General features: G+C 59.0%; 55 protein-coding genes and 1 pseudogene (1 of these 56 cut by a window edge). 8 read left to right on the plus strand and 48 right to left on the minus strand.

Annotated features, from left to right (window positions below; translation table 11 throughout):
- The 35 genes from AC1EJ1_RS05860 to mraZ form a co-directional block, all read right to left on the minus strand.
- On the minus strand, positions 1 to 251 hold a 251-nt coding region (locus AC1EJ1_RS05860), incomplete at its 3' end, for a hypothetical protein (protein ID WP_480295520.1).
- 53 nt (positions 252 to 304) lie between these two features.
- A complete protein-coding gene (gene thiL, locus AC1EJ1_RS05865; protein WP_285014665.1) occupies positions 305 to 1297 on the minus strand; it encodes a thiamine-phosphate kinase in 993 nt (330 codons plus the stop codon).
- The gene (locus AC1EJ1_RS05870) at positions 1294 to 2133 is read right to left on the minus strand and encodes a TrmH family RNA methyltransferase (protein ID WP_480295521.1); all 840 of its coding nucleotides are present in this window, start codon (positions 2131 to 2133) and stop codon (positions 1294 to 1296) included. The genes thiL and AC1EJ1_RS05870 overlap by 4 nt, the downstream gene beginning before the upstream one ends.
- Complete coding sequence (gene rplT / locus AC1EJ1_RS05875; protein WP_058236484.1) at positions 2134 to 2517, minus strand: 50S ribosomal protein L20; 384 nt, start codon at positions 2515 to 2517, stop codon at positions 2134 to 2136. It abuts the gene before it with no gap.
- Between the two features lie 32 nt (positions 2518 to 2549).
- Positions 2550 to 2750, minus strand: coding sequence for a 50S ribosomal protein L35 (rpmI, locus tag AC1EJ1_RS05880; RefSeq protein ID WP_058236483.1), 201 nt, complete (start codon positions 2748 to 2750; stop codon positions 2550 to 2552).
- A 52-nt stretch (positions 2751 to 2802) separates the two neighbouring features.
- Positions 2803 to 3519, minus strand: a complete 717-nt coding sequence (infC, locus tag AC1EJ1_RS05885) for a translation initiation factor IF-3 (protein ID WP_227469198.1) — start codon at positions 3517 to 3519, stop codon at positions 2803 to 2805.
- Between the two features lie 271 nt (positions 3520 to 3790).
- A complete protein-coding gene (locus AC1EJ1_RS05890; protein ID WP_285014662.1) occupies positions 3791 to 5095 on the minus strand; it encodes a hypothetical protein in 1305 nt (434 codons plus the stop codon).
- A 269-nt stretch (positions 5096 to 5364) separates the two neighbouring features.
- A complete protein-coding gene (locus AC1EJ1_RS05895; RefSeq protein ID WP_285014661.1) occupies positions 5365 to 5895 on the minus strand; it encodes a hypothetical protein in 531 nt (176 codons plus the stop codon).
- 302 nt (positions 5896 to 6197) lie between these two features.
- Positions 6198 to 6920: an SseB family protein gene (locus AC1EJ1_RS05900; RefSeq protein ID WP_285014660.1), complete on the minus strand. Its 723-nt coding sequence runs from the start codon at positions 6918 to 6920 to the stop codon at positions 6198 to 6200.
- A complete protein-coding gene (gene priA / locus AC1EJ1_RS05905; protein WP_070725872.1) occupies positions 6917 to 7654 on the minus strand; it encodes a bifunctional 1-(5-phosphoribosyl)-5-((5-phosphoribosylamino)methylideneamino)imidazole-4-carboxamide isomerase/phosphoribosylanthranilate isomerase PriA in 738 nt (245 codons plus the stop codon). The genes AC1EJ1_RS05900 and priA overlap by 4 nt, the downstream gene beginning before the upstream one ends.
- 31 nt (positions 7655 to 7685) lie before the next feature.
- Complete coding sequence (hisH, locus tag AC1EJ1_RS05910; RefSeq protein WP_285014657.1) at positions 7686 to 8342, minus strand: imidazole glycerol phosphate synthase subunit HisH; 657 nt, start codon at positions 8340 to 8342, stop codon at positions 7686 to 7688.
- Positions 8339 to 9004, minus strand: a complete 666-nt coding sequence (locus tag AC1EJ1_RS05915) for a hypothetical protein (protein WP_058236478.1) — start codon at positions 9002 to 9004, stop codon at positions 8339 to 8341. The genes hisH and AC1EJ1_RS05915 overlap by 4 nt, the downstream gene beginning before the upstream one ends.
- The gene (gene hisB / locus AC1EJ1_RS05920; protein ID WP_058236477.1) at positions 9004 to 9606 is read right to left on the minus strand and encodes an imidazoleglycerol-phosphate dehydratase HisB; all 603 of its coding nucleotides are present in this window, start codon (positions 9604 to 9606) and stop codon (positions 9004 to 9006) included. Before hisB ends, AC1EJ1_RS05915 begins: the two co-directional genes overlap by 1 nt.
- On the minus strand, positions 9603 to 10727 hold the full coding sequence (locus tag AC1EJ1_RS05925) for a histidinol-phosphate transaminase (RefSeq protein WP_285014654.1): 1125 nt from the start codon (positions 10725 to 10727) through the stop codon (positions 9603 to 9605). Before AC1EJ1_RS05925 ends, hisB begins: the two co-directional genes overlap by 4 nt.
- Entirely contained in the window at positions 10720 to 12045 is a 1326-nt protein-coding gene (hisD, locus tag AC1EJ1_RS05930; protein ID WP_285014652.1) for a histidinol dehydrogenase, read from the minus strand. The genes AC1EJ1_RS05925 and hisD overlap by 8 nt, the downstream gene beginning before the upstream one ends.
- A 15-nt stretch (positions 12046 to 12060) precedes the next feature.
- Positions 12061 to 15609, minus strand: coding sequence for a DNA polymerase III subunit alpha (gene dnaE / locus AC1EJ1_RS05935; RefSeq protein ID WP_285014650.1), 3549 nt, complete (start codon positions 15607 to 15609; stop codon positions 12061 to 12063).
- Positions 15610 to 15614: 5 nt separating this feature from the next.
- Positions 15615 to 16094: a GNAT family N-acetyltransferase gene (locus tag AC1EJ1_RS05940; RefSeq protein WP_285014648.1), complete on the minus strand. Its 480-nt coding sequence runs from the start codon at positions 16092 to 16094 to the stop codon at positions 15615 to 15617.
- A complete protein-coding gene (locus tag AC1EJ1_RS05945) occupies positions 16091 to 17017 on the minus strand; it encodes an RluA family pseudouridine synthase (protein WP_285014646.1) in 927 nt (308 codons plus the stop codon). Before AC1EJ1_RS05945 ends, AC1EJ1_RS05940 begins: the two co-directional genes overlap by 4 nt.
- Positions 17010 to 17528, minus strand: a complete 519-nt coding sequence (gene lspA, locus AC1EJ1_RS05950) for a signal peptidase II (RefSeq protein WP_285014644.1) — start codon at positions 17526 to 17528, stop codon at positions 17010 to 17012. Before lspA ends, AC1EJ1_RS05945 begins: the two co-directional genes overlap by 8 nt.
- Positions 17529 to 17609: 81 nt before the next feature.
- Positions 17610 to 18245 carry a DivIVA domain-containing protein gene (locus AC1EJ1_RS05955; RefSeq protein WP_285014727.1) on the minus strand — a complete coding sequence of 212 codons (636 nt, stop codon included), beginning with the start codon at positions 18243 to 18245 and terminating at the stop codon, positions 17610 to 17612.
- A gap of 228 nt (positions 18246 to 18473) precedes the next feature.
- On the minus strand, positions 18474 to 18782 hold the full coding sequence (locus AC1EJ1_RS05960; RefSeq protein WP_058236473.1) for a YggT family protein: 309 nt from the start codon (positions 18780 to 18782) through the stop codon (positions 18474 to 18476).
- Positions 18782 to 19249 carry a cell division protein SepF gene (locus AC1EJ1_RS05965; RefSeq protein WP_058236472.1) on the minus strand — a complete coding sequence of 156 codons (468 nt, stop codon included), beginning with the start codon at positions 19247 to 19249 and terminating at the stop codon, positions 18782 to 18784. Before AC1EJ1_RS05965 ends, AC1EJ1_RS05960 begins: the two co-directional genes overlap by 1 nt.
- Positions 19250 to 19307: 58 nt before the next feature.
- Positions 19308 to 20030, minus strand: coding sequence for a purine nucleoside phosphorylase YfiH/LACC1 family protein (locus tag AC1EJ1_RS05970; protein ID WP_285014642.1), 723 nt, complete (start codon positions 20028 to 20030; stop codon positions 19308 to 19310).
- A 3-nt stretch (positions 20031 to 20033) separates the two neighbouring features.
- Positions 20034 to 21293 carry a cell division protein FtsZ gene (gene ftsZ, locus AC1EJ1_RS05975; RefSeq protein WP_285014640.1) on the minus strand — a complete coding sequence of 420 codons (1260 nt, stop codon included), beginning with the start codon at positions 21291 to 21293 and terminating at the stop codon, positions 20034 to 20036.
- A gap of 120 nt (positions 21294 to 21413) precedes the next feature.
- Entirely contained in the window at positions 21414 to 22400 is a 987-nt protein-coding gene (locus AC1EJ1_RS05980) for a cell division protein FtsQ/DivIB (protein WP_285014638.1), read from the minus strand.
- Entirely contained in the window at positions 22397 to 23794 is a 1398-nt protein-coding gene (gene murC / locus AC1EJ1_RS05985; RefSeq protein ID WP_480295522.1) for a UDP-N-acetylmuramate--L-alanine ligase, read from the minus strand. Before murC ends, AC1EJ1_RS05980 begins: the two co-directional genes overlap by 4 nt.
- Positions 23791 to 24906: an undecaprenyldiphospho-muramoylpentapeptide beta-N-acetylglucosaminyltransferase gene (gene murG / locus AC1EJ1_RS05990; RefSeq protein WP_480295523.1), complete on the minus strand. Its 1116-nt coding sequence runs from the start codon at positions 24904 to 24906 to the stop codon at positions 23791 to 23793. Before murG ends, murC begins: the two co-directional genes overlap by 4 nt.
- The gene (locus tag AC1EJ1_RS05995) at positions 24903 to 26228 is read right to left on the minus strand and encodes an FtsW/RodA/SpoVE family cell cycle protein (protein ID WP_227469203.1); all 1326 of its coding nucleotides are present in this window, start codon (positions 26226 to 26228) and stop codon (positions 24903 to 24905) included. The genes murG and AC1EJ1_RS05995 overlap by 4 nt, the downstream gene beginning before the upstream one ends.
- Before the next feature lie 12 nt (positions 26229 to 26240).
- Positions 26241 to 27674, minus strand: coding sequence for a UDP-N-acetylmuramoyl-L-alanine--D-glutamate ligase (gene murD / locus AC1EJ1_RS06000; protein WP_480295610.1), 1434 nt, complete (start codon positions 27672 to 27674; stop codon positions 26241 to 26243).
- Complete coding sequence (gene mraY, locus AC1EJ1_RS06005) at positions 27674 to 28759, minus strand: phospho-N-acetylmuramoyl-pentapeptide-transferase (protein WP_480295611.1); 1086 nt, start codon at positions 28757 to 28759, stop codon at positions 27674 to 27676. Before mraY ends, murD begins: the two co-directional genes overlap by 1 nt.
- Positions 28756 to 30189 carry a UDP-N-acetylmuramoyl-tripeptide--D-alanyl-D-alanine ligase gene (locus AC1EJ1_RS06010; RefSeq protein ID WP_480295524.1) on the minus strand — a complete coding sequence of 478 codons (1434 nt, stop codon included), beginning with the start codon at positions 30187 to 30189 and terminating at the stop codon, positions 28756 to 28758. Before AC1EJ1_RS06010 ends, mraY begins: the two co-directional genes overlap by 4 nt.
- Before the next feature lie 34 nt (positions 30190 to 30223).
- Positions 30224 to 31966, minus strand: coding sequence for a peptidoglycan D,D-transpeptidase FtsI family protein (locus AC1EJ1_RS06015; RefSeq protein WP_480295525.1), 1743 nt, complete (start codon positions 31964 to 31966; stop codon positions 30224 to 30226).
- A 24-nt stretch (positions 31967 to 31990) separates the two neighbouring features.
- Complete coding sequence (gene ftsL, locus AC1EJ1_RS06020; RefSeq protein WP_058236463.1) at positions 31991 to 32389, minus strand: cell division protein FtsL; 399 nt, start codon at positions 32387 to 32389, stop codon at positions 31991 to 31993.
- Positions 32386 to 33369, minus strand: coding sequence for a 16S rRNA (cytosine(1402)-N(4))-methyltransferase RsmH (rsmH, locus tag AC1EJ1_RS06025; RefSeq protein ID WP_480295526.1), 984 nt, complete (start codon positions 33367 to 33369; stop codon positions 32386 to 32388). The genes ftsL and rsmH overlap by 4 nt, the downstream gene beginning before the upstream one ends.
- A 112-nt stretch (positions 33370 to 33481) precedes the next feature.
- Positions 33482 to 33913, minus strand: a complete 432-nt coding sequence (mraZ, locus tag AC1EJ1_RS06030; RefSeq protein ID WP_480295527.1) for a division/cell wall cluster transcriptional repressor MraZ — start codon at positions 33911 to 33913, stop codon at positions 33482 to 33484.
- A 245-nt stretch (positions 33914 to 34158) separates the two neighbouring features.
- On the opposite strand from mraZ, the gene AC1EJ1_RS06035 reads away from it, so the two are divergent.
- Positions 34159 to 34287 (plus strand): hypothetical protein, encoded by a 129-nt coding sequence (locus AC1EJ1_RS06035; RefSeq protein ID WP_257590402.1) that lies wholly within the window; start codon positions 34159 to 34161, stop codon positions 34285 to 34287.
- A gap of 45 nt (positions 34288 to 34332) precedes the next feature.
- Here the strand turns inward: AC1EJ1_RS06035 and AC1EJ1_RS06040 are convergent, their stop codons facing one another.
- Positions 34333 to 34767 carry a DUF3040 domain-containing protein gene (locus AC1EJ1_RS06040; RefSeq protein ID WP_058236460.1) on the minus strand — a complete coding sequence of 145 codons (435 nt, stop codon included), beginning with the start codon at positions 34765 to 34767 and terminating at the stop codon, positions 34333 to 34335.
- A 46-nt stretch (positions 34768 to 34813) separates the two neighbouring features.
- Positions 34814 to 36085, minus strand: a complete 1272-nt coding sequence (gene dinB / locus AC1EJ1_RS06045; RefSeq protein ID WP_480295528.1) for a DNA polymerase IV — start codon at positions 36083 to 36085, stop codon at positions 34814 to 34816.
- Positions 36086 to 36130: 45 nt separating this feature from the next.
- Between dinB and AC1EJ1_RS06050 the strand changes: the two genes are divergently transcribed.
- On the plus strand, positions 36131 to 36952 hold the full coding sequence (locus tag AC1EJ1_RS06050) for a spermidine synthase (RefSeq protein ID WP_070725902.1): 822 nt from the start codon (positions 36131 to 36133) through the stop codon (positions 36950 to 36952).
- Here the strand turns inward: AC1EJ1_RS06050 and AC1EJ1_RS06055 are convergent.
- Together AC1EJ1_RS06055 and AC1EJ1_RS06060 are read right to left on the minus strand one after the other, a co-directional pair.
- Positions 36927 to 38174 carry an MFS transporter gene (locus tag AC1EJ1_RS06055; RefSeq protein ID WP_480295529.1) on the minus strand — a complete coding sequence of 416 codons (1248 nt, stop codon included), beginning with the start codon at positions 38172 to 38174 and terminating at the stop codon, positions 36927 to 36929. The two genes, AC1EJ1_RS06050 and AC1EJ1_RS06055, sit on opposite strands and share 26 nt — an antisense overlap.
- Positions 38167 to 39399: a PAC2 family protein gene (locus tag AC1EJ1_RS06060; RefSeq protein WP_480295530.1), complete on the minus strand. Its 1233-nt coding sequence runs from the start codon at positions 39397 to 39399 to the stop codon at positions 38167 to 38169. The genes AC1EJ1_RS06055 and AC1EJ1_RS06060 overlap by 8 nt, the downstream gene beginning before the upstream one ends.
- Positions 39400 to 39556: 157 nt before the next feature.
- Here AC1EJ1_RS06060 and AC1EJ1_RS06065 point away from each other — a divergent pair, with 157 nt between their 5' ends.
- The 3 genes from AC1EJ1_RS06065 (at position 39557) to AC1EJ1_RS06075 (ending at position 44973) form a co-directional block, all read left to right on the plus strand.
- Positions 39557 to 41842, plus strand: a complete 2286-nt coding sequence (locus AC1EJ1_RS06065; RefSeq protein WP_480295531.1) for a HelD family protein — start codon at positions 39557 to 39559, stop codon at positions 41840 to 41842.
- 32 nt (positions 41843 to 41874) lie between these two features.
- Entirely contained in the window at positions 41875 to 43080 is a 1206-nt protein-coding gene (serA, locus tag AC1EJ1_RS06070; RefSeq protein ID WP_070725907.1) for a phosphoglycerate dehydrogenase, read from the plus strand.
- An 81-nt stretch (positions 43081 to 43161) separates the two neighbouring features.
- Positions 43162 to 44973, plus strand: a complete 1812-nt coding sequence (locus AC1EJ1_RS06075) for an AMP-binding protein (protein ID WP_480295532.1) — start codon at positions 43162 to 43164, stop codon at positions 44971 to 44973.
- 44 nt (positions 44974 to 45017) lie between these two features.
- On the opposite strand, the gene nrdR is transcribed toward AC1EJ1_RS06075, so the two are convergent.
- Together nrdR and AC1EJ1_RS06085 are read right to left on the minus strand one after the other, a co-directional pair.
- Positions 45018 to 45641 carry a transcriptional regulator NrdR gene (gene nrdR / locus AC1EJ1_RS06080; protein ID WP_058236861.1) on the minus strand — a complete coding sequence of 208 codons (624 nt, stop codon included), beginning with the start codon at positions 45639 to 45641 and terminating at the stop codon, positions 45018 to 45020.
- Between the two features lie 87 nt (positions 45642 to 45728).
- Entirely contained in the window at positions 45729 to 46211 is a 483-nt protein-coding gene (locus tag AC1EJ1_RS06085; protein WP_070725911.1) for a LysM peptidoglycan-binding domain-containing protein, read from the minus strand.
- A 200-nt stretch (positions 46212 to 46411) separates the two neighbouring features.
- Between AC1EJ1_RS06085 and lexA the strand changes: the two genes are divergently transcribed.
- Entirely contained in the window at positions 46412 to 47110 is a 699-nt protein-coding gene (gene lexA / locus AC1EJ1_RS06090; RefSeq protein WP_058236452.1) for a transcriptional repressor LexA, read from the plus strand.
- A gap of 1 nt (position 47111) precedes the next feature.
- Here lexA and AC1EJ1_RS06095 read toward each other — a convergent pair whose 3' ends face one another.
- From AC1EJ1_RS06095 to AC1EJ1_RS06115, 5 genes are all read right to left on the minus strand, one after another.
- Positions 47112 to 48095, minus strand: coding sequence for an L-lactate dehydrogenase (locus AC1EJ1_RS06095; RefSeq protein WP_058236451.1), 984 nt, complete (start codon positions 48093 to 48095; stop codon positions 47112 to 47114).
- A gap of 99 nt (positions 48096 to 48194) precedes the next feature.
- Positions 48195 to 49031: a carbohydrate ABC transporter permease gene (locus AC1EJ1_RS06100; protein ID WP_480295533.1), complete on the minus strand. Its 837-nt coding sequence runs from the start codon at positions 49029 to 49031 to the stop codon at positions 48195 to 48197.
- Positions 49031 to 49987 (minus strand): carbohydrate ABC transporter permease, encoded by a 957-nt coding sequence (locus tag AC1EJ1_RS06105; RefSeq protein WP_480295534.1) that lies wholly within the window; start codon positions 49985 to 49987, stop codon positions 49031 to 49033. Before AC1EJ1_RS06105 ends, AC1EJ1_RS06100 begins: the two co-directional genes overlap by 1 nt.
- Positions 49975 to 51300 carry an ABC transporter substrate-binding protein gene (locus AC1EJ1_RS06110; RefSeq protein ID WP_070725918.1) on the minus strand — a complete coding sequence of 442 codons (1326 nt, stop codon included), beginning with the start codon at positions 51298 to 51300 and terminating at the stop codon, positions 49975 to 49977. Before AC1EJ1_RS06110 ends, AC1EJ1_RS06105 begins: the two co-directional genes overlap by 13 nt.
- A 28-nt stretch (positions 51301 to 51328) precedes the next feature.
- A complete protein-coding gene (locus tag AC1EJ1_RS06115; protein WP_480295535.1) occupies positions 51329 to 52519 on the minus strand; it encodes an aminotransferase class V-fold PLP-dependent enzyme in 1191 nt (396 codons plus the stop codon).
- A gap of 144 nt (positions 52520 to 52663) precedes the next feature.
- Between AC1EJ1_RS06115 and AC1EJ1_RS06120 the strand changes: the two are divergent.
- Together AC1EJ1_RS06120 and AC1EJ1_RS06125 are read left to right on the plus strand one after the other, a co-directional pair.
- Positions 52664 to 52807: pseudogene (locus AC1EJ1_RS06120) on the plus strand (FadR/GntR family transcriptional regulator); the annotation flags it as partial.
- 21 nt (positions 52808 to 52828) lie between these two features.
- Positions 52829 to 53344 (plus strand): FCD domain-containing protein, encoded by a 516-nt coding sequence (locus AC1EJ1_RS06125; protein WP_480295612.1) that lies wholly within the window; start codon positions 52829 to 52831, stop codon positions 53342 to 53344.
- Between the two features lie 22 nt (positions 53345 to 53366).
- On the opposite strand, the gene AC1EJ1_RS06130 is transcribed toward AC1EJ1_RS06125, so the two are convergent.
- Positions 53367 to 55331, minus strand: a complete 1965-nt coding sequence (locus AC1EJ1_RS06130) for an ATP-dependent DNA helicase (RefSeq protein WP_480295536.1) — start codon at positions 55329 to 55331, stop codon at positions 53367 to 53369.
- Positions 55312 to 56656: the 3' portion of a GTPase HflX gene (hflX, locus tag AC1EJ1_RS06135; RefSeq protein ID WP_480295537.1), read on the minus strand. 194 nt of this gene lie beyond the right edge of the window; only the last 1345 of its 1539 coding nucleotides appear in the window; the start codon falls outside the window, past its right edge — the gene reads right to left on this strand; the stop codon is at positions 55312 to 55314. The genes AC1EJ1_RS06130 and hflX overlap by 20 nt, the downstream gene beginning before the upstream one ends.

The raw sequence follows: 56656 nt of genomic DNA on the forward strand, positions 1-56656 counted from the left end.
TACTGCGGTTGCTGCGGCGGAACCGGTTGCTGGTACTGCGGCTGTTGCATGGGCTGTTGAGCATATTGCTGGCCCTGCTGCACCTGCGACTGGTCAGCAACTGGTTGCTGAAACTGCGGCTGCTGCGCAGGTTGCTCCGGCTGACTGAGTGGCTGTTCTTCGGCGGCTTCCGGCTCGGTCACAGGCTCACTTGGTTGCGATCCCTGGACTGGAGCGTCCTGGTTGCTGTCATGAACGTTTTCGTTGCTCATGAAGTCCCCTCACTAGCGTATTGACAGGTTACACGTAGCCCTAGTGTATCGGTTTAACTATTGTCTTGACGGAAATGGTCGAAGCCACCACTCAGCCGCTGCCCATCAAGACGAATCCCAGGTTGATCTCCCGGGCTCACTGCTCCGACCACGCCAATTGCCCTGAACGGTGAGGGCAACACAACCTGAGGCGGGAAAGTAGCCAACATCGGATGATCCTCACCGCCGAAAAGGACCCACTCCATAGCGTGATGTCCGCATGCCTGTGCAGCAGCATCCAGCGCCTCGACGTCATCGGCCAGCAGGGACGAATCAATTTCGAGCATCACCTCCGACGCGCGTGCCATCCTGCCTCCGTCACGCACCAGCCCGTCGGACACATCCATCATGGCGTGGGCATAGTGGCGAGCGGCAATCGGACCGGCTTCCAGCGGAGGCTCGGGCGCACGGTAAATCCTCACCGCTTCAGCGAAATCTCCCAGCAGGATATCGTCATGAAGTGAGGGGTCAACGATGCGGCGTGACAGCAATTCCAGGCCTGCGCCGGAACGCCCTAACGTACCCGCTATCGCTACGATGTCACCGGGTCGTGCACCTGAACGCAGGACGGGAGGCCCATCGACCCACCCGTGTGCGGTGACTGAAATGATCAGTTCCTCTCCCCCGGTCAGGTCGCCGCCGACCACGCCTGCGCCCGCTTCACGGGCACGCTGACCGAAGGCCTGCACCATGTCCACAAGCCAGTCAACGTCGTAGTCACCACGCAGAACAAGGGACACCACAAGCGCGCTAGTGCGCCCACCCATCGCAGCGATGTCTGCCAGATTCTGGGCCGCAGCCCGCGCACCTATTTCAGCGCCGGTGGACCAGGCTTTCAGAAAGTGACTCTCTCCGACCAATGTATCGGTGGTCACCAGGAATGAGGGTTCAGGGCAGGAGATCAGCGCGCAGTCATCACCTGAACCGACGATGGTGCGCTCACCCTGGGGAAGAACATTGACAAAACGGGCGATCAGGTCGCCTTCATCACAGTCTCGGACCTTCATGCTGTCAGTGTACGTGAGCGTGCTGACGCATACAGACACATTGCTGCCGCCGAGGCCACATTCAAAGATTCAGCTTTCCCTGCCATCGGGATGCGCACCAGATGGTCGCACTGACGCATTTCATCGGGTGACAGGCCTCGCGCTTCATTGCCGAAAACCCATGCGTGTGTGCGGGAAAGGAGCGGCGAGTCGCCCTCGTCAATGTCGAGAAGGCTGACAGATCCGTGGCCTCCGGACGTCCCAAGGACGAGTGCACCCCAGGTGCGAGCGCGCTCGATCGCCGCATCGAAAGTCAGGCCTGACATGATCGGCAGGTGGAACACTGATCCCGCTGTTGAGCGGATCACTTTCGGGCTGCGAACGTCAGCGGTGCCCACCGTGGTCAGGACGCACTGCGCACCCATCGCATCGGCCGTGCGGATCAGCGTACCGACGTTGCCGGGGTCTTGGATGCGCGCAAGGATCACTGCCAGTGTGTCAACGCTCGGCATCTGCGTAACAATCGCGTCGTGTCGAGCGACCGCGATGATGCCCTGACAGTCAGGGGACATCGCGTGAGCAACCTCGTCGGTGACGCGGTGAACCCACCGCGTGGCCTGGCGGGCCTGCTCCATGATTTCTGGCTGGGATTCCTCGACTCGTTCGGTGACGTAGACGTCGGTGACGCACTCGGGGCGCCATGTCACCAGTTCGAGGACTGCTCCTGGGCCTTCAACCAGGAGGAGTCCGGTGCGTGATTGTGCTGAGCGCCCGCCGAGTGAACGGACTGTTCGCACGCGGTCGGCACGCGGGTTGTCCATCACAGGCGGGCGCTCAGGATGAAAATTGTGAGTCAATCAGGATGCCTTGGGGGCGTTGACGTCTTCGGGCAGCGCTTCACGGGCAGTCTTCACAATTGCTGCGAAGGCGTTTGCGTCGTTGACTGCCAGGTCGGCCAGCATGCGGCGATCGATTTCGATGCCGGCAAGGTTCAGACCCTGAATGAGGCGGTTGTACGTCATGCCGTTTGCGCGTGCGGCAGCGTTGATGCGCTGGATCCACAGGCGACGGAAGTCACCCTTGCGGCGCTTACGGTCACGGTAGCTGTATACGAAAGAGTGAGTGACCTGCTCTTTTGCCTTACGGTACAGGCGTGAGCGCTGCCCACGGTATCCGGATGCGCGATCAAGTGTGGTGCGACGCTTCTTGCGGGCGTTGACAGACCTTTTCACACGTGCCATGTTGTTATCTCCTTACCTACAAGTCTTCGCTATCACTTACCCAGCAGGGTACGAACTCGCTTCGCATCTGCAGGTGCCAGCACCTGGTCACGGGAGAGGCGGCGAGTACGGCGTGAAGACTTGTGCTCGAGCAGGTGACGCTTACCAGCACGTTCACGCATGATTTTGCCGGAACCGGTCACGCGGAAGCGCTTCTTGGTTCCTGAGTGCGTCTTGTTCTTTCCTTTTGACATAGTGTCGTTTCCTAACCTTCAACACCTCTTGGCACTGGTGCCAAGAAAGTAGCTACTGTTCCGCGCTTTCAGCGTTCCTGGCGCTGCGAGCTTGCTCCTTGCTGGAACGTTCTGCCTGCTTGTCACGGCGGGCTTCGCGCTCAGCCTTGCGGCGGCGGCGTTGTTCGCTCATTGCTTCTGACTTGCGTCGCGTTGGGGCGAGCACCATCGTCATATTGCGGCCATCCTGACGTGGGACGGATTCGACCGTCGCCATGTCACCGACCTCTTCTGCCAGACGTTCCAGCAAACGAACTCCCGCTTCGGGGCGAGACTGCTCGCGTCCGCGGAACATGATCATGACCTTGACTTTGTCTCCCTGGTTCAGGAAACGCTCCACGTGGTTCTTCTTCACGTTGAAGTCGTGGTCATCAATCTTCAGGCGGAAACGGATCTCTTTGAGCTGGGTGTTTGCCTGGTTGCGTCGCGCGTCGCGCGCTTTCTGTGCGGCTTCGTACTTGTACTTGCCGTAGTCCATCAATTTGGCTACTGGAGGTTTCGCGTTGGGTGCCACTTCAACGAGGTCGAGGCCTGCTTCGTCTGCCAGACGCAATGCGTCTTCGACGCGCACGACTCCGACTTGTTCTCCCGATGGGCCGACAAGACGTACTTCGTTTACTTTGATGCGCTCATTGATCCGAGGCTCGCTGATGGGTGGCTCCTTCCATGGTGGTGCATCACGAAAAAATCTCCGTGCGCAACGCAACGGAGACTGACACCACGTGGCCACAGCGATACTGCATGCAGCATCGGCTCAAGCCAGGAACCCGATCCCCTGAGGCGGGAATCAAGGTGGGAGTATCTCCGCTTACGTCCCGGGTACGGTACCCGGACAATCGACAGCTACTGTATCACTGCCGTCGAAGACAAATCCAGCGAGATTAGGCAGGATCGTCATGGGGTGCCTCACACTGCCAGATGTGGAAGGCCCCGCGTGCAACATCTGGTCACACACAGGGCCTTCGTCACCGAGATGCGGTGGTATGCGAATCACCCGCGGTTTACCACCACGATCCTGACGATCTCAGTTCAGTGATTTCTGGTTCAGTGCTTCCCTCGGGGAATGTCACCTGGCCTGACACACGGAATTCAACGTTGTCCGGTGAGGGGTTCTTGTTGAATTCGGTCGGATTTGTCTGGGTCTTGATCGTGGCCTTATCCGTGACGAACTCAAATGCGGAGACGTCTTCGAGGGTGGTGGGCAGTTTGGTCACTTCCAGAACAGCGAGTTTGGTGCTCTGCACGCCGCTGGGGCATGCTTCATTCAGGTTTCCACCGTCGAGGGAGGCACAGCTTTCCACGAATTCCTTGGCCCGATCAAGCATCAGTGTCTGCAGTTTTTCGGTCGGTTCGGGGGCGTCCCACCAGAGCGTCGAGGATGACTCCGGGCCCCCCACGATCAGGCTCTTGTCGGGATAGTTCACATACTCATTGGATCCGTAGGATGCCTGCGCTGGGTAGATTCCGGGGTACAGGTAAAACGTCTGATACTCCTGGGAGTTCTGATCATCGTTCGTGATCGGAACGCTTTGAGAGCCGATGGTGACCGAGTCAAAAGTGCCTGGCTGGAGGGTGATCTCTGTGGCTAGTGTGTCGTCAATCTTCCAGTTCTTGAGAACGAGGAAGGTGGGCTGGGCAGGGGTGACCTGAAGTGTCGTATTGACGACTTGCCCATCAAGGTAGTATTCGACATCCAGCATTACTCCACGCGGCTTGTCGGAGCTGAGTGAATAGTCATCACTGCCGGAATCAGTTCGCGTCACCGAGAAGTTTTCGATTCGCGCGGTCGCGCCGGCCATTGCTTCGTTTGTCAGAAACGCTCGTTGATTATTAGGTTTGCCGGGGTCCACCATCTGCGATGCAGCATTCGCGTCACCTGCTGCAAGATATCCCAGGTATTCTTCAGCAGCTTTTTCAGGGGTCCGCGTGCTGTTGAGGATGTAGAAAGCGATTGTCCCGATCAACGCGAGTGCCATCAGTACGCCGATGACCACCAACACGATGCGGACAGTCTTGCCGGACGAGGACTTAGTCGTGGTCGCTGCGTAGGAAGACCCGGCGCCAGAAGCCATCGCAGCAAACTGCGGCTGTGGTTGCGGCGAGTACTGTTGCGGGTTGGGCTGCTGATAGTACTGCTGCTGGGCATATTGCTGCGGTTGCTGCGTCGCTTGCGCGTATTGCTGTGCCTGCCCCTGCTGCGGTTCTGGCGAATCAGCGGGCGGTGGTGGCGGAGGCATATACGAGTCAGCACTCCCATGAGTTTCGGAGTGTGAATTCAGGTCGTTGCCATTCGCATTTTCGGACATAGTGCCATACTCCCGGTAAAAAGATTTAGCGCATGAAAGCGCTTCTATCCTAGTCAACTTTCATCGTGAAGTGGCCGATCGCGCCCGCTTTCAGAACTGGAAGGGGAAGTCGAACGAGTATGCAGGGGCTCCACTGTCATCAAAAGTAACGGCTCCGACCATCTCGAGCTCATCCTCGTGAGGGGAATCGCCTCCATCACTGCAGAGTTGAAGCTCTGGGCTGCGTAGGCATCCTTTTAAGGCAACATTTTGACAACAATCTTCCCGCTTCAGTCCTCAGGAGTCACGATCTTCATATGGAAAACAGGATCTGATCTCTTCGACAATTCGACCGTGCCCTGGACGGCGAGTTTTTGCTCCTTGTCCGGTATATTGAGCCCGTCATCCCTGAAATGGAGCGTCGCCCTCGTCACATCTGTTCGCATGTCCGGAATCCCCGTGGAGTGCACCATCGACACAAGCTGGTTGTCAGCGGGGCCGGCAGTGGTCAGTTCTCCATTGAGGGCGGCTGATTCTGATTGCTCATCTATGTAGAAAGCGTAAATGAATCCGCACTGTTCATCAGGATCGTCGCGGTTTTCCCGGCATTCATGCAGGAAAGGGTTCGCGCAGTCAACAAATGCCGCAGTGAATGTGTCTGTCAGTTCCGGCTCCCATTCAACAACCGACTCCGGAGAGTATTGATCACTGTCGTCAGGTGCCACAGTCAGATCCTGATCGGCGAATCCGGAAGGAAATACGACAGTCGTAGCCAGCGGTCTGGTGATCTGCCAGGTATCTTCACCAACGGGCCGGCTCACCTCGATTTCCACTTCATATTCCTGTCCGCCCAGCAGGTAAGTGACGCCGAACAGACACCTCAGGGCTGTCGGATTGTGACGGGCGGATCATCATCACGATCACGACGGCAGCCACGGCTATCACAGTGACCACTGCACATACGATGCCGACAATCAGGCCGGTTTTTCCTGGGTGGCGTGGACTGCACATTGGTCGGCCGGAATGGAGTGGGTTGCGGAGCAGGCTGCGTCATCGGCTGGTCTCCTTACCAGCGTCGTGACAGGTTATGATCATCGTAAGAGACCACGTTCAGGATTAACAGCTATACCGCCTGAACCCACGTTGGCGCGATCATGATCTGGTCAGCCGCAGCTTTGAGGCGATCACTGCCGTGAATGCAGTTGATTGCGCGGGACAATTCGTTTCGGATCGCGCGCTCGTCCCCACCGGCGGCCGCGCACAGCTCGACGATGACGCGACTGCCGCCTCCATGATGGATACGCACATCGACCACGCATCGGACACCCTCGTCCATGATGATGCGCAGCAGACCGGCGGCAAGTTCGCGATCTTTCCACGCGGGCAGCCACCTGTCCCCCACTGACAGCGAATTGCACGCGGGGCGCGGGATCACGATATTCGCACCGCGCGGATCGGCCACTATCAGCCCTCGGGTTTCGACGAGGGCGCTCAACGCGGCAAGGCGCGTTGAGACAGGCAATGGGCGTGCCTGTGGGTCAAACGCTGCAAGCTCATCCGTTGACGTGAACACGGCCAATGCCGGGCCTTCAGGTGTTTCCGCCCTGGTGAACTCCACGTGGTTGTCAGAGTTTCCGCCATTGAGGACAACTGGAATAATGACGCGCTCACTGCTCAGTGCGTGAACAAGCTGTTCGAGGCGCTCGCCCTGCTCGCTGCGGGTACCGGCTGGCAGTCCGAGTGCGTGACGCGTCAACGGCAACGTCTGGCCACAATCCGATGAGTCGGTGTGCAGTGTCAGGCGCTGCGCAATCTTGTCGCGTTGCTCATCGCTCAGTTCCATCATGACTGCTGAGGGCCGGCCGCTTCCAGCGCCTCTTCCAACGTGAACGCCCCGGCGTACAGGGCTTTGCCAATGATTGCACCTTCTAGGCCGATCGACGTCAGTTCACGCAGGGCTCGAATATCGTCAATGCTGGACACACCGCCCGAGGCGACAACCGGCGCATCGGTACGTTCACATACGGCGCGGAGCAGATCAATATTCGGCCCCTGCATCATGCCGTCACGCGCCACATCGGTGACCACGTATCGGGCACAGCCAGCCTCGTTCAGACGCTCCAGGACCTTCCAGACATTTCCACCTGGTTTCGTCCAGCCTCGTGCTGCCAGAGTCTCACCGCGCACATCCAAGCCCACGGCAACCTGATCGCCGTAACGCTGGATAATCGATTCGGTCCATTCGGGGTCTTCCAGCGCTGCCGTGCCGATATTGATGCGGCGTGCACCGGTGGCCAGGGCGCGCTGAAGTGAGGCGTCATCACGGATGCCGCCCGACAGTTCAACGTGCAGTGGGATCTGGCGTACGACATCAGCCAGCAGGTCGATATTGGATCCGCGTCCAAAAGCGGCATCCAGGTCAACCAGGTGCAGCCACGCGGCGCCTGCGTGGGTGAACGCCTGTGCAGCTTCCAGGGGTGCGCCGTACTGTGTTTCCGTTCCTGCCTCACCCTGGCGCAAGCGCACTGCTTGCCCCTCAACCACGTCAACGGCAGGCAGAAGAATCAACGGAGTATCCATCAGTCACCTTTTCAAGTCAGATAGAGCGGTTTTAGTCAGACACGGTGGTCGCCAACCAATTCTGCAGCAGCTTCAAGCCGGCGGCACCAGATTTTTCGGGGTGGAACTGTGTGGCGCTCAGCGCTCCGTCTTCCACGGCTGCGACAAAGCGCTGACCGTAGGTTGCCCAGCTCGTCTGCGGAGCAGCTGCGGTGCGAGGGCGAGATGTCTGAGCCGGATCATCCATCACGGCGTAGGAATGCACGAAGTAGAAGTACTCCTCATCCAGTCCGTCGAACAGTGTCGTGTCGGATGCGGCTTCAACCTGTGTCCACCCCATGTGTGGAATGATGGGCGCGTCCAGACGGTCCACGGTTCCGTCCCACTGCCCCAGGCCCTCGGTCGTGCCCTTTTCAGTGGAGCGGTCGAACATGATCTGCAGCCCGACGCAGATTCCCAGCACGGGCCTTGCACCAGCGATCCGGCGTTCAATCATCCTCAGGCCTTGCACTGCGCGCAGCTGGTCCATCACCGTGATGAATGCTCCCACACCTGGCACCACCAGGCCGTCAGCTTCGCTGACTTCCTGCGGATCAGCGCTCAGTGAGACGTCTGCACCGGCTCGTTCCAGCGCACTGCACGCTGAGCGCACGTTGCCTGACCCGAATTTCAAGACGACGATTCGAGGGCGTCGCTGCATCATGCTCATGGTTTTCTGAACCACCCTAATGGGCCGCGTGGTCGCTTCAGGCATGTGCCATCAGGTGCGACCGACCCGTTGTAGTCATCCGGGGTGGTTCTGCCCAGCAGCAGGTCTTCAAGGGCCACCGGCATTGATCCGATCAGCACGCCAGCTGGAATATCGTCTTCCGGCTCGCCGGACACGTATCGGCGTGCACTGATCTGTCCGGATACACCCGGCTCCACATCTTCCTCGTCACCTTCAACCAGCCACGACATGATTGCCACGGAGCCCAGCTTGGACAAGCGTGAGGTCAGTCGTGCCACCTGATCCACTTCGGGTGGCATGGAGCGGCACTTGCCCATCAGTGAGGCCAGCTCGTCTTCCTCGGTCATCGGCTGATTGGAATCAACTTTCAGCCAAATCGCGGTCCAGGGCTTAATCGGGACGACGTGGACGGAAAGCCCGGCCAGCTGCAGGAGTTTGTGCAGCGCCTCGGCTGACGGAATCGGTGTGAGCACCAATGCGACCGACAGGGATCCACCTTCCAGGTGCAAGGATTCATCAACCGGAGTGTCCAGGTCATGCCGTTCGGCAGGTGCGCTTGAGCGCTCGAAGTCCGCAACGATTCCCGCGAACTTAGCGTCAATGTCCTCATCGTCAGGACGCTGAGGAACATCCTGGACCATTACAGTGCTCCTTTGGTAGACGGAATGCCACTCACCCGTGGATCCGGTTCAACAGCGCCGCGCATCGCGCGGGCAAGTGCCTTGAACTGCGCTTCCACAATGTGGTGCGGGTCGCGACCGGCAAGCAGACGCACATGCAGACAGATTCCGGCGTTATAGGCCAGCGACTCAAACACGTGTCGTGTCATGGAGCCGGTGAAGTGCCCGCCAATGAGGTGGTATTCCTGGCCGGCCGGCTCGCCCTCGTGCACGAGGTACGGCCGCCCTGAAATGTCCACAACAGCATGAGCGAGGGCTTCATCCAGGGGCACCGTAGCATCTGCGAAACGGCGGATTCCTGCCTTGTCACCAAGCGCCAACTTGATGGCCTGGCCCAGGCAGATCGCGGTGTCTTCGACAGTGTGGTGCACGTCCACGTCCACATCCCCGCGCGCCTGAACAGTCAGGTCGATCAGGGAGTGACGCCCAAATGCGGTGAGCATATGGTCGTAGAACGGCACACCAGTCGAAATGTTGGTCACGCCGCTGCCGTCAAGATTCACTTCCAGGTGAATTGTTGACTCTGATGTTTCGCGGTCAATTGTCGCAGTTCGCGCGTTCATGAGAGAACCTCCTCCAGTGCCGTCATGAATTGCTGGTTTTCCTCAGGTGTCCCTACGCTGACCCGCAGCCAGCCGTCAGGGCCGACGACGCGGATCAACACGCCCCGCTCCAGGAGCTTGTCAAAGATGTCCTGCCGGTTATCGAAACGTCCAAAGAAAATGAAGTTCGCGTCAGATTGAGCCACCTGCAGCCCTCGTGATTCCAGCCAGTGCGCGAGGGCGTCCCGACTGTCACGCAGGTCGGCCACCTGCTGCATGAGGCTTTCACGGTGACGCAGCGCCGCCAGTGCCACTGCCTGCGTGATGGCTGACAGATGGTAGGGCAAGCGCACCAGCATGATCGCGTCAATGACGTCCTGGCAGGCCACCATGTATCCCAGACGCAACCCCGCCATTCCAAATGCTTTCGACATGGTGCGGGAGACAACCACGTGCGGATTCTGCTCAAGGAGTTCGAGTGCCGAGGATGTCCCCGCACGCCTGAATTCCGCGTACGCTTCATCGATGACCAGCAGGCTCGCTGTGGGCTGTCCGTCCGGCCCGACAGGCCCGCTGAATCGTGTGTCGTCAGCCAGGGAGCGGATGTCGTCAAGTGACAGTGCTGTTCCGGTGGGATTGTTCGGACTGGCCAGCAGAACGACTGCCGGATGCTCAGTTTCGAGCAGGTCGCGCAGGGCATCCAGGTCGATGGAAAAATCCTCGTGCCGATCACACGTGACCCACCGTGAGCACGTGTCGCGCGCGTACTCGTGATACATCGAGTATGTCGGGGCACATGAAACGACGGTCCGTGACGTGCCGGCGAATGCCTGCAGAATCTGGGTCATGACTTCGTTGGAACCGTTGGCTGCCCATACATGTTCGGGCGGAACACTTACACCGCTTTCGTCAGCCAGATATCGTGCCAGTTCCCCACGCAGTTCCAGAAAATCGCGATCCGGGTAGCGGTTCAGCCCGCTGGCGGCGCGAGCCACTGAGCGCGCGATATCGTCAACCAGCTCGTCAGAAGGCGCCCACGGATTCTCATTGACGTTCAGGCGTACGGGCACATCCAGTTGGGGCGCGCCATACGGGCTCAGCCCCGCAAGTTCAGGGCGCAGCGGCAAACGTAAATCAGTCATTGCGTCCGCCTTCCTCGCGTCGGATCAGCGCGGCTGCTCCGTGTGCCGGCAGGTCTTCGGCACATGCCAGCGTGTTGAGGTCATCGGTGAGCGCTTCGAGCGCATCGCGTGAATACTCAACGACCTGCTGGCTGCGCAGATACTGTCCCACGTTCAGTCCGGCAGCGTAGCGGGCGGTGCCTCCTGTGGGCAGGACGTGGTTGGAGCCTGCAACGTAGTCGCCCAGCGGTACCGGCGTGTACGGGCCGACAAAAATGGCACCTGCGTTGCGCACGCGCAGCGCTACTTCGGCAGCATTCTCAGTCTGTACTTCGAGGTGTTCGGGAGCATACGCATCCACCACGCGCAGCCCAGCATCCACATCATCGACGAGGACGATGCCCGACTGCGGTCCGCTCAGCGCCGTCATAATGCGTTCGGTGTGCGCGGTCAGCGGTGCCAGCCGCTGAATCTCAGCTTCCACTGCATCCGCAAGCGGCTCACTGTCCGTGATCAGAACAGATGCGGCAGCAGGATCATGCTCCGCCTGGCTGATCAAGTCAGCGGCAACGAAAGCGGGGTGAGCATCACCATCGGCAAGGATCGCTATTTCAGTGGTTCCCGCTTCCGCATCGATCCCCACGTGAGCAGACACCACCCGTTTAGCTGCGGCCACATAAATGTTGCCCGGTCCTGCTACGACATCAACCGGTTCACACACGTCACCCTCGTCGTCAAATCCGTAGGCAAGGCCGGCGATTGCCTGCGCACCACCCATTGCCCACACGTCGTCCACTCCCAGCAGTGCGCACGCTGCAAGGATTGTCGGGTGCGGCAGTCCGCCGAACGCGCGTTGCGGAGGTGAAGCCAGGGCGATTGAGCTGACGCCGGCGACCTGCGCGCACACCACGTTCATCACAACTGAGGAGGGGTAGACAGCCAAGCCACCCGGGACGTAGACACCGGCGCGCTGCACTGGTACCCACCGCTGGGTAATCGTGCCGCCGGGAATGATGGTGGCGTGTTGCGTGGTGGGCAGCTGGACAGTGTGGCCGGCGCGGTTATGCTCGATCGACACTTCCAGCGCGCCGCGCACCGCAGGGTCAAGTCCATCGAGGGCGGCACGGATCTGGTCGGCCGGTACCTTCAGGCGATCGGGACGCACATGGTCGAAACGCTCGGCACAGTCCTTGATGGCGCTCGCACCCTCGTGGATGACGCTGTCGATAATCGGCGTGACAGCCTCGACCGCTGCGGTGATGTCGAATGCAGCTCGTGGCAGTTGACGGCGGATTGCATCTGTGGTGGCACTGGTGCCGCGAAGATCCATGCGTTTCATAACTCTTAGCCTAACTCAGGAGGTCATCACTCCGTCTGCTCCGACCACGGCCTTGACCTGGCTGAAAAATGCGCTGGATTTTTCGACGCGGTACTTCGGGTCAACTTCGACGATTGTGACGCGCCCGCCTTGGCGCAAGTGGATGCGCACAGGTGATTCGCCTGGGAAAGCTTCCAGCACGTCTTTGAGTTCGGTCAGCATTGAGCGAGTGCATCGGCCAGGAGTCATCTGCAGGTCCAGCGGGGAGTCCTGATCGTCACGCAGATCCAGCAACGTCATGGCCTGGCCGATCAGTTCGACGTTCTCATCGCGCTGGGTGACGCGCCCCTCGACCTGGACGATCGTGTCGGTAGCCAGGTAGGACTGAATTGTTTCGAACGAGCGAGGGAAGAAAAGCACTTCGATGGAAGCGCTGAGGTCTTCCACCGTTGCGATCGCCCACTGGTTGCCCTGCTTGGTGACCTTCATTTGAACCGACGACACCAGTCCTGCGACGCGCACCTTGCGGTCCGCCATGGCTTCTTCGGAGGAGACGATCGCGGCGATGTCGATGTCCTGGTATCGGCGCAGCGCCGCTTCCACACCGCGCAGTGGATGGTCGGAGACATACAGGCCAAGCATTTCGCGTTCATCGGCCAGTTTGTGCCGCTTATCGAATTCGGGCAGGTCAGGGATTTCGACCGTGAGGGAGGACTGTTCAGGTGCTGCTGCTCCACCCATGGCGGCAAACAGGTCGAACTGGCCGATGGCCTCATTGCGTTTCAGGTCGGTGACCGCGTCGACGGCCTCGTCGCAGCGGGACAGCAGGGAGCGCCGGTTCTTCCCCAGAGAGTCGAAGGCGCCGGCCTTAATGAGTGACTGGATGGTGCGCTTATTGCACACGGTGGCAGGTACCTTGTCCAGGAGGTCCTGGAAGGAGGTATACGCGCCTTTTTCCGAGCGCGCCTGCACGATACCGTCCACCACGTTCGCGCCGACGTTCTGGATCGCAGACAGGCCAAAACGGATGTTCGACCCATCTGGCGCGAACGTGCCCATCGAAGCGTTGACGTCGGGGGGCAAAACGGTGATATCCATGTGACGACATTCAGCCAGGTACAAGGCTCGCCGATCCTTGTTGTCTTTGGTCGAGGTCAGCAATGCGGCCATGTATTCAGTGGGAAAATTCGCCTTGAGGTAGGCAGTCCAGTACGACACCAATCCGTACGCCGCCGAGTGCGCCTTGTTGAACGCGTAGTTCGAGAACGGAACCAGAATGTCCCACAGTGTTTTCACCGCGTCATCGGAATAGCCATGTTCGCGCATCCCCTGCGAGAACGGTCCGAACTCCTGGTCCAGAATCTTTTTCTTCTTCTTACCCATCGCGCGTCGGAGCATATCTGCCTGACCCAGTGAGTATCCGGCCAGTTTCTGCGCGATCTGCATGACCTGTTCCTGGTAGACGATCAGACCGTACGTAGTGCCCAGAATGTCTTTGAGCGGCTCAGCAAGTTCAGGGTGAATGGGAGTGATTTCCTGACGCCCGTTCTTACGCAGAGCGTAGTTCGTGTGCGAGTCTGCGCCCATCGGGCCGGGCCGGTACAACGCGCCCACAGCTGAAATATCTTCAAAGTTGTCGGGGCGCATCAGTTTGAGAAGTTCTCGCATCCCCGAGCCATCCAGCTGGAACACGCCGAGCGTGTCGCCGCGTGCCAACAGGTCGTAGGTTGCCGGGTCGTTGAGCGGCAACTGATCAAGGTCCGGGACATCCTTGTTGTTCAGCCTGATATTTTCGAGGGCGTCTGACAGGACCGTGAGGTTTCGCAGCCCCAGGAAGTCCATCTTCAGCAACCCCAGCGCTTCACACGTGGGATAGTCGAACTGCGTAATGATCGCGCCGTCAGCGAGGCGCTTCATGATCGGAATAATGTCGGTCAGCGTATGCGAGGACATGATCACCGCGCATGCGTGGACACCCCATTGTCGTGTCAGTCCTTCCAGTCCCATCGCCAGGTTGACGATGTCGTGAGTCTGCGGATTTTCCTCGTAGTATTTACGGAACTCCGCTGCCTCGCCGTAGCGCTTGTCTTCCTTGTCGAAAATGCCGTGCACTGAAATGTTCTTGCCCATCACTGCCGGGGGCAGTGCCTTGGTGAGCTGCTCGCCTGTCTTGAAGTCGTAGCCGAGCAGTCGTGCTGAGTCCTTCAGTGCCTGTTTCGTCATGATTCGTCCGAAGGTGACGACCTGACTGATCCGGTCTTCGCCGTATTTACGTTTCACGTATTCGATCACTTCGTCGCGGCGACGTTCGTCGAAGTCCACATCGAAGTCAGGCATGGAGACGCGCTCGGGGTTGAGGAAGCGTTCGAAAATCAGGCCGTGTTCCATTGGGTTCAGCTCGGTGATACGCATCGCGTAGGCCACCATGGAGCCAGCACCGGAGCCTCGGCCAGGCCCCACGCGGATGCCCTGATGCTTGGCCCAGTTGATGTAGTCCGCCACCGTCAGGAAGTAGCCGGGGAACCCCATCGAGATAATGACGTCTTCTTCGTATTCAGCCTGTTTACGCACGTCATCAGGAACGCCGTCCGGGAAACGGTCGGCCAGCCCTCGTTCAACTTCCTTGATGAACCACGATGTTTTGTCTTCGCCCTCGGGCACGGGGAAATCGGGCATGTAGTTGGCGCCCTCTTTGGTGGTGGTGAAGTGCACGTCGCAGCGTTCAGCAATATCCAGGGTGGTGTCGCATGCTTCGGGCAGTTCAGCCCAGGTGCGACGCATGTCTTCGCTGGAGCGGATATAGTAGCCGTCGCCGTCGAATTTGAAGCGGTCTTGGTCAGCCAGCTTGGCACCCGAGTTGATGCACAATAACGCGTCCTGCACATCGCGGTCTTCTTTTTTCACGTAGTGCGCATCGTTGGTCGCTACCAGTGGAGCATTCATGAGCTTGGCCAATTTGAGCAGGTCATTGCGTGTGCGTCGTTCAAATTCGATGCCGTGATCCATGACTTCGACATAGAAGTTCTCCGGCCCGAAAATGTCGCGCAGCTCCCCTGCTTCACGCACTGCTTCATCCCACTGACCCAACCGCATATGGGTTTGGACGGCTCCCGACGGGCACCCTGAGAAAACGATCAACCCTTCGTGGTATTCCTGCAGCAGTTCCTTGTCGGCACGCGGCCACTTACCAAACTGTCCTTCCGTGGAGGCGCGTGAACCAAGGCGAAACAGATTCAGCATGCCTTCGGTCGTGTAGGCCAGCAGTGTCAGGTGATTGTATGCGCCATTGGCCGAAACGTCGTCACTGCGCTGCCACGGTTCTCCCCAGTGGACACGCTTCGTGTCAAATCTGGACGTGCCGGGAGTGACGTATGCTTCAAGGCCAATGATCGGTTTAATTCCGGCATCTTTGCACGCTGAATAGAATTCGAAGGCGCCGAACAGGTATCCGTGATCGGTCAGTCCGATTGCCGGTTGTTCGAGGCGGGCAGCTTCCTGAACCATCGGCGCGATTTTCGCTGCGCCGTCCAGCATGGAGTATTCGGAGTGGTTGTGAAGATGAACGAAACTGTCACGGGTGGCCATACGTGTCATCTTAATGGTTCTGCAGTGCCCTCGATGAGCTGAGCGAGGTGACGATGCTCAATTCCTGCATCCCAGAATGTGTCGTCGCCGTGTGACACATATCCGAGGCGTTCGTAGAATCCCTGTGCCTGCAGTTGCGCGTCGAGGTCGACCCGGGCGTGCCTGCCGGCAGGGGTTCGTCGTGTGACTTCTTCGTGCAGAGCATTGACGAGGGCGGCTCCGCATCCACTGCCGCGTGCCTCCTGTCTGACAGCAAGGCGCCCCAGGTGATAGCAGTCATCACCATCCGGGATGAGGCGCACGGTTCCAACAGGGTGGCCAGCCTCGTCCTCGGCAATGAATTGGGTGACGGCGGGGTTGAAGTCGCGTGCATCAATTTCAAGGACCATAGGAACGTGCTGTTCAACAACGAACACATCCCACCTGATCGAGATAATGGCGAAGCGGTCGGAGTCGGTGGCGCGTCGGACGTGAAGAGTGGTCATCGTGGTTTTCTCAGGAGTGTGAGGGCAGCATCAAGGTCGTCCATGTACGGTGCGTCCACGGTGACGTGTTTGCCGGTGCGTGGGTGTGCGAAGCCGAGCTGGACGGCGTGCAACCATTGACGTTCCAAGCCGAGGCGTTCAGCCTGCGTGGGGTCAGCGCCGTAGAACACGTCGCCGACACACGGATGGTTGACCGCTGCCATGTGGACGCGGATCTGGTGTGTGCGACCAGTTTCCAGGTGGATTGACAGCAGGGCTGCACCAGCCATGAGTTCAAGGGTGTCGTAATGTGTCACGGCACGCTTGCCACCTTCGATAACGGCCATGCGCCATTCGCGCGACGGATGGCGGCCAATGGGCGCGTCGATGGTGCCTGATGGCGGATCCAGGTGTCCGGCGACCACGGCATGGTAAATCTTCGTGACGGTGCGTTCCTTGAAGGCCCGTTTCATCACCGAATATGCCAATTCGGATTTGGCGACCATCATGGCGCCAGATGTACCCACGTCAAGGCGGTGCACGATTCCCTGGCGTTCGGGCGGGCCTGACAGTGCGATGCGGAAGCCTGCGGCTTCCAGGTTGCCGATCACTGTGGGACCGGTCCATCCCGGGCCCGTGTGTGCCGCAACGCCGACAGGTTTGTTGACCACGACGATGTCGTCATCATCGTAGAGGATGTCCATGCCGGTCACGGGTGCGGGCTGCACACGGTGCTGCGGTATGTCGACTTCAATGAGGTCCCGAAGGCTGAGCCGGTCCGACTTCCGACTGACGGCACCGTTGATGCGCACGTGTCCTGCGCTGACAAGGTCACCGGCCTGAGAGCGTGACATGCCGAGCATGCGTGAGAGTGCCACGTCCACGCGGGTATCGACCAGCGCGTCCGGCACTGGCAGGTAGCGGTGCTCGAACTCGTCACTCATCGGTGCGCGCACCGGAATGGGAGTGTTCTGTTCGCAGAAAGACGATCACCATCAACACTGCTGCCACAACGATCCAGATATCGGCAACGTTGCCAACGAAGTAGTCGTTGTAGTTGATGAAGTCAACGACGTGTCCGCGCCCGAACGAGGGAGGCTGCACGAGGCGATCCACCAGGTTACCCGCCGCTCCCCCGGCAAGAAGACCCACCACGGCTGCCACACTCGTGGAGGTGATTTTCGGCAGGACCCAGATGATGACGCCGAGCACGACCACTGAGATGATCGTGAAAATCCACGTTGAGCCTGCCCCCATCGAGAAGGCGGCTCCGGAGTTCCTGACCAGCTGGAGACTCAGGAAGTCACCAATAAGTGGACGGCGCTGCCCCTCGGACAACGAGGACAAAGCCCAGAATTTCGTGACCTGGTCACTGATCAGTGCGACGAGTGCTACAACTATGGCGCTGACCAGTGGGCGCCGTGACACATTCGTTGCAGCTGGACTCGTTGACACATGTTCTCCTAACAGGTGGGGCATAAATGTGGCGGCAGCGTCTGGTACGCCGCCGCCACACAGTCATTGGCTTGAGAAACGTCAGTTTTCCGAGCTGTCCTCGTTCACTTCGGTCAGAAGTTTCTCGAGGTGAGTGCGGATGGACTGACGGTATTCCGTCTCGAATCCGCGCAACTCGTTGATCTTGTTTTCCAACAGTCCGCGCTCCTGGTCGAGCTGAGCCAGGATCGTTTCATGCTTGCTCTCTGCGTCGGCAACGATCTCATCGCCCTTGGTGCGAGCTTCAGCAATGATGCGTTCTGATTCTTCGCGGCCGTCGCGCACGTACTCGTCGTGGACGCGCTGCGCCAAAGCAAGCATCGAGGTTGCGGATTCGGGTTCGCTGGGCGTGGCAGGCTGAACCGGCTGCACAGGCTGAACGGGTTCTGGTTCTGGTTCGGGCTGCGCGACCTGCGGTTCTTCCTCGACAACAGGCTGAGCAGTTTCGGCAGGAGTGGAGAAGCCAGATGCGTCGGCCGAACCTTCCTGGAGTTCGGTGATGCGGCGTTCGGCTGCTTCAAGCTTTTCCTGGAGATTCTGCTTCTCCATGTTCAGGTAGTAGATCGTCGCAACGACTCGGTCGAGAAAATTGTCTACCTCGACGGGGTCGTAGCCTTCACGGAACTTCACTGCCTGGAAGTTCTTGTTCAGAACTTCGTCCGTTGTCAGCAGCTGAATCTGTTCCTGACCTGTGGGCTCGTCCATTTCCTCACCTCTCGGTATCTGCCCTGTCGAACGCCGATTGGTAACCGCCCGACGATCGTGGTGTCACCAGCATTCAACCTGATGACACTGATTGTAAGTGATACTTATTCTATCGGACACATGAATCACTGAGGCAACTTCAGTCACAGCGACATCACATTCCAATATGCGTTTCAATTAATCTACCGTTTGAACGCCTAACTAGCCAAATACCATCATCAATCGTGCAACGCGCTGAAGAAGCAGAATACCGATGAACAGCACCATGAAACCGACATCGAGTGCGATCCCGTTACCCAGTCTGAGCGGCGGAATGTAGCGACGCAGGAAACGCAGAGGTGGGTCAGTCAACGCGTAGAGCACATTACCGATCACAATGACGGCCGTTGCTCGCGGATGCCAGTCGCGGGCAAGAATACGGATCCAGTCAAAGATCATCCGTCCAAACAGCACCAGCAGGTACAAGCTGGCACAGAAGTGTACAGCGGCGCCGAGTATGTACACGGGCATTACTCTGCCTGGCTGAACAGCTCCGCACCGTGGGAGGGGGCCATTCCGGATGACACCTTGACAGATCGCGGCGACAGCAGGTAGACGCGTTGAGTCACGCGTTCAAAGTGTCCGCGCAGGCCGTACACCAGCCCGGCGGAGAAATCGATCACGCGGCGCGCTTCATTGTCAGGCAGGTCGGTCATGTTGACGATGACAGGGATATCGCTGCGGAAGGCGTCGCCGATGCTGCGCGCATCCGCATAGGAGGTGGCGTGAATGGTCTGAATTCGGGCCAGATCATTCGGCTCAGTTTGCTGCACTGTTTCAGTGCGGCGCACTGCAGGTGTGGGTTCGTAGTCGGACAGTTCAGTGACGTCTGCCCACTGTCCGGGCTCTTCCTGTTCCATTTCGGGTTCATCGAACTCGTCATCGGATGTATCCCATCCCATGAATTTCTTCGCGCGCGTAGAAAATGATTCCGCCATCGTTTCTCCTCTGTCAGGCCGCTGATCTCACGCTAATCGAGAAGATAACGCACAGGCCTCAAGTTGCCTCGGCATGTCGCAACGATGGCGAAATGATCAATGCCTGGCGTCCGCAGGTGGGGTCGCGCCTGTAGGAGTGGAGGGCCGGCGTTTCCCGGGTGCACCGCAGGTCGTGTTCAATTGTGTCGACGCCCGCTTCGCGCAGTTCGCTGCATACCCCCTCGCGAAGATCAAGGCCGGGGGTGCCCCAACTGGTGTGGGTACACATATGTGGTCGAACGGCTGCTACGTCGTCCCACAGCGCGCGGTCCACCTCGTAGCATTGGCCACATATGCAGGCACCGACAAAGGCGCTGATCGGCTCCGCGCTCATGCGGCGAATCCGGCGAACTGTCGCGCTGAGTATTCCACCGAGCAGCCCCGTGCGTCCGGCGTGGATCGCCGCCAGGATCGTCCCATGAGCTACACTCAGGCACACAGGCACGCAGTCGGCAACCATCACGGCCAGTCCCGTGCGTGGCCCCTCGGCCAGATTGACGACGAGGGCGTCTGCGTCAATGTGGTCGCTGATCGCATCGACGACGCGGACACGCGTGGAGTGTGTCTGGTCCATCCAGGTCAGCGGGCTTCCGGTCAGCTTGCTCAGGTGATCGCGGCGCTTCGCCACTGCCTGAGCATCATCGCCAACGTGGTATCCCACGTTATTGCGAAGTGGGCAGGTGCCCGACCCCGCTTCAGTGTGCGTGATCAGGGCGCCTGCCCACTCGATCGGTGTGATCATGTTTCAGCGCAGAAAATCAGGAATATCCAGGTCGTCAGCGGAGTCATCCTCGTCGAAGATGCGCGGCACTTCCAGCGAATCGGCATCTCGCGGAGCAGGCTGAGCACTGGGCGCATCCGACGGTGTGGCGGACGGCGCCTGCGTGCGGGTAGGCACGCGAGGTTCTGCACGATGTGCGGGGCGAACCGGCGTCTGGGAAATGGTTCCCGCTGAGCGTTCACGCAAGGGTTCTTCCGCAGACTTCGGGGCCGGCGCGGCGACAGGTGCCGGCTGTTCCGGCTTCTTCGCTGGCGCATCGGTGTTACCTGACGTCACGGGCTGGTCGTCAAATCCGGCCGCAATGATGGTGACGCGGATCTCGTCGCCCAGCGAATCGTCAACGACGTTGCCGAAGATGATGTTGGCTTCAGGGTGAGCGGCTTCGCGCACCAGCAGTGCGGACTGGTAGATCTCCTGCAGGCCAACATCCGAGCCACCCTGGAAGAACATGAGGACGCCGTGAGCGCCGTCAATGCTGGCTTCAAGCAGCGGGGAGGAAATCGCGGTTTCCACGGCGCGCAGCGCGCGGTCATCACCTGTAGCAGCACCGATACCCATCAGCGCGGATCCGGCATCCTGCATCACGGACTTCACGTCGTTGAAGTCGACGTTGATCAGACCCGGGGTGGTGATGAGTTCAGTGATTCCCTGCACTCCCGAGAGCAGGACCTGGTCGGCTGCCTGGAATGCTTCAAGGATCGAGATATTGGGATCCGAGATGGACAGCAGGCGATCATTCGGGATGACGATCAGCGTGTCGACTTCTTTGCGCAGTGCCTCCACGCCCTGTTCGCCCTGGGCGGCGCGACGCATGCCTTCAAAGGAAAAGGGGCGGGTGACGACGCCGACTGTCAGAGCGCCGGAGTCGCGGGCGGCTTTGGCAACGATGGGGGCTGCGCCCGTTCCCGTGCCGCCTCCTTCACCGGCGGTGACGAACACCATGTCGGCGCCTTCAAGGGCGGCCTTGATGTCATCGATGTGGTCTTCAGCTGCCTGACGGCCCACTGACGGGTCAGCTCCCGCTCCCAGGCCGTGGGTCAGGTCGCGACCGATATCAAGTTTGGTTTCAGCATCTGACATCAGCAGAGCCTGGGCGTCTGTGTTCACCGCAATGAATTCGACGCCTTTGAGTTCTGCTTCGATCATTCGGTTAACAGCATTGACGCCGCCGCCGCCGACTCCGACCACCTTGATCACTGCGAGGTGGTTTTGAGGTCCTGCCATTTTGTGCCCCTCCCACTCAACCCTCAACCTCAAGTTGAAGGTTGGTGTTTCTCCTGTATTCTGCCGGAAAGACGGTAGAAAACAACACCTCAAACTGCAAGGAAAGATGTGGGCGTGTCGCTAGGACGTGACCGGCCGGGTCGGAGAACTTACGTCATAGACCTGCGCAGGTCGTTGGTCGATCAGAACCTTCAGGACGCGTGACTTCAGATCCGAATCATCCTGGGTCCCCCACCGCACCACACGGTTATCCGCCAAGGTAATGGTCAGCTGCTGTCCGTCGGCACTGATCTTGCCTGTCATCTGACGCAGCTCAGAACTGAGCGCCGCCCACACCGTCTGGACCTGCTCAATTGCCTGCGCTCTGAGAGGGGCCTCAGATGGAAGCGCGACAACAGGCAGACCCTCGGGCGGATCCCCGGGTATCTCCACGCCGTCCTCGTCAATGACGCGGGCATTTTCACCGACCATTTCCACCATCACTGGCCTGCGAATGGTGATCGTAATGGTCAGCCCATCGGGCCACGAACGCTGCACCTGGCTGTCGCGTACCAGCGTCAGCGAGTTCACAGCCTGCACAACTGATGACATTGACAGTCGCGTAATCGGGGTTCCGCTGAATTCGTCGACGCTGGCAATCACCTGCTCGGCCGGTACGACCTCATTCGCGCCCTCGACGGTGATGCGCGAGGTCGTGAGGGCGAAAAGTGGCGAAAAGAAGATGGCCCAGATCGCCGCTGCAGCAAGGAGGACAGTGACAATAATCGACATCAGAGTGCGAAGAGACAGCCGTCTACGTGCTTTGCGTCGTTCATCAAGACGGGTGACCTTCGAGTTTTTCTGGCCCCTCGCGCGCCGCTCGCCGAATGCGTCGACCGCACTGGACGAGGACAGCGGCGTGCGCATCTGGCGTGGCCCGCGGATACGTTCCACCGACGCGGATCGCGTGGCCGACGCAGATCGCTGAGTCGAGGCGGGCCGCCTGCTCGATTCGGAATGCTGCGTTGATGCGGATCGCCCACCGACTGCATGGCGATCATGCACGGTGGAGCATTCAGGCTGTTCGGCAGGCTCGTGGGGAGGGCGAGGCCGGGGTGGTTGCCTCACTGCACGTCCCCGTTGCGCCATTCATCGAGAACGTCATCTGCGCATTGCGTGATTGAGCCGGCACCCATGGTCATCACTATGCCATGTTCTCCTGTCTGACGCGCTGCCAGGCGGGCAGCTTCATGCATGTCCGGGATCCATTGGGCTCGAGGCAGGTGCGCCACGATCAATCCGGAGTCGATTCCCTCGATCGGATCTTCACGCGCCGGGTAAATATCGGTGACGACCACATGATCCGCGTGCGCCAGAGCGTCAGCGAAACGCTGGGCAAAAGCTCGTGTGCGACTAAATAGATGCGGCTGGAAGACGACGGTTACCTCGCCGCCGTCAGCTACGATCCGGGCCTGCCTGAGAGCTGCTTCCACCTCGGTCGGGTGGTGCGCGTAGTCATCAATAACGCGTCTGGAGCCCACCTGGCCGCGAAGTTCGAATCGGCGACCTGTACTTGAAAAATGCGACAGACCGTTGGCAAGACGGCCGGCATCGACCCCCAGCGCGCATCCTGCCGTCCATGCACCCGCCGCGTTGAGCACGTTATGATCACCCACCACGGCGAGGCGAATCGTCGCCTCCAGCGCGTCAGGTCCGCGCAGGTGGGCGCTCGAGCCATGATCAGTTGTCGCAACATCAGTTATCGTCACATCCGGCACCGCCTCACAGCGTTCAGGGCGGCCATAGGTCAGCGTGGTGATGCCATCGCGACGAGCTGCCTGCGCCAACGCCCGCGCACCTCGATCTTCCGCGCAGCACACCAGTGTTCCACCGGCAACGATGCGGTGCGCAAAGTCCACAAATGCCTGCTCGAACGCCTCCGTTGAGCCGTAGTGATCCAGGTGGTCCGGCTCAACATTGGTGACGAGGGCGACTGTCGGATGGTAGTTCAGGAATGAGCCATCGGATTCATCTGCCTCGGCCACAAAAATGTCTCCGCCGCCCAGGTGCGCACCAGTGCCAAATTGGGGCACGATACCGCCGACCGCGCACGAGGGATCTTCCCCTGCTTCAGCTAACGCAATAGTCAACATGGCAGATGTCGTAGTCTTGCCGTGCGCGCCGGCAACAGCGACAAAACGCATGCCGCTGGCGGCATAGGCAAGTGCCTGGGAGCGGTGAATAACACTCTGGCCACGCTCGGTGGCACGGACCAGTTCCGGATTCGTTGGACGCACTGCCGTCGAGACTACAACTGTGGCGTCGGCCGGGACCCGATCAGCGTCATGGCCGACATAGGCGTCAATTCCCGCTGCCTGAAGCCTGTCAAAGACAGATGACGGATTCTGATCCGACCCGCTGACGGTACAACCACGAGCATGAAGCAGCTCTGCCACCACGCTCATACCGGCTCCGCCGACGCCAATGAGATGAACTGTGCTGATACCGGTTTGCGCGTTCATCTGCACATCTCCTCCACGAGGTCTGTCAGGCGCTCAGCGGCGTTGGCAGAGGATCCATGAGCTGACGCGCTGCGCATCCGGCTGAGGCGCTCCTGGTCAGTCAGTATGCCCATGACGTCGGTGCGTGCGCGTTCAACGGTGAAGTGCGCGTCGTTGATCAGCTCTGCACCGCCTGCTGCGACGTGGTCATGCGCATTCAGACGCTGCTCACCGTTGCCGATCGGGAGGGGGACATAGACGGCAGGCAGTCCGAGGGCGCTCAGCTCCGCGACGGTGCCGGCACCTGAGCGGCAGACCACCAGGTCGGCCACGGCCAGCGCATCATGCATGTCAGTTGTGTAGTCCACCACGTGCCATCGGTGAGCCACTCCCGCCTCGTCAATACTGGCACGCACGGCATCGTCCTTGCCTCTACCGGTCAGGTGCAGAACCTGACAGCCCTCAGGCAGCTCGGAGGCGATGGATGCCATGACTGTGTTGATGTGAAGCGCCCCCAGGGAGCCGCCCGTGATGACCAGCGTGGTCAGATCCGGGTCAAGTCCGAAGCGCTGCGCGCCTTCGACGCGGGCGGTGCGGGCACCCTCGTCGGTGGTTCGCAGATGCGCCAGGCGCGCGATCTGCGGGCGGAGGGGCAATCCGACGACCTCGGTGCGTCCCTGTCGTGCTGCAAGCGGCGTGGAACCGAACGTGAGTGCGACGAGGGCGGCCCATCTGGCTCCCAGCCGGTTCGCCAGGCCGGGGCGCGCATTTTGTTCATGAATGGCGATCGGGATGTGCTCTGAACGTGCGGCAAAGTAGGCGGGGGTGGAGACGTATCCACCAAAACCCAACAACCCGTCAGCTCCTGTGATCACGTTGCGGGACTGCGCGATTGCGTGGCGCAGTCGCTGCGGAACTGTCAGCAATGCCGGGGTGGGTCGGCGTGGCAGGGGCACACGTTCAATTTCGTGAAACTCAAATCCTGCTGCCGGGACCAGATCTGCTTCCAGGCCTTCGCGCGTGCCGAGGATTCGCACATCCCATCCGCGCTCACGCAGACACGTGGCCGTTGCCAGCAACGGATTGACGTGACCGGCTGTGCCGCCGCCTGCCAGAACTATTGTGTGTGTCATCGCGCCTTCTGTGCCTGTCGTACTGGTCGTGTGCGCGCGGGACGCTTGTGAATGCGTCGGCGTGGATCGCGTCCTGCGGAAGCCTCGTCGGGAGAGCCGAACATTCGCATGCGAGCATTCGCGCGCGCACATGACGCTACCACCCCAACAGCGCTAGCGGTAAATACGAACGCCGAACCGCCAGAGGACACCAGCGGCAACGGCACGCCGATCACCGGGCCGATGCCGGTTACCGACATGACGTTGATGACGGTCTGAACAGCGATCCACGATGCGATGCCGCCGCACATAACAGCGGCAAAAAGCGATGTGGTTTCCCTGCTGACGCGCACCATTCCCCACACCATCAGCATCATGAGAACCAGGACCGAGCATGTGCCCAAAAGGCCGAACTCCTCGCCCACGATGGCAAGGATGAAGTCGGTGTGCGCGGCCTGGAGGTATTCCCACTTTTCACGCGATGCGCCCGGTCCCAGCCCCATCAGCCCTCCAGAGCCGAATGCCCACAGCGCGTGGTCGATCTGTTCGGGAGCTGAGGTGGAGCGCTCCGGCCCCATGCCGGGAATAATGGCGATGATGCGCCTCAGTCGCGTGGGGTTCTGCACGACGAGGAATGCCAGAATCGGGATCGCTGCTAGGATCGCATAGCCGAACCACTTCCTGGGCAGTCCTGCCACCCACAGCGCGCCAAAGGCACACGTGGCGACGACGAGGGCTGTCCCCATGTCGTGTCCGAGCATGACCAGGCCAAGCGCAACGGCGGTCGCACCACCACAGCGGATCGCCATTTGCTTGAAGTCATCACGGCGCGAATCCCTGCGGGCGACGAGCTGGGCCAAAGCGATGATGAGCGCCAGTTTAAGCAGTTCGGATGGCTGGATCAGGAACGGCAGACCGGGGATATGGATCCAGTTCGTGTTGCCGCCCTCGGCACGGCCAAACAGCGGCACCATGACCAGGGCCTGGAGGAGGCAGGCGAGTGCGAACAGCACAAGGGCTCCGGCGTAGTAGACCTTCTCGGGCACCATCTGTGCCACGAACATCATGATGAGCCCGATTGTCGTCAGCGCCAGCGGCTTCAGGAAAGCGATATAGGGGTTTTCACCCTGGGCAATGTTGGTGACGGCGGAGGCAGAAAACCCCATGAGCAGTCCGATCAGTGCCAGCAGCACTGCGGGGATGATGACGAGGTAGTAGGACGTGACAGGCGAGGATTCACGCGCGGCAGATGACTGGCCTTCCCGCCCGAAGCGGATCGCCGGTATGCGATGCCACAGGCGCGCCAGCCGTTCGCGCGGACTGCGGGTCACCTGGTCCGCCACAATCTGCCTCCCCTACTTGTTGGTGTTCCACATGTCTTCCAGGCGCTGCACCGCCTGGGCAAAAACATCGCCTCGCTGGCCGTAGTTGTCGAACTGATCCCACGATGCGGTTGCCGGAGCCAGCAGCACGGTGTCGCCCGGTCGCGACAGGCCAACCGCCTCGTTCACCACCGAGAACATCCAGTCATCATGACCATCAACTTCCACGACAGGCACCGACGGAGCGTGCGCCGCCAGTGAGTTCCTCAAAGGCGCCCGGTCGACGCCAATGAGCACCACGCCGCGCAACAACGGGGCGACGCGGGTGACAAGGTCGTCGAAGTTCTGCCCCTTTGCGTCTCCCCCAGCAATCCAGATGGCAGTTCCCGGCGTGACACCAGCCAGGGAAGCAGCGGCGGCATGCGCATTGGTGGCTTTTGAATCATCAATCCACGTCATGTCCGCTGCGTGCGAGATAATGGCTCGCCGGTGGGCGGGTTGCGTGAAAGTGCGCAGACCCTCTGCAACAGCTTCGGGCGTCACTCCATGTGCGCGTGCAAGAGCGGCGGCCGCCAGCGCATCCATCAGGAGTGCGGGCGAGGGCTGTGCACCGGAGACATGAACGAGGTCATCGAATTCAGCCAGATGCAATGCGTGCGTGCGTCGTTCATCCAGAAAGGCCCGATCGACGAGGGTGTCCTCGACAATGCCGACCTGTGAGACAGCAGGGGTGCCCAGTGTAAATCCGATGGCGCGCGCCCCTTTAATGACGTCCGCGTTCTCCACCATTTTTTCGATGCGACGGTCAGCTGACGGATAAACGCATGCGATGCGTGTGTTTTCGTAGATGCGTGCCTTTGCCTGCGCGTAGGCCTCGACACTGCCGTGCCAGTTCAGATGGTCGGCATCGACGTTGAGGACAACGGACGCTTCCGGCGATACGGTGCGGGTCGAATACAGTTGGAATGAGGATGCCTCCACTGCAAACACGTCAGCATCATCGTCAATGAGCTGCGTGATGGGGACGCCGATATTGCCTACTTCGAGGGCATTCTCTCCGCCTGCGCGCAGCATGGCCGCCAGCATCGACACCGTTGTGGTCTTGCCGTTCGTACCGGTGACCATCAGCCAGGGGCGGCCTGCATGCAGGCCGGATTCCTGCAGGAGCCACGCCAGTTCCATCTCGCCGACGACCGGGATATCCGCGGACAATGCCGATTGCCATACTGGCTCGTGGGGTGCGATTCCCGGAGACATGACGATCAGGTCGGGCGCGGTCTGCACGACGCGTGTGGCCAGTTCATCGGCGTCAGCGATAACCTCGACACGGTCGTTGTTTTCGGCAACGTCGTGCTGGTCGAAGCCCGTGACGTCCCAGCCTCGTGAACTCAGGGCGCGGCCTGCGGCCCGACCGGACATTCCCCATCCGATGATTGCTGCACGACCGGGTTGGGGCAGTTGTTCCATTACAGCCATGACACCCACTCCGCGTAGAACAGGCCGACGCCGATCACTGCCAGGAGTGCGGCGATCAGCCAGAAACGGATCACGATGGTGATTTCTTTCCAGCCCTTGAGTTCGAAGTGGTGGTGAAGCGGCGCCATGCGGAAGACACGTTTGCGCGTCATTTTGAACACACTGATCTGGATGACGTCAGACATCGTGATGATGACGAAGAGTCCGCCGATGATGACGGCCAGGAACTCCGTGTTCGTGAAAATCGACATGCCGGCGACTGCGCCGCCCAGGGCGAGAGATCCGGTGTCCCCCATGAAGATCTGTGCGGGTGAGGCGTTGAACCAGAGGAAACCGGCCAGCGCTCCCACCAGGCCGGCGCAGAAAATTGCCAGTGACAAGGGGTCACGGGTCGTGTAGCAGGCTGCCGTGTTGATCGTCGTTCCCCAGCACGACTGTGTCACCTGAAAAACTGAGATCAGCGCGTACGCACCGAAGACGAAGATTGATGCGCCGGTCGCCAGACCATCCAGGCCGTCTGTCAGGTTCACGGCGTTGGACCATGCGGCAACCAGAAAGTTGACCCACAGGACGAACAGGATGCCGCCCACGATGATGCCCGCGAACGCCAGATCGATACCGGTGGGACGTGCCACGGATATCGCCGTCGATCCAGGTGTGATGCCGTGTTCGTTGGGTCGCATCAGTGCCAAAATGGCGAAGATGGAGCCGATCGCCACCTGCATAATGATCTTCGCACCTGCGTGCAGGCCAAGGGATCGTTGTTTGCGTATTTTGATGCCGTCGTCGAGCAGGCCGACGATTCCCAAGCCGACAAAGAGGAATGCGAGCAGGAGTGATGAATAGGCGGGCAGCGTGCGGTTTACGACGTTGCCGGCAAGCCACGCGATGATGGTGGCGCCGATGAAGACAACGCCACCCATTGTCGGTGTGCCACGTTTGGTCAGGTGTTGGGTGGGGCCGTCCTGGCGGATGAACTGTCCGTATTGGTGACGGACAAGGAATCGGATAAACAGGGGTGTCAGGCCCAGTGAGAGCACCAGGCCGACCGCGAATGACGCAATAACCCCGATCATCGACTGCACCCGCTTTCCATCAGTGTTGCGGCAATCTGCCACGCATGAGATCCGTATGAGCCTTTGACTAACACAATGTCGCCGTCACGAACGGCGCTGGTGAGTTCGCCCAGTGTCTCATTCCAGTCTTCACTGTATGTCACTTCGGTGCCTGAATCTGTTTTCGCCTGCGCGTGGGAGGCAAGTGGCTGCGCATCAGCTGACCATGTGAAGATATGGGACACGCCTGCATCAAGTGCCATTTGGGCAACGTCTCGGTGCAGGGCCTCGGACTGCTCCCCCAGCTCCAGCATGGCGCCCAGCACTGCCACGGTTCGCGCATTGCGTTGAGCACCCAGATGCTTCAGAGCGGTCAGTGCTGCGCGCATGGAATCCGGGTTGGCGTTGTAGGCGTCATCGATCAGGATGATGGTGCGTCCCTCGTCCAGCGTGACTGTCTCGATGTCCATCCTGTGTGGTGATGATGGCCCCGAAGCGGTCAGGACTTGCGCAATGGTCTGCGTGTCGACGCCGCACGCGTATGCGCCGGCTGCGGCTGCCAGCGCGTTGTGCACATGATGCGCACCCACCAATGTCAGGTGCACGTGAGCACGTCCTTCGGGTGTGATTAGGTCGAATGCGGCGCGTTCGTCAGCGTCGATCGTAATGTTTTCCGCGCGGATCCACGTGTCGGTGAACTGCGGGTACTGAGTGCGCGTGGTGAATCCGATGATGCGTCCTGGCGCACGCTGAGCCATCGCCGCCACGTAGTCATCATCAGCGTTCAGTACAGCTGTCCCGTCAGGTTTCATGCCCTTAATCAGTTCGGCTTTTGCGGAGGCGGTGGCTTCGCGCGATCCAAAGCCTCCCAGATGCGCTGTGCCCACCATCAGTTCAATCGCCACATCCGGAGCGGCAATGCCGGTGAGCATGCGCAGATGTCCAGGCCCCGATGCACCCATTTCCAGCACCAGGTGACGTGTGTGTTCGTCGGCCTTGAGGACGGTCAGTGGCAAGCCAACCTCGTTATTGAAGGACAGTTTGGGCGCAACGGTCGGCCCGTCGGTCGCCATGAGCGCAGCAAGCAGATCCTTGGTGGTGGTTTTTCCGGCGGACCCTGTCACAGCAATGACATCGAGGGGGCCTGCCTGTCGCAGGTCCTCCAGATGTGCATGGGCGAGGACGCCGAGCGCCTCGGTCGATTCGGGGGTGACGATCTGGGTCAGTCCGGCCTGTGGTATTTCACGTTCGACCAGGGCGGCCACCGCTCCGTTGTCTCGTGCACTGGCGATGAAGTCGTGCCCGTCGGCTTTCTCGCCGCGACGGGCGACATAGAGCGATCCTGCGGTTGCTTCACGCGAATCGGTGACCACTGATCCCGTGATCGTCACGTCAGGGCCGATCATCTGCCCGCCCACTGCTCGGGCTACCCATTCTGCTTGCCTGTTCATCGTCCTTCTTTCAGCAGGTTGTCCCTGTCCTCTATCATGAGCCCGGTCTGAGCGGGAATAGCTCTGCCTGTTCCTGTGATGCGGGAATTGCGAGATTTCGCACCGCCTGTGAGGCGACCTCCGCGAAGAGGGGCGCCGCCGAATCGGATGAGATCACTCCGACTTTCGGATTGTAGAGCACAACTGACACTGCGATCTGAGGCGCTTCGGCGGGGAGGACACCTGCCATAGTGGATACGGTTGCGGGCACGCCGTCCACGAAGATGTCAGCAGTACCCGTTTTGAGGGCCAGCCGGTATCCGTCCATCTTGGCTGTCTGCCCAGTGCCGACGTCCGTCGCCACGGTCGATTCCATCATCTTCAGCAGGTCGGATGCACTCTGTGCGCTCATCGCCTGGACTGGTTGGACTGGGTCGGGGGTATGGACAGTACCGTCGGCCAATTGCCACGAGTCGATGATGCGTGGCGGCATGCGCACACCGCCGTTGCCGATTGTGGCCATCATCGTGGCTTCCTGGACGGCTGTCATGGAGTAGGACTGTCCGAACATGGACACCCATTTGTCTCGTCCGATCCACTGGTCGGGTGTGCGAACCACGCCGGATGATTCGCCGGCCAGTTCAATGCCGCTAGGGGCACCGAGACCCAGCTTCAGCATCATGTCATACCGGTCGGCATCGTCAACGGTCTGCCCAATCAGGATCGTGCCTGTGTTGGATGATTCTGCCAGGATTCCTGTTGCCGTCATTCGTTCTGTGGGATGCTCGTGGAAGTCACTAATCGGGCCGTCAGCTCCCGGCAGGTCGTCCAGAGAGTAGGGCACGGTAAATTCACTGGTCGGGGTGATTGTGCCCTTATTCAGGGCTGTGGCCACGGTGACGACCTTGCCGACCGATCCGGGTTCAAATGCATATTGGACGGCGGAAACCGGCTGAGGTGTGGCACTGTTGGGCGCGGTGGAATTGGAATCAGCCAGGGCGAGGATTCGTCCGGTCTTCACGTCGGTGATGACGACGGCACCCCAGTCGGCGTTATGTGCTTTCACGCGCGCATCGAGGGCTTCCTGGACACCATGCTGAAGGTCGGCGCGAAGTGTTGTGCGCACCGATCCGCCTGAGACCGGTTCAACCACTGTGTGCTTTCCGCCCGGCATAATGGCGCCGTTCGGAGCAATTTCGAAGGCTTCACGTCCGGCGCTGCCCTGCAGAATCTGATCCATCGTGGCTTCAAGACCGGAGGCGCCGACCCCCTCGGCATTGATGGTGCCAATGACGGGGCCTGCGGTCGAGCCATTGGGGTAGGTGCGCTCAAAAGCTGATTCCCACTCAATGCCGTAGATGTCCATGGCACGAATCTTGCGATAGGTCACCGCATCCACGTTCTTCTTGACGTAGGCATACGTCGAATCACCGACCATCAGTCCGCCCAGTTCGACCGGGTCCATCTTGAGCAGTGGGGCAAGCTGCGAGGCTGCTGCTGCCGGCCCGATCTGACCGTCATGTTCGTAGGTGCGGATATTGATCTGGTTGACGGCAATGTGGTAAGTCTGCACGGATTCAGCCAGGACGATTCCGGTGTCATCAGTAATGGAGCCACGTTGAGCGGTGATATCAGAGGCCGATGTTCGCACTTCGAGGCCTTCGGCAGCCAGAGCTGGCCCCTGGACGATTTGCAGCAGGAAGAGGCGCAGCACACATGCGCACAGTGCGAAAAGGGTGATGAACAAGATCCAGTGGGCGCGCCGAGCCGACTCCTGCCGCCCCGCACGAGTGTTCATCTAGTGAGCCTTTCTAGCTGCGCGTTATTCACTACGAAAAGCGGCCTGGCCGCCCTCGACGGTGCCGTTCGACAACGTGACGAACCCGGTGGGTCCTGCCGGAACCATACCAAGATCGCGTGCAGATTTTTCGAGGGCCTGAGGTGACGATGCGTTGTGCAGTTGCGTCTGCAGGGTCCACGCTTCAGCATCTAGCGCGTTGACCTCCAGCTGCATCTCCCTGATCTCAAACGCAGTTTCAGCCATCTGCGTGTTGACGACCAGCGGCACGACAATTGCCGCCAGCAGAATCGCGATCGCCAGGAGTGCGAGCGGGATGACTGAGCGCTGCGGAATCTTTCCCTCGATCAGGTGCAGGGTGGGCCGCAGCGTCTCGCGGGTACGGGATGCTGGACGTGTACGCGCCACTGCTTCGTTTGTCATTGTGGCCTCCATGGGGAACGGATTTCGACGGCGCGCACGCGCACGGATCGTGATCGAGGGTTGGATTCCTGTTCAGCGCTGTCAGCTTGAAGAGCGCCACGTGTGACCAGTGTCAGTGTCGCTTTCATGGACTCAGGCACCACCGGCAGTCCGGGCGGCGCATTGTCACGGGCGCCCTGAGCGAAGATCTCTTTGACGATGCGGTCTTCGAGGGACTGGTAGGCTTCGACAACCATTCGTCCGCCCACGCGCAGATGGCTCAGTGCCTGCGGAATGGCGGCCCGCAAAATGTCCAGCTCGTTGTTGACGGCAATTCGCAGCGCCTGGAACGTGCGTTTGGAGGGGTTTCCGCCCGTGCGGCGTGCCGGCGCAGGGATGGCGCGTTTGACCAGATCCGCCAGCTGTCCGGTTCTCGTGATGGGCTCCTCGGCGCGTTCTTTGACAATCAACGTGGCGATGCGGTGCGCAAAGCGTTCCTGCCCGAAGGTGCGCAGGATGTCCGTCAGTTCCTGCACGCTCGCATCTGCAATGAGTTCGGCTGCGCTGCGTCCACGGGTCGGGTCCATGCGCATGTCGAGGGGTGCGTCATGCGCGTAGGAAAAGCCTCGCTCTGTCTCATCGAGCTGCAGTGAGGAGACGCCCAGATCCATCAGGACGGCATCTGCCAGTCCGTCTGCCGAGTGGTCGTCAATGACCTGGCCGATTTGATCGTATGTTGTGTTCACGGCTTCGAAGCGCTGTCCATATTCGCGCAGACGTTCGCTTGCCAGCGCAATGGCCTGCGGGTCGCGGTCAATTCCGACCACACGGATGTGGGGAAAGCGTGTCAAGGCTGCGTGCGTGTGACCGCCCATTCCCAAGGTGGCGTCGATCAGAAGAGAGTCGGGCCGAGTGAGGGCAGGGGCGAGCAGATCCATGCACTGGTCGACAAGGACGGGTGTGTGCAGCTGAGCTGCATCGCGTGTAGTTTCTGCGCTCACGTTGCCTCCTTGTCCGTGATCTGCCTGTGTGCGTTCTTCCCACCTGCTTCTCCCCCGCCGATCTGCCATCGGGGAAGTGATGTCAGAGCGTCGGGCGGAGGGCACGGTGGGGTCAGAACATTCCGGGGATGATTTCGTCCGCTGTATTGGCGAAAACATCTTCTTGGACGGTGAGGTACTCGCGCCACGCTGTGGTGTCCCAGATTTCAGCACGTGCGCCAGCTCCGATGACTGTGAGTTCCCGGTCAAGTCCGGCGTATGCTCGCAGGTCAGCTGGAACGACAACGCGTCCTTGTTTGTCTGGAATTTCCTTGTAGGCACCTGAGAGCATGACGCGAACCCAGTCGCGCGCCTGTTTCGATGACAAGGGCGCGCGCATCAGTTCTTGTGCCATGGACTCAAACTCATAGGCAGGGAATGCGTAGATGCAGTGTTCCTGACCACGGGTGAGGACGATTCCACCTTCCATGTCGTCACGGAAACGAGCAGGCAGAATGACACGCCCTTTGTCGTCGAGCTTCGGCTCGTACGTTCCCAGGAACATGCCACACCTCCCTTCCCCTCCGTGACACGCAGCTCCACTTTAACCCACTTTCAACCACTATGGGAACATTTTGCGCCCATGTTTCGGTTTATTTTGAAAATAAACGTTGGAAAATCGCGTAAAAATCAGGGTGGAGGAAGGTGGAGGGAAAATTCTCAACGCCGGGTGTTGACGGGCATGAATATGTGCCACATCGAGGCATATCAGGGTCGAGGCGCAGATTTCGCAGGGGTATTCCCTCATCGATGAGGGGTCAGCACACGCAGTGGTGCACAGTGGTGGACGTCCACGACATTCGCGGCGCGGTGATATCAGTGGGCAGCCAGCGCCAACTCACGTCAGTCACCCTCGTCGATGAGGGCACAAAAGAATGAGCGGCGGCAAGAATGGAGAACGAAGGAACGGCGAGTGTGCAGTGACTAGTCGCGGCCGCGTTCGTCCCAGCGGCGATTTTGATTCGCAACGAAATCCGTCCAACGTCCACTGGACGGCTTCGTGCCAGACTTCTTCGACGAGGCGGGATCCACCGGGCGCGTATGCAACGCGAAGAGAATACCGGCGACCATGATGCAGAATCCGAGCACTCCCAGAAGGATCGACCATATGCCGTAACCGAGCGTCACACCACCGAGCACCACACACATGCCGATGACAGCGAAGAAAGCGCCGAGGATCATGTTGCGCGGGGAGAGTTTGGAGCGCCGAGGGGAATCAGCGGAAGTGTCGTACGAGGAACGTGCACGTGAGGATCGCGAGGTGCGAGCCGACATGGTCGAGGCGAGTTCCGGATCGTCCTCACGCAGCTGGCTCTCCATTTGTTCGAGTATTTCTTTTTCATAGTCGGACAGGGCCATCGCGCACCTCCTTCGGCTGTGGACGTTACGGATCCAGTGTAACGGTCTAAGGTTCCCTAAGACCATTCGGGCCACGATCTGCAGGCGACACATCGTCTTTTTTGACGCTAGTGCCCAGCAAAGAAGCTGGTCGCAATGCTCCGTCACCGAAACGCTCACTGGCGTGATCCATCGCCTCCTCCACAGCCCGCGAGCGCCCGTCATTGTCCATCAGGACCGCCACGCCGTCCCGGCGCAGCTGCAGATTTTCGGCTCGCACGCCCATGAGTCTGACTCCCCCGCTCGGCATCACTTCGGCTGCAAACAGGTCGTGGGCAGCGCGGGCAATGACGCGGCCTTCATCGGTAGGCGCCACCAGTGTGGCGGATCGTGTGATCGTGCGGAATGAGGCATCGCGCATCTTCATCGTAACCGTCCACGCCACCTGTCCGCCTGCTCGCAGTCGACGAGCGCACTTGTGGGCGGCTCGCACGATGAACTGCTCAAGGTCACGCCGACTGGTCACGTTCGTCTCAAAGGTTGTTTCGGTTCCGACCGATTTTTCTTCGCGTTCCACATGCACGCGCCTGCGGTCGATGCCCCACGCCAGGTCGTGCAAGTGGTGCGCACTGGCCACTCCCAACAGCTTCGTCAACCGTATCATCGGCATCTGCGCCAACTGGGCGACACGTTCAACGCCTTCCTGCTGCAGCACATCCAGCGTTCGACCTCCCACGCCCCACAACACGCCCACTGGCAAACTGTGCAGAAATGCCACCGTCTGATCCTCAGGTATCAGCAGCAGTCCGTCCGGCTTGGCGTGTGATGACGCGATCTTTGCAACGGATTTCGTGGAAGCGATCCCGACTGAGGCCGGCAGGCCGACCTCCTCCCGGATTCGCCTGCGGATGAGATGTCCGATCGTGGTGGGTGACCCGAGCCGGCGCCTGGCGCCGGCGACGTCCAGGAAGGCCTCGTCAATACTGACCTGCTCAACCAGTGGCGTGATCTGAGCGAGGATCGCCATCACGCGCGTCGAGTATGCGCTGTATATTTCCCGGCGTCCGGAGACCACCTGCGCACTGGGGCACAGTGCGCGCGCCCGCGCCATCGGCATACCGGCACGCACTCCGAATTCACGTGCTTCGTAGGTTGCGGATGTGACCACGCCCCGCATTCCTGATCCGCCGACGATCAGCGGTCTGCCACGCAGCTGCGGATTTTCCAGCAGTTCAACCGAAGCAAAGAAGGAGTCCATATCCACGTGGATGATCGGGGTGGCTGAATCGTCATCGCCCCAGTTGCGTTTGGCGCGCTTGTCGCGCGGCGCGTTCGACATGGCTCCTCCCCTCATCACTATCTTAGGGGCGTTACAGTAACGGGTATGTCTTCACGCGACGCTCACGAATTTGCGATCTCCACTGGCTCGGCACGGGTGACGTGGGATGGTTCCCATGCGACAGTGTTCGTCAACGGTGCGGAGTCCTCCAGTGTCGATGTCGACCATCCTGAGGTGCTCGAATTTGAATACATGCAGCATATGGATGCCGCCCTCGAAGCGCTTGCACCATCACCTGAGCCGGTGCGTGTCCTCCATATCGGCGGAGCCGGCTGCGCTCTGGCATGGGCATGGAGCATCAAGCGTCCACAGTCGCGCCATTGCGTCGTTGAAATCGATGAAGATCTGGCGCACACCGTGCGTGACCTGTTTGATCTGCCGCGCTCGCCTCAACTCAAGATACGTGTGGGCGAAGGGCGCCAGGTCCTCGATTCGACACGCCCTGAGCGGTGGGACGTCATCGTACGTGACGCTTTTTCCGATCAGAGCGTGCCCCGCCAGTTGATGACGCTTCAGGCGGCTCGATCAGCATGGGATGCCCTCGTACCGGGTGGACTGTACGTGGCCAACGTGCCGCACGGTGGGAAGGCAAACGGGCGCCCTGACGTTGCTGCAATCAGCGAGGCGTTCGGCGAAGTTGTCGCCGTTGCGGACCCGAAGGTGGCGCGTTCAGGCAGGTGGGGCAATGTCATGGTGGCCGGACGGAAGACGGTCCGCGACCAGTCGCCTCACTTTGCGCCGCTGGATGTTGCCCAGTTGGACCGGCTGCTGCGCAAGCTCGCACTTCCAGCGCGCATCATGGCAGGTAAGTCGTTAAACCAGTGGATTGCGGGGGCTCGGCCTATGGAAGATCCACAGGGCGAATGATGCGTACGTGAGCACGCCGCGCATTCACGATCACACCGATCACCCCGATGAGCAGTGTGATGGCCTGGATGGACATCGCCACGCGGAACTCGCTCCACCCGTATTCGCGTGTCGGGTTCAACAGGTCAAGGACGACGCCGATGACCTGCACTGTCACGATCGTGGCAACGAAGCCGCCCATATTGACCGTTCCGGTTGCCGTACCCAGGCGGTGTTCGGGTGAAGAGCTGCGCACAAAGTCGAATGCAATTGTTGAAGCGACGCCGCTGACGGGAAGCACGATTCCCAGCAAGAATGCTGCCCAGGCACCGGCAGGCTGCACGCGAGCCAGCACGATGACCCATGCGAAGGTGGAGGCAGCGGCCGCGGCCAACACGCCCAGAACTCTGCCACCGGGTCGTAACGCGGTCAGCTGACCGACAACTGGACCGATCGCAATATTGACGCAGGTGAATGCTACGAGCACCGCTGAGGCGACAGCGGGGCTCAGTCCCATGCCGAGAGTCATGAACGGAACGCCCCACAAGAGTGTGAACGTCATGCCGGGCATTCCGCCTGTCCAGTGGGCAAAGAACCCGAGCCATGTCGACGGGTCACGCATGACGAACTTAATGGTAGTCAGTGCGTGCTCCCCCTGCTGATCTGAACGCTCACGTTTCGCTCCGGGTTTGTCCGCAACAGCCAATCCGATGAGGAGGGTTGCCGAAAATCCAAGACCCGCCAGGATGCAAAAGGCTGGAGTCCAGCCGAAGGCGCGCAGCGCCCACAGGAAGGGAACGGCTGACACCACCTGGCCGAGCAGTCCGACAATTGCGGTGAGCTGAGTCATCAGCGGTACGCGAAATGGGGTGAACCAGCTCGGTACCAGGCGCAGCACAGAAATAAAGGCCGTCGCGTCACCCACTCCCAGCAGAATGCGGGCAGCAAATGCCAGCGGCAGGTTCGTCGCGCACGCCATGGCAATGTGGGCGATGGACACGAGGGCTGCGCCGATCATGAGAACGCGTCGCGGCCCCCACCGATCCAGCGCAAGTCCCGATGGGATCTGCATCGCAGCGTAGACGAACAGCTGCACGGAGGAGAACGCAGCCAACACGGATGCGGGCATGGCGAAACGATCCATCGCTTCAATACCGGCAACGCCCAGGGATGTACGTGCAGCAACGGCCAGCACGTAGGCGAACATGGCGCTCGTCCAGACGAGAAGTGCCCGCCTAGTCATCGGATGGCTGCTGAGGGGGTCCCCATGTCGGATCGGCACGGTGGCGCAGAGTCTGGTTACGTTCGGTTGCCTCACTGTCGTTGCTGCGTTCACGCAGGCGTCGCAGAACATCCTCGACAGTTTCGCGCTGGCCCTGTGATGGGCGCGCCGATGATTCGCTCTCGGCGCCACGAGCAGGACGCGCGTGGAAGGAACCTTCTTCGAGGCGGTCGAGGACATCATCAATGGTGACTTGATCCTCCTCGTCACCCTGCGTTGCCTCGTCGGTGTTCGCGCTGGTCGCGTCAGCCTCGGCTGAACGCTGTGAGCGGGTACGCAGGAACTCCTCGATGGTCTCGGTAATGTCCTCCGCCGACATTGCGGAGCTTTCCGAGTCAGGCAGCCGGAAGGTTTCCGTGCTGTTCGACGCGGTCGCCAGCGCGTCATAGTGCTTTTCGAGGGCGGCGATGGTACGCGAGACTTCCTCGTTGGCCTCAATGAGCTGAGTTACCTGGTCGATCTCCTCACTGGCACCGCGCTCCAGGTCGCCAACCGGAAGAGACAGGTCAGCGTAGTCCGACAGCGAGGTCAACAGCGCTGAAGCGGCACGCGGGTACTGCGTGTCAGACATGTAATACGGCACTGCCGCCAGCATGGTCACACCGTCAATGCCCTGACTGGCCAGGTGGGACTGCAGGAATGACGTCATGGGTGCCGGAAAGCGCATCGTTCCCGACATCTGCGGCTGCTCAGGCAACAAGGAGCCGTCTGTGGCGTGCATATGAACAGGTGTGGGCCGTGTATGCGGCACACCGGAAGGGATGCCGTGCAGCGAGAACGAGATCTCCACGCCTGCCTGCTCAGCAAGGTGGGACACGGCTCGGACGAACGTTTCCCACTTCGCGTCGGGTTCAGGCCCGTGGAGAACCAGCAGCGGCACTCCCGCATCGTCGTAGACCAGGTCAAGTGCAATTTCAGGCACTTCAAGAGAGGTTGTCACCCAGTCGTCAATATTCATCACAGGGCGGTGTGAGCGGTAGTCGATGAACATGTCCGACTCAAACGTGGCCACGCGTTGGGTGTCCAGCGTGTGCAACAGTTGCTCGATTGCGAGGTGGCCGGCGGTTCCCGCATCCATCGCACCGTCAAAGTGTGTCAGCAAAATGGGGGCACGCGCGCCTTTGGCGGGGCCGTCGTCGTACGCTTCCCGGTCGTCCAGGAACTGATCAAGCGTATTGTCAGCCATCGCTGCCTCCTTTCAGCTGTGTCGCTACTACCACGGTACCCAAATCCGTGCCCTCAGGCGAGCTTTGAGCTACAAGGTGAAATTTCTATCTCGCTGTGTATGCCGAAGTCCTCCAGATAGGGCACAATAGTATGCCGTCAATTAGCCAGGAGGATGCATGTTCGAACCCGTCGACGCAGGCTCACAGGACCCCGAGATTGCTCATGAGCAGGCTGTCGTTGATGCGACGTACCACCGACTTGACCAGTTGAAGGATGAGTACCGTCTGGCGCAGGCACGCGCCCACCGCCAGCATGGTGTCGGCAACGCTCAGGGATTCACAGAACGTGACGTGCTCTCAGCACACTTCTCTGACCTGCGTGAGCGCCTCGATCAGGTGGAGGACCGCCTGGTGTTCGGCCGGATCGACATGGAAGATGACCTCACTCACTATGTGGGTCGCATCGGCATCTCAACTGCCGAGGGCGAACCCATGCTGATTGACTGGCGCGCCCCCGCTTCGCGACCCTTTTACCAGGCGACGGCCATTGATCCACAGGGTGTAATCCGGCGGCGCCACCTGACCACCCGAGCCCGCCGCGTCACCGCAATCGAAGATGAAGCACTGGATCAGGAGGCCGCAAACAAACGGAACATGACGCTCCAGGGCGAAGGCGCACTCATGTCCGCACTGAGCGAAGCCCGTCAGGGCCACATGACCGACATTGTGTCGACCATTCAGGCCGAGCAGGACAGCGTGATCCGCTCAGAAGATTCCGGCCTGGTCATCGTTCAGGGTGGTCCGGGAACCGGGAAGACCGCTGTTGCGCTGCATCGCGCCGCCTACCTGCTGTACACACAGCGTGACAGGCTCCAGCATTCCGGTGTCCTCCTGATCGGCCCCTCCCACGTTTTCCTGCGCTACATCGAGCAGGTATTGCCGTCTCTAGGTGAAACAGGCGTCGTGTCCGTGACGATGGGTGACCTGCTGCCCGGATTCCATGCACAGGCCCACGACAGCGAGCGCGTGGCACGCATCAAAGGCAAGGCGGTGTGGCAGTCGATTATTCGCCGCGCAGTCAAGGGGCTGCAGCGCGTACCTGACGCTGATCAGGAGCTGCGCGTGTGGTCACGCACCGTCACGCTGACCGTAGAGGACATCCGCGCCGCACATGCTCACGCCCGCCGCACGGGCAAGCCCCACAATGAGGCGCGTGACGGTTTTGCGCTGGAGCTCATGGATGTTCTGGCGCGCCGACTGGCTGCCGATGAACGTGATCGCCGTTCGCGCGAAGGGGTGCATGACGTGGACGGCAACGACGTGGAGATGTGGCGTCAGGAGATCCGTGATTCGGTGGATGCTCGTCGCGCCATCAACCTGGCGTGGATGCCGACTTCTCCGCTCACGTTGCTGGAGAGGATTTTTGCTCGCCCGGGCTATCTGGAACAGCTCAACGCTTCGGTTCCCAATCGCCTCACTTTCGATGAGATTGCTGGGCTTCGGCGCCCGAAAGGTTCCCCGCTGACAGTCAGTGATATTCCCCTGCTTGATGAGTGTGCGGAGCTGCTGGGGACATCCTCGGCCTTGCGTGAGCGTGAGGATAATGAGCGCGCCGAGCGTCTGGCATATGCGCGCGAAGCCATTGAGCGCCAAAACCTGGGCGACGGTATCGTCACGGCTCAGATGCTGGCTGATGCGACACGTGAAGGGGAATCTCATTCGTCACTGGCTGAGCGTGCGCGACGCGACCGGTCGTGGACATATGGGCATATCGTCGTGGATGAGGCTCAGGAGCTCTCCCCTATGGCGTGGCGCGCTCTGTTGCGCCGCTGCCCGTCCCGCTCGTTTACTGTCGTCGGTGATCTGGATCAGCGTCGCGGACATGATCGCCCGTCCACGTGGCACGAGGCTCTTGGGCCAGCTGCGCGCGCCTTGAGCGAGGAGTATGTGCTGACGATCTCGTATCGCACGCCTCGCCAGCTCATTGACCGTGCTCAGCGCGTTATGGCGGCGGTAGGCGAACCCATGTCCGGTGAGCTTCAGGCTGTGCGTGATGTGACCGATGCCTATGAGCTCACGCATCTCGCGCAGGAGCACCAGCCACCCTCGTCACCTGAAACAGACGACATGTGGGAGCCGACGCGTGAGGCGATTCGGCGAGAATTGTCCGTACTTGACCACACGGTTGGGATTGGACGAGGGCGCCTGGCCATCATCATGGGATCGGAGCGCGCCGACCAGTGGAACGCTGACACAGATGGGCACACCACTCTCAGTGAGCGGGTCGCAGTGCTGAGTGCGACGGCTGCGAAGGGGCTGGAGTTTGACTCAGTTATCGTGGTGGAGCCTTCTGAGATTCTGGGCGACGGGCCGGGTGATCTTTTTGTGGCGCTGACGCGATCCACTCAGCGCCTGCATATCGTCTCCAGCGGACAGGTTCTGTCCGGACTTGAACAGAACTGACTTTCAGGTCACCTTTGTGAGAATATGAGCTTATGACTCGTGTTCTCTTGCTTGAAAATCCTCACGCTGACGCTGATCAAATCTTCGCAGATCACAATGTCGAGGTTGAACGCGTCAGCGGTGCCCTGGACGAAAATGAGTTGATTGAGGCGCTTCACGGTTTTGACATGGTGGGCGTGCGGTCCAAGACCCGTGTCACACAGCGTGCCATTGAAGCGAACCCTCAGCTTCAAGCAATCGGTGCTTTCTGTATTGGGACGAACCAGATTGATCTTTCCACGGCCACCAAGCACGGTATCGCCGTGTTCAACGCTCCGTATTCCAACACCCGTTCGGTTGTGGAACTGGCGATCGGTTTGATCATTGACTTGACGCGTCGTGTCACGGTCAAGAACTCGCGTCTGCACCGCGGCGTGTGGGAGAAGAGTTCGGACGGATCGCACGAGGTGCGCGGACGCACCCTCGGCATTATCGGCTACGGCAACATCGGCACGCAGTTGTCAGTGCTGGCCGAGGCGATGGGGCTGAACGTTATTTTTTACGACATTGCGGAGCGACTCGCCCTGGGCAACGCCACGCAGATGCCGACGATGGAATCGGTGTTGCGTGAGGCGGATATTGTGTCGATCCATGTTGACGGCGCACCGCAGAACCGGAATCTGTTTGGCGAAAAAGAATTCGACATGATGAAGAGCGGGGCGGTTTTCATCAACCTGTCGCGCGGGTTCGTGGTGGATATTGACGCGCTGCGCTCACACTTGTTGTCTCGTCATCTGGCGGGCGCCGCTATCGACGTGTTCCCGCAGGAGCCGAAGAAGAATGGCCAGCCGTTCTCCTCGCCGCTGGTGGGGATGGATAACGTGATTTTGACGCCGCACGTGGGTGGCTCCACCGAAGAGGCTCAGCTGGACATCGGACACTTTGTGTCAACAAAGCTGTGCGATTATCTGACGACAGGGTCGACGGATATGAGTGTGAATCTGCCGAATCTGCAGCTTGCGGCTTCGGCGCAGTCGCGTTACCGGATTGCGCTCATTCACCGCAATACGCCCGGTGTTTTGGCTTTGATCAACCAGACATTTGCTGAGTCCGGGGCCAATATTGACGGCCAGATTCTGTCGACGCAGGGGTTTGTGGGCTACGCCCTGACCGACATTTCTTCGGAATTGCCGCGTGAGGCTCTTCATGCCATTGAGTCGATGGACGATACGATTCGTCTGACCGTGACCAGTTTGTAGTGTGATACGCGTTTCTCCTGGCCTGCCAACCTACGCTACCGTAGGGTAGGTAAATCCTAGTGGAACGATCCAGGAGGAACAATGACACTGATGCATCAGCTTCAGGCTGGGTACGCCCCTGGCATTCCTTACTCTGTTGACATCAAGGACCACCGCATAACCGACGTTCTTGAGGATGTCGCTTCGCGTTATCCGAACCGCGTGGCGCTGGATTTCTTCTCACGCCCGACTACTTATCAGGAGTTGGTGAAGCAGGCTCGGCAGGGTGCGACGGTGCTGAAGAGAGCCGGTGTGCGGCCAGGCGATCGCGTGGCAATTCTGATGCCGAACTGCCCACAGCACATTGTGGCGGTGTACGCAGTGCTGTACGTGGGTGCTGTTGTGGTGGAGCACAATCCGCTGGCACCTGAGCGCGAAATTCACGAATCTTTTGACCGTCATGGTGCGCGCGTCGCTATCGCGTGGGAAAAAGTGGTGGACAAGCTGGCTTTTCTGCGCGGAACCGGCAGGGTTTTCGCAATGGATTTGACGCACGCCATGCCGAAGGTGACGCGTTTCCTGCTGAGCTTGCCGGTTAAGGCTGCGCGGGAAAAACGTCAGGAGATCTCCGCTCCAGTTCCCGCCTATGTACCCTCGTGGGACAAGTTGGTTGAGCATGCCGAGCCGATGTCCGGTGACAGTCCTGCTCGCCCCGACGATGCTGCGCTGTTGCTGCATACAGGCGGCACGACAGGCACTCCGAAAGCTGCGACGATTACGCACCGCAACATCATGGCGAATGTGGCGCAGGATATTGCCTGGGTTCCAGATCTGCACGAGGGCTCTGAGGTTGTGTACTGCGTGCTCCCCCTCTTCCACGCCTTTGGCTTCGGTGTTTCGTTTATGGCAGGTATCCGCCTGGGCGCAACGTTGGCGCTTTTCCCAAAGTTCGACACCGCGATGTTGCTGACTGCACAAAAGCGTTTGCCGTGTACCTTCTTCGTCGGCGTTCCGCCGATGTATGAGCGCATCCTGGATGCGGCAGAAGAACTTGATTCCGATCTCACGTCAGTCCGATTTGCGATCTCGGGCGCGATGCCGCTGGATGGTGAGCTTGCGGCCCGCTGGGAAGAAACCAGCAGGGGCCTGATCGTGGAGGGCTACGGCATGACGGAAGCAAGCCCGATTATCTTGGGTTCGCCGCTTTCCCCCGCGCGCCGCCCCGGCACGCTGGGTCTGCCCTTCCCGTCCACCGAGGTGCGAATTGTCAATCCTGACAACATTGACGAGGATGTTCCCGACGGTCAGATCGGTGAATTGATCGTCAAAGGTCCCCAGGTGTTTGCCGGGTATTGGAACCGTGAGGATGAAACCGAACAGACACTGATTGACGGGTGGCTGCGCACGGGCGATCTGGTGGTCCTTGATGACGGTTTCATCACGATGGCCGACCGCCGCAAGGAGATGATCAATTCGTCGGGCTTCAAGGTGTTCCCGAGCCAGGTTGAAGATGCGGTGCGCTCAATGCCAGGTGTTCGCGATGTTGCCGTGGTGGGATTGCCTGACAAGAAGTCAGGCGAGTCGGTTGCTGCAGCGATTGTGCTGGAGGCGGGCGCCTCTGTCACGTTGGATGACATTCGCACGTGGGCTGAAAAGTCACTGTCGCACTATGCGCTGCCACGCCAGCTCGTTGTCCTCAATGAGTTGCCGCGCTCTCAGATCGGCAAGGTGATGCGCCGCAGGGTGCGTGAGGATATTTTGTCGATGCAGTCGCGTGCCGCTGACCTTGCGCAGCAGGCCCAGGAGGTTGTCGACCAGGCTCAGTCTGCCGTGTCTGCTGCAGTGGAGCGTCTGCGTGATAAACGGCAGGGAGATTCGCACCGCGATCAGGATTCGAGCCGCAGCGACAAGTAGGCCGCTCGGTTGTAGGAGTCGGTTGTAGGAGCCCACGCTGGCGATTAGGAGTCGAGCAGTGTGGGCTCTTCTTCTCTGATCTGCTTCTTGCGAGGCTTTCGGGCGTGCTGCTTGTGCACTCCAGTGTGCTGCGGTACCCCAGCCGCACTGTCGCGGGTGTTGCCGGGGGTAGACACCGTTGCTTCCTTGTCATCGGCCGTCTTGTCAGCATCGTCATTTTCCTGGCGCTGCAGGCGCAGTTGCGCAATCGCATCTTCGAAGTCTTCGAGCGAGTTATACGAGCGGTAGACAGATGCGAACCGCAGGAATGCGATCTCATCGAGTTGAGACAGGAACGGCAGAATTGCTTTGCCCACTTCTTCTGACGAGACGTTCGAGACGCCACTGGATCGCAGATGCTCTTCTACTTGTTGAGCGAGCAATGCGAGGTCGTGATCTGTAACTGGCCTTCCCTGGCATGCTTTACGCACGCCGGCGATAACCTTGTTTCGGGAGAAAGGCTCAACTGCTCCTGAGTTTTTGACGACCTGGAATGAGGAGGTTTCAATCGTGGTGAAGCGCTTCTTGCACACAGTGCATTCGCGGCGGCGTCGAATTGACGCTCCGTCATCAGCGATCCTGGTGTCTACGACACGTGAGTCAGGATTATGGCAAAAGGGGCAGTGCACGCGAGCCTCCATCTAGTGTTAGCTCAACGCTACGAGTTTTCACACCTCATTTGCAACACGAGACACAGTGACAACAGGCTCGCAATCCTACTCTGCTGGGATTTGCAGACGCTGCCCCACCTGAAGGGGACCGTCAATGTCATTGAGGCGCTCAATGTCGACAACAACCTGCTCGAGCGGGCGGGAAGTATCCACGGCTTGAGCAAGGCTCCACACTGACTCTCCATTCGTCACCGAATGCGCCACGGTCGGCCCCGAGTAGTCGTCTGGCTGGAAATACAGACCGGCACCCACGCTCAGTGTCGTGGCGGCAGCCAATGTGCTCAGTGTGCACACCACAGAGCGAAGAGTGAGCCGCGGCGTGGCTGCCTCGCGATGTCGCGCGAAAACAGGATGACGACGAATGGCGGGGTCTTCTTCCAGCAGGCGAGCACGCTTGCGTTGAAGAGACGGTGCAGTGGAGATGTCACGAACTGTCGCGAGTTCGCCGGTGTCCACCACATGCAGATTCGCAGCATGACGCGTTGTGGAGTGTTCGGTTCGAGCTGCTCCAAGAATCGCAGCGCTCATGAGAATCCCTCACTTTCAATCGTCGTACAAATGTTCGTCGAACACTTGTACGATATCATCATTTTATGAGGGCAACAAGACTTGCTCGAACAAATGTTTCACATTTGCCTAAGTCTTCGGTACCCTGTAAACACAGTGAAACAACGACCATGTGCATTTGCGTTCCAAATACTGATTGACCTGCATAAACGGGAGGATCGATGGCGAAGAAGACGGATGAGGCGACGTTAAGCCGTCGCAGGCGTGAGATTCTCGACACGATTCGCGAGAGTATCCGCGAACGCGGTTACCCTCCCTCGGTGCGTGAGATTGCACAGAACGTGGGGCTGGCCTCCCCCTCGACAGTCAAGCATCATATTGACGCACTGGAGGAGGCTGGTTTTATCCGTCGTCTTCCTGGCCAGGCGCGGTGCATTGAACTCACGGAGCAGGGTCTTGGAGATTCCCGCGATCCCCGCGATGCTCAGGATCAGGCACCTGCCACTGTCCATGAAATCGAGATCCCGGTCAGCCATGCTGACCAGGACACAGTTCCTGTCCCCCTCGTCGGGCAGATCGCTGCCGGCGCGCCTATCACGGCAGAACAGCATGTTGAGGACACGTTCGAGCTTCCCACCTCACTGACGGGGCAAGGCAACGTGTTCATGCTGCGTGTCAACGGCGAGTCAATGATTGATGCGGGGATCCTTGATGGTGACTATGTCGTGGTACGCTCTCAGCCCACCGCTGTTGACGGGCAGACGGTTGCCGCGATGATCGATGGTGAAGCAACTGTCAAGATTCTGTCTCACGCCGACGGTCATGTGTGGCTGCTGCCGAAAAACGAGTCCTACAGTCCGATCCCTGGTGACGAGGCAACGATCCTCGGCCTCGTCGTCACCGTGATCCGCTGCCTGTAGGTCAGAACCCAAGCTCTTGCGCAACAGCACGCAAGCGTCGGGCTGATTCGGTCAGACCGTCGCGCTCAGCCAGCGTCAGCGGCGGGTTCAGCACCCGTCCTGCACCCATTCGCCCAACGATGGTGGGTGCAGCCATGCAGACATCTGAGATGCCTTCCCAGTCTTCAAGCAGCGAGGAGATCGTCAGAACTCGGTTTTCGTCTCGCAGCACCGCGCGGGCAATGTTAGCTGCCGACAGGCCAATCGCGTAATTCGTGGCGCCTTTACCTTCGATGATCTTATAGGCCGATTGGGTGACTTCTTCCGCAATTTCCTTGCGCAGATCACTGTCGAAGAGCCTGCCGCTCAGGGTGGGCCCCCAGTGCCGGATCGGCACGTTTCCAATTTCAGCGGATGACCACAGTGCCACCTCTGAATCACCATGTTCGCCTGTCACGTAGGCGTGGATGTTCTGTGTGGCCACTCCGGTTTCGCGCGAAACCAGGTAGCGCAGGCGCGATGTGTCGAGCACGGTGCCCGAGCCGAAGACCTGGTTGCGTGGAACACCCATGATTTTCAGCGCCGCATAGGTCACGATGTCAACGGGGTTCGTGATGAACATGAAGCGGGCGTGCGGTGCGACGTTCTGCAGGTTCGGCACGATGGTTTTCATGAGGTTGACGGTGGAGCCAGCCAGCTCAAGGCGGGTTTGTCCCGGTTTCTGCTTCGCACCGGCGGTGACAATCACCAGGTCGGATCCTCGCACGATTTCCACATCGTCGGATCCTTCAACGGCGCCGCATGGGGTGAACTGGATGCCGTGAGCGATATCGAGCGCTTCAGCCTCGACCTTCTTCTTGTTGATGTCCTGGAGGACGATGGTGCGGGCGTCGCCCCTCATGGCGCACGCGTAGGCGACTGCGGTGCCAACCGCTCCAGCCCCGATCACCGCGATTTTCGACGGGTGTCCTTCCGTCCCTGAGGGGTACAAGGTTTGAGCAGTCATGTGGTGCACCTGATGCCTCCTTCATTCCGATCCGGCACCATCATCCCAAATCAGATGAATTTTGGGAAGCGGATACCTCTCTTCATTAGCCCTCCGAGGTCACCCCTTCGTTGCTCCCTGGGTCAGTCCCGCGATGATCCACTTGCTAGCGAAGGCGAAAAGGATCATGGTCGGAAGAATTGTTAACACAGCAGCTGCTGACATCGGCCCCCATTCGATACTGACATTCGAGATGAAGCCATTCAATGCAGTAGGAATGGTGCGTTTTGAATCCGTATTGATGAGGGTAACTGACAGGAAAAGCTCGTTCCAGGTATTTACGAAGTTGAAAATAAAAGTCGCTATGATGCCTGGGAGCATAACAGGAACAATCACCCGCCATAGAGCCCCGGCTCTGGTCAATCCATCAACCATTGCCGCTTCTTCCAAAGAATCTGGAATATTGTCAAAAAAGCCACGCAGCATTACCGACGAAAAAGGAATAGTCATCGCAATATAGACGAGAACTAGACCGAATCTTGTATCGACCAAACCCCATCCAGACAGCATTTGATACAAAGGCCCGAGGGCTATGAAGGCAGGAATCATCTGCGTCACGAGGAAGACAAGAAGAATCGCACCCTTACCTGAAAACTCAAACCTACTCAAGACGTATCCACTCAGCATCGCAATGATCGTCGCCACGGATGCAGCCATAGAAGCGACAATTAAGGAGTTCAGCATATACTGACCAAATTGCACGTTCCTAAACAGGCTGAGGTAATTCTCAACCGAGAATTCTCGAGGCCAGTATCGTACCGGATACTCGCCGATTTGAGACGAAGGCTTAAGCGAGGTCAGGAGAATCCAGTAAAGAGGAAATAGCGAAATGATCAGCCATAAAGCCAAGCCAACGATTTTAACTGCCTTTCCTGCGAAAGTTTCTCGAGTCAGCACTACTTCTCCCCCCTTCCCAACAACGCGAGATAGATTCCCGTGAAGACAGTCAATATCGCAACGATAATGAAACCTAGAGCAGACGCCATTCCATAGCTGCCCTGCTGCGTAAATTGAATCATCCACGTGGTGGCGATGTGCGTCTGATTCGCCGGGCCGCCTCCAGTCATGGCGTAGATGATGTCCGGGAAGTTAAATATCCAGATGACTCGCAATAAGATCGTGAGAAACAGGGTTGATCGAATAGTGGGAATTACCACCTGAAAAAGCGATCGCCATTTCCCCGCGCCGTCAAGAGCTGCAGCCTCTAGGAGTTCGTTAGGAACAGATTGCAATGCTGCCAGAATCATTATTGCGAAAAAAGTAACGCCGTACCAAATATTCGCGATAATAACTGCAATCATTGCATATCGAGGATTCGCTAGCCACGGCACAGGTGAGTCAATGATGTGGGCCTTCGTGAGGAGATCATTGATGACACCGAATTCGGAGTTAAACATCCAGCGGAAAAGAATTCCAATAAGGAAGCCAGATACTGCCCATGGGTAAAAGATAAGGGCTTGATATAGCCCACGAAATTTAAACTTTTCCTTCAAACCTAACGCAATTAAGAAGCCGATTACGAGCTGTGGCACAAGCGACGCGACAACCCAAACCAGCGAGTTGAGCATGGTCTTTGAGAAGAGCGGATTCTTAACGAGAGCCCTAAAGTTATCCAGTCCCACAAACGGCGTTTGCGTCAAGTCCCACAGCTCCCACTGATGGAACGCCATCTGACCGCCACGAAGGAGTGGATAGTAGGTGAAGAGCGCGACGAAAGCGCAGGCTGGCAGTAAAAAGGCAGCTATGGTCCAAACTTTGCGAGTTGAGATTTGTCGCTTGTTCGAATTGATGCGCTTTCCCGCACTGCCAGCCTGTCGCTTTTGCCGCTGTTGGATCGGCTTTACCCTGCCCACTTACTGCTCCAATAGGTATCCCAGCCTTTTAGAAGATCTGCGGTGGTCATCTCACCGATGAGGACCTGTTGCAAATCCGCTTCAGAACGCTGCATCCATTCAGTCCACCACGATGAGCCGCGAGGTTCTGTCACAGAAATCCATTTCTCAGGTGCACTCGTCATCTCGACATAAGCAGCCCATGGTCCCGTCTTAAAGAATTCATCCTCAGCTGCGGAGGTCTGAATAGGGACAAGCGAATTTTCCTGCGCAAACTTCACGGATGGCTCTTCGCCAGCAAGCCAGGTCACCAGCTTCATAGCCTCTTCACTATGCTCTGAGAAGGACGTCACACCCCATCCGGCAGTAGCCATAGGCCAAGCAGCCTTGCCGGTCGGGCCCACAGGATTCGGCGCTACAGCCCATTGATCTTCAGTTAATGATGATTCACGAACCGTCGCAATTACCTCTGGATCCTGTAACAAGAAAGCGGTGGAACCGTTAGTGAATCCCTGCACCATTTCAGAAAAGCCCCAAGAGACAGAGGAGTCAGGAGAGCCTTTGTGGAACAGCTCTATGTATTTATCAAGTGCCTCCTGAGACTCCGGCGTAGAGAAGATCGTCTTACCAGAATCCACCTTGTAAGCATTTTCAACGTCGAGATGATCCGCGTTGTAAGCCTCCAAAATAGACATGAGCTGACCTGCTGAATTTGACCCACCGCGGAAAGCATAACCGTACCTATTTTGCGTTGGGTCTTGGATAGCTTCAGCTTGTTCGACGAGCTCTTCCCAAGTCTCTGGCGGCCCATCGAATCCCGCCTCTTCTACAAGATCTGTCCTATAGAACAAGCTCAGACCGTAGAACCCATACGGCACCAAATATGAGTGGCCCTCTGAATCGATCGTGAATTTCTTAGCCTGCTCAGTTAACTTCTCGTATCCATCCCACTGCTTAATATGGTCAGCCATGTCCAGCAGCCAACCATTATTGGAGAAGGGGCCAACGGTCAAGTCCCTAACTTCAAGGACGTCGACACCAGTACCAGCCTGCAGCATTTGTTGAATTTTCTGATCAGCTTGCTCGGTCGGAGGAGAAATCAATTCGACTTTGATATTTGGATTCTCTTTTTCGAAGTCAGCAAGCAATTCCTTAATCAAGGCCGTTCTCGCTGGATTCGTTAAAGATTCGACCATCTTGAGGTTAACTGTGTTTCCACTATCTCCAGATGCTCCAGAGGTGCCAGATGAATCACCACCTGCTCCTCCACACCCGCTAAGCACCATGCTTCCTAAAGCAACAGTGGCGCCAATTCTGGCAAATTTCATACCCATAGCTCCTCCTTTGGAACTCGAAATGTAACTAATTGTCATGAACCGCTCGTGCCCATTGCTGCAACACAGGTATTCCTGCACTGACTAAATGGTCAAAGTCATCTTTACAAGTATACGCATGTGTCGAAAATCTCAGATAACCAACGCCATCGAAACTCGTGAACGAGAGTGCAATTCGAACCTTCTCAATGAAGGGAATCCTCAGAGAGTCAGCCTCAATCCTCGTTCTGCCTAAAGGTTCCGGGAGCGGAAGAATCCTCATACACGACACCGGACTTCCCACTCCCTCAAAGCGACCCTCAGGATCAAGAACTTCGCGCAGTCTACTTTCGCCATAATCCGCTATGTTCTTGGAATATCGATAAATCTCGCTCCACCCGATTTCTCTCGAAATATAGTCCCAAGCAATCGGAGCAACTAACCACGAAGTTACGTCCATTGTTCCTGTGTGATCAAAGCGCTGCGGGAAAGAAAGATCTGTGCCCCACGAATCAATCACGGGATAAAGGCGTTCTTTACCCGCTCGCGCAACCAAAACAGCACAGCCTGGAGGTGCGCACGCAAACTTGTGGAAGTTTCCTATCCAGTAGTCCGCCTCACGGCAAACTGGATTAGCTAGAATTCCGGGAGCATGGGCACCATCTACCAATGTGAAAATGCCACGTTTTCGTGCCTCTACACATATTTCCTCTGCGGGGAAATATTCCGCAGTCGCAGAGGTGATCTGATCAATAACCAAGATGGTTGGACTATATTGATCGCAAGCTGTCAGGACACTTTCTTGAATCTCTGCTTGTTTGAACGAAATAGGAATGCTAACGACATTAAATGACCCGCCGGTCAGTTCTGCGAGCCGTCTTGCCCCCATACTCACGGCACCGTAGCCATGATTAGTCACAAGGACATTAACTGGTTCTTTTCCAAGAAACGAGTCGAAAACTGCGGAAGCTCCTGCTGACGCATTTGCAACGAAGACTAAGTCTTCCTCATCTACACCTAAAATACGGGAAATCTTCACGCGCGCGTTTGCCACGCGACTGGGAAGACCGGCGAACCACGTTACGGGGTCGGCCAGCATCTGCGAACGAAGATTGTTCTGGATCTTTGCAACATACTCTGGTACGCCACCAAACGAGCCGTGGTTAAGCTGGCGAATCTCTGAACTTAAGGCCCACGCAACGTCCCCAGCCAAAGAATCTGAGCGCTTAGAGTGCACCATCGCATTCCACCTCCTTGTCTGACAATAGCACCCTAGCAGACCTTTCAAATGTAAGATAAAGACACTCTTTTAAAACTTTCATCAGACAATAGTGGGGTCAAGGCTATGACTGCGGTGGAGCAAGCACGACTCGGAATTTGCCATATGATTGCTTCCGGCGAGGTACTGCCAGGCGATCAACTTCCAAACGAAGCAGAGCTATGCGCTCGGTTCTCAGTTTCGCGCAGTTCCCTACGCGAAGCACAGAGGATGCTCACCGCCATTGGCGTACTGACCTCCAAACACGGCAGTACGGTTAATGTTTCGACCATGTCGGCCGCGCAAATAATGCAAGGTCTCGCAACTATAGTTCCACTGCTCCCACTGGATAAATTTCTCGAGTTCTTGAATCTCAGAGCAATTCTCGAAGGATATGCTGCAGCACAATCTGCAGCTTCCTTCACTGAGATGCAAGCGAGTTCTCTCATGGAACTGGCACACAAATTAAGAGCAACTCCGCCCTCTGATGAAGCTCAGGTCCTTGACATGCAATTCCACACTGCGATCAACGAGGGGTGTGGGGATCCTATTATTACTGAGCTGCTGAGGACCATCCGCCGGCGAGGGTTAGATTACCGAATATACGAGCAGGAACATTCTTCTTCTTTGAAAGATGTTAGCGACGATGCGCATATACTTATTGCGAGAGCTATACAGGAACGTAAACCGGAGACAGCACGTGTTCTGTCCATGCAGCACGTTTTCACAACATACGGTTGGCTATCGAAGATAAAGCCCGACCCGACGGTTTTTACAGATGAGGCCGGGAAGAATCAGACTAAGTAGGCGCTTTTCAGCGCCCCATTCTTTAACCGAGTTTTTCGAACAATCGCTGTAAAGCCCCGATCACCGTATTCGAATCTGTCGTCGGCCACATCTGCGGCATGGTGGCGCGGATAAAGCTGCCATACGACTTTGTGACCAGTCGCGGATCCAGCACTGCCACAACTCCCTGATCCTGCGAGGAACGCAACAGTCGGCCTGCGCCCTGGGCCATCAACAGTGCTGCGTGAGGCAGTGCCACCGCGCCGAAACCGCTCACTCCCCGTTTCGCTGCATCGTTTTGCAGCGCCTGGAACACCGCGTTATCAGGATGAGGAAACGGAATCCGGTCGATGACAACAAGCCGACAGGACGGGCCCACAACGTCGACCCCCTGCCACAGTGACAGTGTGCCAACCAGACACGAATCGCGTTCGTTTCGAAAACGCGACACCAACGCCGACGTGGTTTCCTCTCCCTGCACGTACACGTCCAGAGATGTCCCCTCGCGAAGTGCTCGCGCACCGGCCTTCAGACCACGCCATGCTGAAAACAGGGCGAGTACACCACCACCTGCCGCTTGAGTCAGGGCGACAAGCTCATCAAGCGCTTCCCCGCTCGGGCCCTCGCGACCCGGAACTGGCAGATGCCGCGCCACGTAGATGACGCCCTGACGAGCCACATCGAAGGGCGAACCAACGTCAATGCCATGCCAGGGCACGTGGGAGACCATCAGCCCGCATTCCCGAGCCGCCGAATCAAAAGACCCGCCCAGTGCCAGCGTGGCAGACGTCAAGATCGCCGCACGCTCCCCCAGCCCGACCGCGCCGAGCGGTCCGGCGACATCCAGAGGCGCAATCTTCAACGACACAGCGCTGCTATCCGTGTCCCTCTCGATGTACGTAATCGTCTGAGCTGGATCGACATTCCACGCGTCAATCGCCTCGATGAACTCATCACACGCCGCCTGCGCCATGAGTTTCTGACTTTGCTCCACCGAGGACTGCTCAACTTCACTGGCCACGGTACGCACCGTTGAATCACATACGCTGATCGCCTCAACTACCGCATCTGGCCTGCACACCATCAGCCCGTCAGGCTGCGCGTCGAGGGCATCCATCAATGCGCTCGCTGCCTGCTCGAACGGTTGAATATCAACGGATTTGACCAGCGTGCGCACTACTCGCGCCACGCGCGTACACAGTGCCTTGGATATTTCACAACAGGCTTGAGAGCGAACGCGGGAAGCAAGTTCGTGGCATTCATCAACCACCACATGATCCAACTCTCCAAACAGGTTGAGCGCACTCATCGTGTCAATACCGAAGAGGGAATGGTTTGAGACCACCACGTCAGCTTCAAGCGCTTCATCGCGCGCGAGGCCAGCAAAGCATTCCTCCACAAATGGGCAGTCGCGCCCCATGCATTCACGCTTCGAGACACTCACCTGTCTCCACGCCCGGTCGGAGACGCCGGGGATCAGATCATCACGATCACCTGAATCCGTGGTGCGCGCCCATTCTCGCACCCGCGTCACTTCTTTGCCGAGGTCACTGATTGGCCCCTGATGCGCGTCGGCAGCGTCGAAAAGAGTATCCAGCTGGGAGCGCCCACCGTCAGCTCGATACTTGCAGACGTAATTCGACCATCCTTTGAGCAGTGCGACATGCGGACGCACACCCGTTTCATCCGCCACGGCGTCAATGACCAAAGGAGCGTCCTTCGTCAGAATCTGGCGTTGCAGTGCCAGCGTGGCCGTTGTGATCAGGGTTCGTGCGCCTGATTCAGCTGCCCGAGCCAGCACCGGAATCAGGTAACCAATCGACTTGCCCGTGCCGGTTCCCGCCTGAATCATCACATGGTGACCTGATTTCAGCGCGGCGGCGCCCTCGTCAATCATGCGAACCTGGCCGTCGCGCCGACTGCCTCCCATCGCGGTGAGCACTCGGGTCAAAATACGATGTTCGAGGGCAGTCTCCTGCTCGTCAGCCTCACGCATGGGGCGCGGCATTCACATGATGAAGTCGGTCTGCAAGCGCACTGTCGACGTGAGCAGTGATATGCGTGCCTGCTGCCTCGTAGTCTTCACTGAGGACCTCGCCCTGTTCGTGGGCGGCATGGACGAGGTCGCCGTGGTCGTACGGGACGACCACGTCAACATAGACGCGCGGACGCGGCAACGTGTCTTCGATGAGCTGGCGCAGCTCCTCGATTCCCTGCCCAGTGCGAGCACTGATCGCAACAGCTTTGGGAAACAACGTACGGTTCAGCGCCCGGCGTTCAGGCGAGGCCAGGTCACTCTTGTTGAGCACAAGAATTTCGGGAATCGTCTCCGTGCCGTCAATCGTGTCCAGCACGCCGCGCACGGTTTCGACCTGGCCGACCGGATCAGGGTGAGCCGCATCAACGACGTGGACGATCACGTCCGCTTCACCGACCTCTTCGAGCGTGGATCGGAAGGCCTCCACCAGTTGCGTCGGCAGATTACGGACGAACCCCACCGTGTCAGACAGTGTGAAGACCCGGCCATCAGAAGTTTGCGTCCGGCGGACAGTTGGGTCGAGAGTCGCGAACAGCGCGTCCTCCACAAGCACGCCGGCATCAGTGAGCTGGTTGAGCAGGGTAGATTTCCCAGCGTTCGTGTACCCGACAATCGCCACAGAGGGCACACCCATGCGACGGCGTGCAGCTCGTTGAGTGCGTCGGGCGGGTTCCATGTCACGGATCTGTGCGCGCAGGCGCGCCATGCGTGATCGAATGCGGCGCCGATCCAGTTCGATTTTCGTTTCACCGGGTCCTCGTGAGCCGATACCTTCACCGCCGGCCACACGGCCACCGGCCTGACGCGACATGGACTCACCCCAACCTCGCAGTCGCGGCAACAGATATTCGAGCTGAGCGAGCTCCACCTGTGCCTTGCCTTCACGAGACTTGGCATGTTGGGCGAAAATATCAAGGATCAACGTCGTACGATCAACAACTTTCACTTTGACGACGTCTTCCAAGCCGCGGCGCTGAGAAGCGGTCAGTTCACCGTCCACAATGACCGTGTCTGCCCTGCTATCCGCCACGATTTCAGCGAGTTCACGCGCTTTACCGGAGCCGAGGTAGGTGCCAGGATCTGGGGTGGGGCGCCGCTGAATGATGCCATCGAGGACGTGGGATCCGGCTGTATCAGCCAGTGCTGCCAGTTCACGCAACGAATTTTCCGATTCCTCCAGACTCTGCGTTGTGCGCAGGCCCACCAGGACCACACGTTCGAGACGCACCTGGCGGTATTCAACTTCACTGACTTCGTCAAGCTCGGTCTGGCTCGCAATGTCATTGACGCGGCGC

The organism is Pauljensenia sp. C0170B4 (genome assembly GCF_056590235.1).

What these genes read in the sequence shown, in the direction of transcription:
- thiL (WP_285014665.1), bottom strand. Translation starts at nt 1,297, where the DNA reads ATGAAGGTCCGAGACTGTGATGAAGGCGACCTGATCGCCCGTTTTGTC.
- rplT (WP_058236484.1), bottom strand. Translation starts at nt 2,517, where the DNA reads ATGGCACGTGTGAAAAGGTCTGTCAACGCCCGCAAGAAGCGTCGCACC.
- rpmI (WP_058236483.1), bottom strand. Translation starts at nt 2,750, where the DNA reads ATGTCAAAAGGAAAGAACAAGACGCACTCAGGAACCAAGAAGCGCTTC.
- AC1EJ1_RS05890 (WP_285014662.1), bottom strand. Translation starts at nt 5,095, where the DNA reads ATGTCCGAAAATGCGAATGGCAACGACCTGAATTCACACTCCGAAACT.
- AC1EJ1_RS05900 (WP_285014660.1), bottom strand. Translation starts at nt 6,920, where the DNA reads ATGATGGAACTGAGCGATGAGCAACGCGACAAGATTGCGCAGCGCCTG.
- priA (WP_070725872.1), bottom strand. Translation starts at nt 7,654, where the DNA reads ATGGATACTCCGTTGATTCTTCTGCCTGCCGTTGACGTGGTTGAGGGG.
- hisH (WP_285014657.1), bottom strand. Translation starts at nt 8,342, where the DNA reads ATGAGCATGATGCAGCGACGCCCTCGAATCGTCGTCTTGAAATTCGGG.
- AC1EJ1_RS05915 (WP_058236478.1), bottom strand. Translation starts at nt 9,004, where the DNA reads ATGGTCCAGGATGTTCCTCAGCGTCCTGACGATGAGGACATTGACGCT.
- hisB (WP_058236477.1), bottom strand. Translation starts at nt 9,606, where the DNA reads ATGAACGCGCGAACTGCGACAATTGACCGCGAAACATCAGAGTCAACA.
- AC1EJ1_RS05925 (WP_285014654.1), bottom strand. Translation starts at nt 10,727, where the DNA reads ATGACTGATTTACGTTTGCCGCTGCGCCCTGAACTTGCGGGGCTGAGC.
- hisD (WP_285014652.1), bottom strand. Translation starts at nt 12,045, where the DNA reads ATGAAACGCATGGATCTTCGCGGCACCAGTGCCACCACAGATGCAATC.
- dnaE (WP_285014650.1), bottom strand. Translation starts at nt 15,609, where the DNA reads ATGGCCACCCGTGACAGTTTCGTTCATCTTCACAACCACTCCGAATAC.
- AC1EJ1_RS05940 (WP_285014648.1), bottom strand. Translation starts at nt 16,094, where the DNA reads ATGACCACTCTTCACGTCCGACGCGCCACCGACTCCGACCGCTTCGCC.
- AC1EJ1_RS05945 (WP_285014646.1), bottom strand. Translation starts at nt 17,017, where the DNA reads ATGAGTGACGAGTTCGAGCACCGCTACCTGCCAGTGCCGGACGCGCTG.
- AC1EJ1_RS05960 (WP_058236473.1), bottom strand. Translation starts at nt 18,782, where the DNA reads ATGCCCGTGTACATACTCGGCGCCGCTGTACACTTCTGTGCCAGCTTG.
- AC1EJ1_RS05965 (WP_058236472.1), bottom strand. Translation starts at nt 19,249, where the DNA reads ATGGCGGAATCATTTTCTACGCGCGCGAAGAAATTCATGGGATGGGAT.
- AC1EJ1_RS05970 (WP_285014642.1), bottom strand. Translation starts at nt 20,030, where the DNA reads ATGATCACACCGATCGAGTGGGCAGGCGCCCTGATCACGCACACTGAA.
- ftsZ (WP_285014640.1), bottom strand. Translation starts at nt 21,293, where the DNA reads ATGGCAGGACCTCAAAACCACCTCGCAGTGATCAAGGTGGTCGGAGTC.
- murC (WP_480295522.1), bottom strand. Translation starts at nt 23,794, where the DNA reads ATGAACGCGCAAACCGGTATCAGCACAGTTCATCTCATTGGCGTCGGC.
- murG (WP_480295523.1), bottom strand. Translation starts at nt 24,906, where the DNA reads ATGACACACACAATAGTTCTGGCAGGCGGCGGCACAGCCGGTCACGTC.
- murD (WP_480295610.1), bottom strand. Translation starts at nt 27,674, where the DNA reads ATGGAACAACTGCCCCAACCCGGTCGTGCAGCAATCATCGGATGGGGA.
- mraY (WP_480295611.1), bottom strand. Translation starts at nt 28,759, where the DNA reads ATGATCGGGGTTATTGCGTCATTCGCGGTCGGCCTGGTGCTCTCACTG.
- AC1EJ1_RS06010 (WP_480295524.1), bottom strand. Translation starts at nt 30,189, where the DNA reads ATGAACAGGCAAGCAGAATGGGTAGCCCGAGCAGTGGGCGGGCAGATG.
- AC1EJ1_RS06015 (WP_480295525.1), bottom strand. Translation starts at nt 31,966, where the DNA reads ATGAACACTCGTGCGGGGCGGCAGGAGTCGGCTCGGCGCGCCCACTGG.
- ftsL (WP_058236463.1), bottom strand. Translation starts at nt 32,389, where the DNA reads ATGACAAACGAAGCAGTGGCGCGTACACGTCCAGCATCCCGTACCCGC.
- mraZ (WP_480295527.1), bottom strand. Translation starts at nt 33,913, where the DNA reads ATGTTCCTGGGAACGTACGAGCCGAAGCTCGACGACAAAGGGCGTGTC.
- AC1EJ1_RS06035 (WP_257590402.1), top strand. Translation starts at nt 34,159, where the DNA reads ATGAGGGGTCAGCACACGCAGTGGTGCACAGTGGTGGACGTCCACGAC.
- AC1EJ1_RS06040 (WP_058236460.1), bottom strand. Translation starts at nt 34,767, where the DNA reads ATGGCCCTGTCCGACTATGAAAAAGAAATACTCGAACAAATGGAGAGC.
- dinB (WP_480295528.1), bottom strand. Translation starts at nt 36,085, where the DNA reads ATGTCGAACGCGCCGCGCGACAAGCGCGCCAAACGCAACTGGGGCGAT.
- AC1EJ1_RS06050 (WP_070725902.1), top strand. Translation starts at nt 36,131, where the DNA reads ATGTCTTCACGCGACGCTCACGAATTTGCGATCTCCACTGGCTCGGCA.
- AC1EJ1_RS06055 (WP_480295529.1), bottom strand. Translation starts at nt 38,174, where the DNA reads ATGACTAGGCGGGCACTTCTCGTCTGGACGAGCGCCATGTTCGCCTAC.
- AC1EJ1_RS06060 (WP_480295530.1), bottom strand. Translation starts at nt 39,399, where the DNA reads ATGGCTGACAATACGCTTGATCAGTTCCTGGACGACCGGGAAGCGTAC.
- AC1EJ1_RS06065 (WP_480295531.1), top strand. Translation starts at nt 39,557, where the DNA reads ATGTTCGAACCCGTCGACGCAGGCTCACAGGACCCCGAGATTGCTCAT.
- serA (WP_070725907.1), top strand. Translation starts at nt 41,875, where the DNA reads ATGACTCGTGTTCTCTTGCTTGAAAATCCTCACGCTGACGCTGATCAA.
- AC1EJ1_RS06075 (WP_480295532.1), top strand. Translation starts at nt 43,162, where the DNA reads ATGACACTGATGCATCAGCTTCAGGCTGGGTACGCCCCTGGCATTCCT.
- AC1EJ1_RS06085 (WP_070725911.1), bottom strand. Translation starts at nt 46,211, where the DNA reads ATGAGCGCTGCGATTCTTGGAGCAGCTCGAACCGAACACTCCACAACG.
- lexA (WP_058236452.1), top strand. Translation starts at nt 46,412, where the DNA reads ATGGCGAAGAAGACGGATGAGGCGACGTTAAGCCGTCGCAGGCGTGAG.
- AC1EJ1_RS06095 (WP_058236451.1), bottom strand. Translation starts at nt 48,095, where the DNA reads ATGACTGCTCAAACCTTGTACCCCTCAGGGACGGAAGGACACCCGTCG.
- AC1EJ1_RS06110 (WP_070725918.1), bottom strand. Translation starts at nt 51,300, where the DNA reads ATGGGTATGAAATTTGCCAGAATTGGCGCCACTGTTGCTTTAGGAAGC.
- AC1EJ1_RS06115 (WP_480295535.1), bottom strand. Translation starts at nt 52,519, where the DNA reads ATGGTGCACTCTAAGCGCTCAGATTCTTTGGCTGGGGACGTTGCGTGG.
- AC1EJ1_RS06125 (WP_480295612.1), top strand. Translation starts at nt 52,829, where the DNA reads ATGTCGGCCGCGCAAATAATGCAAGGTCTCGCAACTATAGTTCCACTG.
- AC1EJ1_RS06130 (WP_480295536.1), bottom strand. Translation starts at nt 55,331, where the DNA reads ATGCCGCGCCCCATGCGTGAGGCTGACGAGCAGGAGACTGCCCTCGAA.